Genomic DNA, 57,671 nt, shown 5'->3' on the forward strand with positions numbered 1-57,671 from the left:
ATGACTTTCAGGATTATTTTTAGGACGATCCATACTGGATGGATTACAAATTATTTTATAAAAAAATAAGCGGCTGTTACGACCTCCTCTTAGCTTATCATATGTTATCGTAAAAAACCTAAGAAATCATCTGATGAGGATAATTTTTGTGTTGGTTTAAAAATTATGAGTATGTGTAATGCTAATGAATTTAATTATGAATTTTTCATAAAAGACTCAGCTTTTGTTACCATATTTTTACTTCCGCAGATAAACGGAATCCGTTCATGTAGCTCAGTTGGTTTTATATCCATGATTCTGTTAAATCCATCACTGGCTTTACCTCCAGCTTGTTCTGCAATAAATGCCATTGGATTACACTCATACAAAAGCCGAAGTTTTCCTTTTGGTGATTTAGAACTACTAGGATACATATAAATCCCTCCTTTAATCATATTACGATGGATATCACTCACTAATGAACCGATATATCGTGATGTATATGGACGATCTTCTTTTTCTTCCTGACAATATTTTATATAATCTTTAATCCCTTTAGGAAAATGTATATAATTACCTTCATTTACAGAATAAATGTGTCCGTCATCAGGGAATCTCATATTAGGATGAGATAGATAATAGGTTCCTAAGGCGGGGTTTAGTGTAAAACCGTTAACTCCATGACCTGTGGTGTACACTAGCATTGTAGAAGTACCATAGATGATATACCCAGCTGCAACCTGCAAATTCCCTGGTTGTAAAAAATCTTCTATAGTTACCGGTGTTCCTGTAGGGGTTATTCTACGATAAACAGAGAAAATAGTTCCTACAGAAACGTTTACATCTATATTAGAACTACCGTCTAATGGATCCATCAATACAACATAATTATTACGGTGATCATTATTTTGTCCTTTTATAGTAATAAAATCATCATTTTCTTCTGATGCGATTCCGCAGACAATTTCTCTATTGGTAAGTGTATTTATAAACGTTTCATTAGCAATAATGTCTAATTTTTGTTGATCTTCTCCTTGTATATTAACTTCACCAGCGGCTCCAGTGATATCTACTAAACCAGCTTTATTCACCTGGTGATTCACCATTTTTGCAGCCAATCTGATAGAGTTGATCAGACGAGAAAGTTCTCCGCTTGCATATGGAAAGTCTTTCTGATTTTCAATAATAAATTCTCCTAAGGTTTGATTATTTCTAGCCATGTATGGTTGGATATGTGAATTTTTACAAAAGTATTGTTTTTTATAAGAACTAAAAGATTTTCGGAACTGTAAATTGCTAAACATCATTAATAATTACATAAACATAAAAACCATCCGTATATCATTACAAAATTGTTGTTTTTTAGTACATATTTTATATGTTTGATAAACAAATGATATTTATGGAATATATAGTTAGAGATGCAGCTATTGAGGATGTGCCCAAGATTTTAGAGCTTATAAAAGAATTAGCAGTGTATGAAAAAGAACCAAACGCTGTGACTATTACTGTTGATGATTTAGAAAAAGAAGGTTTTGGTAAAGATCCGTTGTTTCAATGTTTTGTTGCGGTTACCAATGATCAAATCATGGGTATGGCATTAGTATACTATCGTTTTTCTACCTGGAAAGGACGTACAATCCATCTGGAGGATTTAATTGTAAAAGAAGCCATGAGAGGAACCGGTGCTGGTACGGCGTTATATAAACGGGTTATGGAGTATGCTAAACAAAAAAATGTAAAAAGAGTAGAGTGGAATGTATTAGATTGGAATACTCCTGCAGTTGATTTTTATATAAAAAGTGGGGCAAAAATTTTAAAAGGTTGGCAAGTAGTACAGATGGATGAAGAAGGATTATGTGCTTTTGTTTCTGGTAATTAAATGATTTTGAATATGATATACTTTTTAAAGTAAATTAATAATGAAGATTTTTAAGTTTGGAGGTGCCTCAGTAAAAGATGGTAATGGAGTTAAAAATGTAATCAATGTATTACAAAAAGCAGGCGCATCAGATATGGTGATTGTTGTATCAGCAATGGGCAAAACCACAAATGCCTTAGAGTTAGTGGTTGACTTTTATTTGCAAAAAAATCCAAAATTAAAGGTTGCTATTGATGATGTTAAAGATTATCATTTACAAATTCTGGATTCACTTTTTTTAAATAGACAACATAGAGTTTTTAGAAAAATTGATTCACTTCTTTCTGATATGGAAACTACTTTAGAAAGAAATAAATCCACTCAGTATGATTATTTGTATGATCAAATTGTTTGTTATGGAGAATTAATTTCTACGACAATTATTAGTGAATACTTAGGAACTCATGGATTTAAAAATAAATGGTTGGATGCCAGAGAGATCATTAAAACAAACGATACTTATCGGGATGCAGCGGTAGATTGGAAACTGACCCAGAGCAAGATTCTCGAAAAGGTAGATAAAATGGGGATGACCGTTACTCAGGGTTTTATAGCTTCAAATACTAATAATTTCACAACCACTTTAGGAAGAGAAGGCAGTGATTATACGGCTGGTATTCTTGCCTATTGTATGAATGCTCATAGTGTAAGTATTTGGAAAGATGTGCCTGGTGTTTTAAACGGAGATCCCAGAGTGTTTAAGCATACAGAGTTGCTTACCCAGATTTCGTATGAAGAAGCGATAGAATTAGCGTTTTATGGAGCCTCTGTTATCCACCCCAAAACATTACAACCCTTACAACGCAAAGGGATTCCCCTCTATGTGAAGTCATTTCTTGATCCTGAAGCTAAGGGTACTTCTGTGAAAAAAGGTCAAAGATTAGTTCCGGAAATACCATGTTTTATTGTAAAAAAGAATCAGGTATTAGTATCTCTTTCTTCATTAGATTTTTCATTCATTGTAGAGGATAATATTAGTGAAATTTTCAAGCTTTTTCATAAATATCAATTAAAAGTAGATTTGATTCAGAATTCTGCCATTAGTTTTTCTGTATGTCTGGATAATAAATTCAATACGTTTGAGGAGCTTTTAAAGTGTCTAAAAGCTACATTTAGTGTTTCTTATGAGAAAAATGTTTCCTTATTTACCATAAGACATTATACCAAAGAAGCAATTCGTTTTATAGAAACTGATAAAGATATTTTACTAAAACAAAGTACCAAAGAAACGTATCAGATTGTAGTAAAACAACAAGATTGAGTATACTACTAATTTGCTATATTTGTAGTTAGCATAAAAATGAATTAATGCCATTAGTGACCTCTAGAGAAGTAGCCAAAGGGCTTAAATTAGATAAATTTGCTTTCCTTGGCACTTTTATGGGTTGGGTGCTATTAAAAATCACCAGATTAACTAAGATGAATCGTCAATACGATACTATGAGTCATCTGGATGGTTCTAGTTATGTAGATGAGGTACTAAAATTGTACGGTGTTACCTATGAAATCCCGCCAGAAGATCTTAAAAGATTACCAAAGGAAGGTCCGTTTATTACCATATCTAATCATCCCTTAGGTGGATTAGATGGTATTTTGTTATTGAAAATACTATTCAAACAGAGAACAGATTTTAAGGTTATAGTTAATTTTTTGCTCTATAGATTTGTTCCGATGAGACCCCATATTATGCAGGTCAATCCATTTGAAGATAGAAAAGAAGTAAAATCTAGTTTTAAAGGAATTAAAGACGCACTGCTGCACCTTAGAGAAGGTAAACCTTTAGGTATTTTTCCAGCAGGAGAAGTTTCGACGTATAAGGATGGTAAAAATATCGTAGATAAACCATGGGAACCAGGAGCAATACGATTAATAAAACAAGCCAAAGTTCCGGTGGTGCCTATTTATTTTCATGCACGAAACAGTCGGTTATTTTATAAATTAGCATCTATACACGGTGTTTTACGTACTTTAAAATTACCGAGTGAAGTTTTTTCACAAGATAAGCGGGTTATTAAAATAAGGATAGGACACCCCATTTCTGTAAAAGATCAGAAAGAACATGTCAATCTCGAAGATTTTACAAGTTTTTTACGCAAGAAAACATATATGTTGGCAAATCCATATCAAAAGAAGACGTTGCGGGAATCCATACCTCAAAACCTGAAATTGCCGAAATCCCCTAAGCGAATTGCCGGTCAGGGAAATGCAGAAATTATTGAAGTAGAGTTACAACATTGTAGAGATCAGGATAAAAGGCTGCTTGCCAGTAAAAATTATGAAGTTTTTCTGGCAAAGAAAAAAGATGTACCCATGATTATTCGAGAAATAGGCAGGTTACGGGAGATTACATTTAGAGCTATTGGAGAAGGTACAAATAATCCTATAGATTTAGATTCTTTTGATGCCCATTATTATCATATGTTTTTATGGGATAATAAGGAAAAAAAGATTGCAGGAGCCTACCGAATGGGTATGGGGTCAGAAATTTTCGCTGCCTATGGGATCAATGGATTTTATCTGCAAAACTTATTTAGATTTGAACCAGAATTATATAAAATGATGGGAGAATCCATAGAGATGGGTAGAGCTTTTATTATCAAAGAATATCAGCAGCGTCCTATGCCATTATTTTTACTCTGGAAAGGAATAGTCCATTGCACCTTGCGTTTTCCTGAACATAAATACCTAATAGGAGGCGTTAGTATCAGTAATAAATTCAGTAAATTTTCTAAATCTTTAATGATAGAGTTTATGAAATCTCATTATTATGATCCCTATGTAGCACAGTATGTAAGACCTAAAAAGGAATTTAAAGTGAAGCTTAAAGATGCTGATAAAGATTTTGTTTTTGATGAGAGTAGGAGTGATCTTAATAAATTTGATAAGATTATAGATGAGGTGGAACCCGGGAGTTTGCGTATTCCGGTATTGATAAAAAAATATATTAAACAGAATGCTAAAGTTGTTGCTTTTAATGTAGATCCATTATTTAATAATGCAGTGGATGGGTTAATGTACATTCGAATTGCGGATCTACCCGAAAGTACTGTAAAACCAGTAATGGAAGAATTTCAGGAAGAATTAGAGAAGAAATACTTTAAAAGTGGAGATAAATAGCTCAGTTTTTAAAGTATTTCTTTCATGTCTAAAAGTGAATTGTTAATGTTCTTAAAAGAACTTAAGTGGTAAATGCACCCAGAAAATGAGACTATTAAACCTAGAGCTCATTTTTATTACTTATAACTAGGAGACTGTGTTTGAAATGCTTTTTTCTACAAAATCTTTACAATACTCTTTAATTTGATTTCTGGTTTTTTGAAAAGCCGCATGTGTATCTTCTTCAGTGCCGTCTATCTTAGAGGGATCAAAAAAATTATAATGCAGGCGTTCTGCTTTTCCAGGAAATATCGGACATCTTTCTTTTGCGTTATCACATACAGTAAGTATATAATCAAAAGTTAACCCTAGATATTCATCGAGATTATTAGAGGTATGATTAGAGATATCAATACCATCTTCTTTCATAATAGCAATGGCTTTTGGATTAACTCCGTGAGTTTCTACACCTGCACTATAGATAGTTGCCCTATCTTTTGCAAAATATTTCAGATATCCTTCTGCCATTTGACTTCTGCAGGAATTACCAGTGCAGAGCACTAAAATGTTTGTCATAATTAGTTGTTTTGTGGTTATATAAAATAATTACTTCTTTTTTCTAGAATGGTGTTATCATACCATATATCATCTAGCTTTCCTATTTTTTCTTTATATCCGATAATTCTAAACCCCATTGAGGTATGTAATTGTAAGCTTGCTTTATTAGTATTAAAAATACTAGCTTGTAACGACCAGAATCCTACTTTTTCACTTTCTGAAATAAGAGCTGACAAAAGTGATTTTCCTATGCCTTGATTTCTATATTTTGATAGAATATAAATACTGACTTCGCCAACTCCTTTATATACCTGCCTTTTAGAAATAGGAGAAAGAGCGGCCCAACCAACAATTTTATTGTTCATGATAGCTTTTAGCCTACAAGATTTAGCGTGTGCAAGATCCCATTGTTCCCAAGTTGGTATTTTCGTTTCAAACGTTGCCATTTTAGTATCGATTCCTTCCTGATAGATCACTGAGATTATGGACCAATCGGATATATCAAAGGGCTGTATTTTTATTTCAGAAAAGGGTGCTACTAACATTTTTAAGCATTTTAATCTTAACAACAACCGCTTCCCGGTGCACAAGAAGCTGATTCGGTGGTATTTGTTTCTGGAATACCACAAGTTTCTTTTGCTTTACAATCTGTAGGTTGAATATTCAGTTTTATAATCAATTGTCCTTCCTTTAGGTCAAAATCGGTAATATGCAGTTGTGTAGTATGAAACATGGTGTTGCCATATTCAATTTTTACCAGCGCATCCATGTCATACATTCTCATTTGCCCAACTTTCTTGAGAATACTAAGGGCTTTATAAGCACTCAGGTAATTGGCTTTGCCTACTTCAGTAGGACTTTCCCAGAGTTGAATTACAGTTTCTTTCCATGCATCTGTTCCTGCTCCGCAGTCTACTGAGTCTATAGTAACATGTTTTACTTCTGTAATGTGATAATTAGTACCTACCAGCATTCCTGGTGCATATTCAAATAATAAGGATTTACCCTGATGTTCGGTGAGTAGTGATATAAAGGCTGATGTTTTCATTTTTTTTGTTTCTTATGGTTTTTGATAGTTAACAACAATTTTGTTTTGTGGTGTTGAAAAAAGAATTTAAAGTTTGCTGTAATTCATTCCATCTGTTAATATTAATACAATAACACATACTTTTTCCTTCAATTTCTCCTTGAATCAATCCAATTCTCTTTAATTCCTTAAGGTGTTGGGATATGGTAGCTTGTGCCAGTCCAATTTCATCAACAAGATCATTACAAATACAAGAATCCTGCGTGCTGATAAATTGTAAAATAGCAATCCGTGCAGGATGTCCCAGAATTTTAAAAAACTGAGCTAACTCATTTTGTTGTTGATCAAAGATTTGTGTTTTTGTTACTCCCATGTAAATATCTTAATATCGCAATATTACGATAATAAATTGGAATAAAAAAGCCGATATTAATTTCGGCTTTTCCTATACTTTTTTAACTCTTAAAACCAAGGTTTACTACCTACCTGATATGTTTCATAGAATTCTTCATCTGATTTAGTAAGGTAGATAATACCTTCAATAAGTCCGATGATACCAGCAGCTCCACAAGTTACAAACGTAATAACAATCTGAATAATTCCTTCTTTAGTATATCCTAATAAAAACTTGTGAACCCCAAAAGATCCTAATAAAATCGCAAGAATACCTGCAATCATTTTTTTGTTCTCTCCAGGATTCGTATTAAAAGCTTCATTTATACCTTTAGAAAGATCATCTGCTCCTTTTTTTAAGTCATCACCTAGGTTGTTGTTTTCTTCGCTCATTGAATATTGTTTTAAATAATTGATTAGTGGTGGAAGTTACAAAAAAAAGAATTTTAAAACCAATATGATACGTTAACACTTTAGCGTAATATTTCTTAATAAAATGATAAAATTTATTTTTATTTCTATATTTGAAATTCTAACAACTAAAATTTTATATATGAATTGGTATTTAAAGGTGCTGAAAAACTATGCAAACTTCAATGGTAGAGCGAGGCGTAAAGAATATTGGATGTTTTTTCTGTTTCAGATGATCATTATTTATGGTTTGATGATTCTTTCGGTAGTATTAGAAACAGGAATTTTGGCAATTATTGCAAATATTTATTCACTTGCAACGCTATTACCAGGTATCGCTGTTGCTGTTCGAAGAGCCCAAGATGTAGGCAAAGACTGGTATTTTATGTTGATCCCAATTTATAATTTTATTCTAGCAGTTACAGAAGGGGATAAGGGTGATAACGAATTTGGGTCAGATCCCAAATTAGAAGCTGATCCCATTTCATAACATCTTAATATATATTTTAATATTTAAGCCAGCATTGAGCTGGCTTCTTTATTTTTTGTTTAATACTTTTTTATAAATATCAACCCATTCTTTTGGAGTCATTTTAGCCGATAATTCACCAATTAGCCCAAAAGGTATCTGATCTGGTTTTTTAAATCGGATACAACTTTTACCGATATCTAATTTCGTCTTTACATGTTTAGGGTATTCGTCTACAAACCAATTGAATAAGTCTTTTTGTGCGTACAATCCAGAATGATATATTGCGATATAGTTTTTCTGAGAAGCAATGCTTATAAATGGTAATGGAAGTTTGGGATTACAATGATAACCATCCGGATAAATGGAGTGAGGGACAACATATGCAATCATTCCATAACTTATTTTTTCAGAAAATCCTTTTGGTAAATTGTGTTGTATTACATCACGAAGTTTCTGTATAGTAGCTTGTCGTTCTTTAGGAATCTGTTTTATATATTCATCTGGTGTAGTTGCTTTATATTGCATTGCCTGTTATTAATTATAAGTTGTAGGTTTACGTTGTAAAATGAATCCTGAAATCAATGAAATGATGCATCCAATCATCATTACTGTTACAAACATGACTAAAAAGTTAAAAAATGGATTCATAAATAGTTCCTTTTGTTTTTCCAGTTCCATAAGCTGAACCTTAAATTCGGTTTCTGAAAGAGATAAGCGCATTTGTTCTACCGCATGAGTATAATATTCTGTCATAAAATCAGGGTTGATATATGTTATATATATCATATCAATTATCCCAAATGCTGTTGCTGCAATCAAGCTAATGAATATTCCTATCAATAAGGCTTTGTTTAGGGTAAGAATACCTTTGTTTTCTTTATCCCGATATTGTTTTATTCCAAAGAAAATAAAAAGGAGAGATACAATCATACTACTATACCCAATAACTTCTCTGATAGAATAGCTTAAGTTTTCTCCCAGAAGTCCGAGAAAAAATAATATACAGATCGTAATGGCAGCAAAGCTTCCATATTTAAAAATTATATTTTTCATCTACTTTATTTTTTATGTCTAATCAAAAGTAGGTTTACGTCTAAAAAAACCTCTCATACTAAAGTATGAAATTTAGTTTTTGATAAAAGAATTTAGCTAAACCACTATTAAAATACGACCGAAATTACTAAAAATCAATGATTTGTAATTCTTTTGCGATTTGTATTGCTTGTGTGCGACGTTTAGCGTTCAGTTTTAATAATAGATTAGATACATGGGTTTTTATTGTACTTTCTGAAACAAAAAGCTTGTCTGCGATCTCTTTGTTCGACAGACCCAAAGCAATTTCAGAAAGAACCTGATATTCTCTCTTGGTTAAACCTAATAATTCAATTTTTTTATGATCTATAGTTTTGGTTTTTGATTCTTTATAATAGAGAACTTCTTTATGAATAAAAACTCCGATTATGAAAAAAATAATAGCAATGCCTGCGATTATATGTTCCATATAAGTGTTTGCTGAAATAAGGCTGTATCTACTTAATCTGAAAAGAATAAGTAAGGCTCCTATTATAGTTCCAAAAATGAGAATGTTTTTTTTCACTCTATAAATGTAAGAAAAACTAAACGCTACCCGAAAGCATCTTAATTTCTATGCAGAGGTTTTGTTTAGCCTTCCCTTCTAAAGTATTATAAAAATGATCCGTTTTAAAAATTCTAGGCATCTTTAAAAAATGATTGAGTACTTTAATTCGTCCAGGATTGTATAAAAAATCCGGGTAGTAGCTGTATTCTTTTCTTACCGCTTTGATATAAATTTCATAATTCTCCCATTTTTCTCCTAAAATACCGAGATCTGCATCTGTAAAATAATTAATATCATCATTCTCTGAGAGTTGATGTCCTTTTGTAGCTATTATCATTTGTCTACACAAGCTTACCCTTTTATTTTCGATATCTAAGGATTGTAGTATATGTGCTGCTTTATCTGCACTTTTCTCTTCATTGTTTTTTTTTAAAATATTATAAACGAAGTCGTGATAAAATATAGCAAATAATATCATGTCCCAGTCTTTAATTCTGGATTTTATAGGAACTAAATGTTTATAGATATTCTCTAGGTGAGTAATTGTATGGTAAAAGCGATTTTTTTTAGTATGATTCTCTAAAATTTCTTTCCATAATACATTAGCTTCAGACGGGTTTTTTGAATATCTAAAAATTAATTCTGTATGTATTTTTTCTAACAAAATTCAGCTTTTATTTTATCTACAATAGTTTGCGCTAATTTCTCTTTAGATTCGATGGTCCATCCGGCTACGTGAGGACTCAGTAATACATTATCCATTAATACTAATTGTTGTAATGGTTCTGGGATATCTGTTTTGTTGACTTTTTTAGAAGTAAATAATTGCTCAAAAGAAGATTTTTCATATTCTAAAACGTCTAAGCCTGCACCTGCTATTTTGCCTGATTTTAGCGCTTTAATTAGATCTTTTGTTACCACACTTTTACCTCTGGCCGTATTAATCAACCAAAAAGGTTTTTCAAATTTATTAATAAATTCTTCATTGACCATACCATCTGTTAGTGGCGTCCAGGGAGTATGCAAGCTTACAACATCAGATTTTTTAAAAAGTTCGTCTAATGTTACCTGAGTAGCATCATTATTTTCTACATTCTCTTTAATATCATAACAGATGACCTCTACATCAAAACCTCTTAACTTACGTGCAAATGCTTTTCCCATATTTCCATATCCAATAATTCCAACAGTTTTGAGATCAAGTTCTATACCTCTATGCTCTTCACGTAACCAAGTACCGTGTTTTACGTGACGATCTGCCAGATTGAGTTTATTAAATAAAGATAAAATCATTCCTAATGCGTGTTCTCCTACAGCGTTGCGATTTCCTTCTGGAGCTGAAAAGAGTTTAATCCCTTTTTTAGCTGCATACGCAGTATCTATGCTTTCCAATCCTGCTCCTACGCGACCTATAAATTTTAGATTTGTAGCTGCATCCAGAAATGTTTTGTCTATATTAAATCGACTTCTGATAATGATACCTTGATACTTGTTAATGTAAGATACTACTTCTTCTTTAGTAGCAGTATAAGCTTCCGTATTATCAAAACCTGCGCTAGTAAGTTGTGTAATTAATAATGGGTGATTCTTGTCTATATGAAGTATTTTCATTTTATAACTTTAATATTTCAAAAGTAATTAATTAAAGAGTTGAGCCCAAGTAATTATAATCGATATAATTTTTTAAATTCATCTCAAAAAATGTTACAGATTTTGAATTCTATAATACCTGCCACCGATTCGTTTAGTAATCGTATATAACATCGGCATCATCATATTGATCGATGTTTCTTTTTTGCCAATACCAGCAGGTAGATGTTAATGCACATTGAGCTTCAGCTACTTTTTCAGGAAGTTCTACAAAATCCTGACCTGTAGTAACAAAAAGAGACCGATAATTTTATTTTTCTGTTAGTTGAGTTGACCCTCTTGTTTCAAATTTTCATTCATACTTGCTGGATTCTATGCCGTGACCCCATTCTATTGGCTTAGATTTTATCTGTTATTTTTTCAGGTTGCCTTGCATATGAATTTGCTACTTCTATAGTGGGGAAATATTTCCTAAAAACTCCATATAGTGTTTTTGAGAAGTAGTTGAGGTTTTCTGAGGTGTATATAAAACCGCCTCTTTCAAGAGTTACGTTACGTGCGCTAAAAAATGTACTTTTCTTAGGAGCGTGTTAATTCTATATTCTGGTCATATGGTCGTAGAAAGAGAATGTATTTTACTGCATTTAACTAATGAACATCCCGTATGATTTTTTCTTTTGTTATCATACTTATGAATTTGAAGGAGTGAAAATTGCTTTGATTCTATCAATGATTCCATGTAAGGTGCTGCAAATAGCATCTGAAGAAAAATCACCTATAAGTGCTAACAGCCCTTTGTTAAATAAATTTATAGCCTCAGCATCTTTCTGGTAAAAGGAAATAATTTCTGAAAAAATTAGTCCAGCTATAATACCCAGAATGATTAATGCTACATAATAAATTAAATCTTCTGGAAACAATGTGCCGTTTCTTAAGGAGGCACTTGCATTTTTTAATAAATAGAATAGAACTCCTAAACCTTGATATTGCGGTTAGAAACCCTAAATTTAGTAATAAAGATAGTCCATTATTGTTCATAATTCCTTTATCTAAAGAATCGTTATTTACATTAGGTGACAAATCGGTAATAATAAACGTGATCAAAAATAATACTGATAGTAGAATTAAGTTTCTAATGATTGGAAGTTTACTAAACAGCCCCTGTTCTTTTCTATCTTCTCTTATTTTTAATGCATTTAATAGATTTTGGAGTGGCTGGAGCAATGTTTTTGCATAATAGATTATGGGTATTTATCAAATTATCTACAGAGCTATTCTGGATAAGAGCGTTTATCTCTGTATTTATAATGATCCCATTATAAATAGCATATTATTGATTTTATAACTCAACTCATCAATAATTTCATTAGATATTCTATGGGTTATGGTAGATGTGGATGTAGTGGGAATTATTTTTGTGGCTTTCTCTTTATTTTGGTTTTTGTCAACTGTGGTTGCCAAAGTTTAAGATTTTAGAATTGATTATATAGACATCTAAAACTATTGAATTAATGTTTTTAAAATAGAGTGTTTATACGGGTGTTTAAGCTTAAAAAGCCACTATTATACTTTGGATTACTAAATCATTTCTACTTATTTCTAATTAAATATGTAATGGCTTAAAAACTTTTTTGAAATTTAGTTTTTCTCATTTTTAATCGGAATTATATTCTTTTTTTTTGAAGTATAACATAATATATACAATACGTTTTTTTAACAATACAATGATTTTTTAGCTTTATATTTCAGATACTTAAAACTAATTTGTAATTTAAAAACTAACTAGAATTATGAAAATTCACACAAATTATTTTACTACTGTATTATATTTTTTATGTATCAGCTTATTGTTTGTTTCTTGTCAGGAAGGAGATGATCTATTAGAAGATAATCTTTCTGTTGATATTAAAAATGTGGAAGAACAAGCCAAAGCTATTTCACATAGTGATGAAGCAATTGCTGTAAGGTATGCACCTATTTTTTTTCAGGATGTTGATATCACTGATGGTTGGTGCAGTAATCAATCCAAAAGTGGATCTGCAGATTGGATAACTAAAGTCGACTATGACGGTGACTGAAATACAAAAAATAACTGGGAAAATATGACCGGTGCAAGAGATTCTGGTAAGCTGATCCCTTATGTATATTATTATGTAACATATACAGAGACACATTTCTTCGTCTTATATAGTGTATATCACCCTCGGGATTGGACAGATATTCCGTTTTTGTGTTCTCTGGATGCACATGAAAATGATATGGAAGCAGTATTAATTACAGCAACAAGAAAACCAAGCGGAGGTTTTGGAGGAGTTATAGATGCTCAAACAATTTGGCATACAGAAGTATATGATTATACCCAAGGTGAATTACTCTTAAATAATAATACTGTTGCAAAATTGTTTATTGAAGCAAAAGGGCATGGAATTAGAGCATACAGAGGTTCCTCAGATAAAGATGGAAGCTACATTCAATATTACTACAACTCGGAGACTGCTGTAAGTCCTGATAAAGAGTCAGATAATTTACCTCAAACAGTACATTATAATTTAATCCCTTTAGAAACTTCTTTATGGCTACAACGAAATAATCCATTGACTATTACAGGAACAGCATTAGTGGGAGATAATGGAGATGGTAGTAATAAGGCAAGCTCACCTTGGGGATGGGAAAACGGAGTGATTTGTAAAAATCCAGCGCAATATTTAAAAAGTAAATATGGATGGACTGGTTTTTCAACAGATTACATTAGTGATACTCCTATTAAATAAAAGAAATAGGTTTTTAATTTTAACATGATAAATATACCAGACAACAGGCCCGTACCTTTGTCTGGTGTTTTTTGAAGATTATCGACTGGGAAGAATGTTATTTTAGTTTTATTTTTTTTCCACTTTTTGCAGCTTGGTAAATAGCTTCAACAATTTTGATATCTTTCATTCCTTCTATACCAGGAACTAAAACAGACGTATTATTAATAATTGCAAGCGCATCATCATCCATTTGTCTGGCTTGTTGATTTTCTACATAAGTATTTAGCAGTTTATCATCGCTTGTCTTACCAGTAACTCCAGAATACATTGAAAAAGGAGCTAATGTATACCAGCCATTCTCACAATCAACATAAAGCTCATGCATTGATTTTCCTACACTTGTTTTACCGTGAGCAACCGCTCCAGATGGAAACTCTAAAGTAAAATGCGTTGTCTCATCAGTTTCAGTAAAAATCTCAGGACGTGTAGTCATTTGTTTGGCTATTACTGAAACAGGTTCTTCACCTGTAGTATATCTTGCAGCATTTAGAGCATAGACACCAAGATCATACATCGTGCCTCCACCTAACTCTGAGTTTAATCGCCAGGTACGATCAGGATTAGATACATTATATCCTATTTCTGCTCTTACCGTTTTGATTTGTCCATATGGTTTTGATGTAGCGAAACCAATTACTGTTTGAGTATTCGGTTCATGCTGCATGCGATAACCAATAGAAAGTTTTACCTTATTCTTCGCACAAGCATCAATGATAGATTGACATTCTACTGCAGTTTTTGCCATTGGTTTTTCACACCAAACATGCTTTCCGGTTTCTGCTGCTTTAATAGCATATTGAGCATGAAGTCCGGTAGGGAGCACGATATATATAACATCTATATCAGCATTGTTAGCGATTTGATCCATATTATTATAGGAATAAACGTTGCTATCCTTAATACCGTATTTTTTTTGCCAGATAGGGATTTTATGAGGACTTCCGGTTACAATTCCTGTGAGTTTGCAATGTTTTGTGAGTTGTAATGCAGGAGCTAATACACCAGTACTATAACTTCCTAGAGCAACGAGACAGACTCCTAATGGTTTTTGATCAGAGGTAGCATATAGTGGTGAGAAAGGAAGCATACTATATCCTAAAAAAAGCCCTGTATTTTTTATAAATTTTCTTCTGTCTAACATCTTTATGTTATGAAATTAAATCTAAAATATAATTATAGCACTTAACGAACACCATTCTTTAATTCGTTAATAAAAAATGATAATATCTCCCTTTTTAAAAAGGCGTGTTTAGATTTGGGTATAAGTTGATACAGTTCTTTCAGAAATTACTTCTCCAGTGTGTTTGGTACTGGATTTTTCAAATAACAGAAGGTGTACTTCTTCACCATTTTTGGTTGAAGGACAGTGTTCTACTCCTTTTGGAACTACAATAAGCTCTCCCTCTTTTACAGTTATTGTTTTATCTCTGAATTGCATATACAGTGTACCTTTAATAACCTGAAAAAGCTCGTCTTCGTTCTCATGGGTATGCCACACAAAATCTCCACTTATTTTAGCAAGATATACTTCATTATCATCTACGGTAGCTATGCGATGTGGATGCCATTGTTTGTCAAATTTTGAAAATTTTTCTTTGATATTGATTGCCTTCATAAAAAACTGATTATCAACTTGTAGACAAGATATTTATTTCTTCGGTAATTCGTGTAGGTCTTAACGTTTCTTTATGGAGTAGGCACCAAGTAGTTTTTGCATTTATTAATACTTTTTTTGTTTTTGTATTAATGATGGTCGTGTGGCGTTCACTTTTTGCTCCACGGTTATTATGGATCCAGGTCTGTAGGGTGATGGTATCGTTTTCAAAAGCAGGATTTTTATATTCTATAAAGTGATCCAACGCCACCCATACATATTGTTTTCTTATACGCTCAGTCGTTTTTGCTTCCCAGTGCTTGATAGCAATATCCTGTACCCATTGCAGATATACTACATTGTTTACATGTTTCATATGGTCAATAGCAGAGCCAGGAACAGAAATAGTATATTCAAAAATCGTAGGTTTCATAAAAGTTTTTTAGTACTTTAAGATAACATAGTTTTGATTAAGGGTATGCCTAATACGTATCAAAATCCTAAAATAAGTTTTGCAATAAAGAAAAATAAAAAGATTCCAAATATATCATTACTTGTTGTGATAAAGGGTCCCGTAGCAATCGCCGGATCAATACCTCTTTTATCCAGAATAATTGGTACAAACGTTCCTATCAATGCAGCTACAATAATAACACTCATTAAAGCAATGGCAATTGTCATACTAAATGCAATGTCATAATTCATTACCATACCAAAGAGGATAATAAGAAATGCTAGGGCAGTACCATTAATAAGGCTTAAACTTACCTCTTTAAGTAATCTGTTTAGCAAGCTTCCTTTTACTACATTATTGGCTAATCCTTGTACGATAATTGCAGAGGATTGAACACCTACGTTTCCCGCCATTGCTGCAATTAATGGGGTATAAAAAAATAAGCTTCTAAATTTAGGGTTTGACATTATCTCCTCAAAGCCTTCCATAATAAAAACACTTCCTAATCCGCCAAAAAGTCCAAGGATTAACCACGGAAGCCTGGCTCTCGTTAGTTGCCAGACATTATCATCAGCTTCTACATCCTGAGAAATACCAGCTGCCATTTGATAGTCTTTTTCGGCTTCTTCTTTAATAAAGTCTACAATATCATCTATAGTAACACGACCAACCAGAACACCTTGAAAATCGACAACAGGTATTGCTTCAAGATCATATTTTTGCATAATTCTGGCAACCTCTTCTCCTTCTGTATCTACTTTTACAAAGTCTACTTTATCGATATAGATTTCACTAATATGTGTTTTTGTAGATGCTGTTAATAAATCTTTGAGTGATAACCTGCCTTTAAGCCTTCCCTCATTGTCTACTACATAGATAGAGTGTACACGTGTTACCTTCTCTGCCTGTTGTCGCATTTCTCTCACACAACCAGCTACAGTCCAGGTTTCTTTCACTTTCACCAATTCTTTTGCCATAAGACCACCTGCAACGTCTTCTTCGTAAGTAAGAAGTTCTTTAATATCGTCCGCTAGTTTTTCATCTTCAATCTGTGCAATTACTTTTTCTGCACGATCGTCTGAAAGTTCTGAAACAATATCTGCAGCATCATCAGTATCCAATTCTTCTAGTTCTTCTGCAATTTCTTTTACAGAAAGATTTTCCAGAATACGTTCACGTACATCTTCTTCTAACTCCATAAGAGCTTCGGATGTTTTTTCGCTATCCAATAACTTTACTAGATACGTTGCCTGAACAATATGTAATTCCTCAAAGATTTCTGCAATATCTGCAAAATGCATATCACCCAAAATTTTAACTAATTGAACATCATTTTTTTGTTCAATCAGTTGCACAATATCTGCTATGAGTTCTCTGGAAATTTTAAATTGCATATATCAGATTTATGGAAACGATACCAAACATTTTAGTAGAAAGGTATAAAATAGTCGACGACAAAGATAACTAAAGAATTTAAGTGAGCTTTATCTTTACATTAAATACAAAGTGTTTTTTATAACTGATTTATTACCAGCCATTTTTTAGGGAATAGTATTTAGAAACTATGCTTTTCTGCTAATAATGTTAATGTTATAAACTCAGCTACAGTTAACTGTTCAGGACGCTTGGAAAAGATGGGCATAGCTCTGATCTCATCAGGAAATGATAACGTTTTCAAACTATTTCGAAGTGTTTTCCTTCGTTGGCCAAAGGCTGTTTTTACAACAGTAAAGAAAAGTTTTTCTTTACAAGGTAGTGTGTATTCTTTTTTTCGGATTAATCTTAATACACCGCTATCTACTTTTGGTGGAGGATTAAAAACGGTGGGAGGTACGGTAAAAAGATATTCTGCATCATAAAAGGCTTGTACTAGTACAGATAAAATACCATAGGTTTTATTTCCTTCTTTTGCACAAATACGTTGTGCTACTTCTTTTTGGAACATACCTGTAAATTCTGGAATTTGATCTCTGTTTTCTAATGTCTTAAAAACGATCTGCGTAGATATATTGTATGGAAAATTACCTGTTATAGCAAAAGGTTCGTCACCAAATAATAATTCTAAATCATATTTTAGAAAATCAGCCTCAATAATTTTAAATGTGGTCTTAGCCTTTCTTATTTCTGGATGCTCCAATGGAAAATTAGTGTTTAAATATTCAATGGATTCACTGTCAAGATCCATTGCGATAAGACATACTTCTTTTTGCAGTATATATTTAGTTAATACGCCCATTCCCGGACCAATTTCTACTACGTTTTTATATTTTTGAAGGGTAAGGGTGTCTCCAATTTTTTTAGCAATATCTTCATCGGCCAGAAAATGTTGTCCAAGATGTTTTTTAGCTTGTACAGCCGTTTTTTCTCGTTTATTCTGATGAGTATTATTTTTATTTTTTTTGTATTTGGATGGCATCGTATAATTGATTTTTTAATAATTCTCTAACCGTTGCGGTTTATTTTAAAAACGAGTACTCAATTTATGGATGTTCAGACACCACTTCTAATTCTGTTCTAAATGCTACAAATTTTCCTACAAATTGATGGGAAGCGCCACGAAGACGATTGGCATCTTGTTCATAATACTGTTGTAATGTTTCTTTGCTATCCGTGGTATATTGAATAGAGTAGGTAAGGCCTCCCATTTCCTCTTCTACAAGTACACGGGTCATTAATGCTTTGCTAAATTTTTTTGTTGCCAGCATTTCAGGGATATGAGTATTTTTCATCCATTCCAGCCAATCCGTATGAATAGTTTCTTCAATATTAATAGTGACATTATAAATGTACATAGTTTACTTCTAGTTTTTAGTGTTTAAGTAAAGAGATAATTTTGAGTCAAAAAAGCTGTAGATTCGCCAGAAGGATTATTTTTTATAGAATTTAGAGACTTTGATTTTTGTGTCAATTGATCGCATCTCCACGTAAGGTTCTGTATTTTTTTCTGGCATCCACAAAAAAGATGCTATCGGCATGATTGAAGATCAGTTTTTCATATAATTCTTTAGCTTTTTCTGGTTCTTCCAGAACATTGACATATAATTCTGCGAGATAGTAATAGGCATCATCAACAAGAATATCATCACCATAGAATTCTATGATTTTAAGATAGTTAACTTTGGCTTTTTCGAACTGTTTTTCTTGCTCATATAACTTAGCTTGTCTAAGAAAAGCTTCATCTTCAATTTTCTCGCCTTTATGATTGGTTAAAATTTCCTGATATGCTGTAATTGCTTCTTCTGTTTTATTCTGAAATGATAACAAGTCTGCACGAGCAAAAATTTTAAGCGCAGTTTGAGTTGAGTCCTCTAATGAGTTATCACTAATAATAAGGCTTAGCTCCATGGCATCATTTGCTATTAATTGAGAAGTAGAGGATTTTAGAACATCTAGTTGTGTTTGCGCCCAATCAAAATCACCTTTGTAATAACTGGTTTTAGCCACTTTAAACCTGGCATCCTGAGCAAGAAAGTTGTTTTTTAATGCATTTTGAACCTGAGTATAATAAATAAGTGCTTGATTAAATTTTTGGTCTAATACAAGGATGTCGGCAATTTTCATTTTGGCACGTGAAGATTGAAATCGGGATAATTTTTCTTTATCCAATAAGCGTTTAAGAAAATCAATAGCTTCTTTTTTCCGGTCCTGATTGAATGCTAAGAAATGAGCATAATCAATTTGTAATCCAATAGTCTCACTGGATTTTCCATATGTGTCAAAAACGATATTGTATTGTTCTTCGATTTCTTTATATTCTTTGTCGTCCTTGAGGTCTGTTTTTGCTTTGAGTATAATTTTATGAGCAGTTAATTTAAGTTCATTTGAGGCAGGTGCTTGTAGTATAAAATCTAAAATCTGAGTAGCAGATTTTAGATCTTTTGCTCCTATAGCAATACGAGCGAGTGCTATAATTCCATCTAGTCCTTCATCATCATTACGTTTGTATACCGCTTTTTCTTGTATAAAAGCCTTTTTGAATTCTTTCTGTTGCACAAACAACCAACTTAGCATTTTATTAAAAATGATATCAGGATTTTGTTGTAATTTTTTAATCAGAAGTTTTCTGAATATAATATTAGCTTCGTTTAAAGGATCTTCTGTCACATATTGGCTGAATTTTCGCTGTACTATATTTTTATAGCTAGGCTGCACTTGTAATATCGAGAGATAACTGTCAAACATTTTGTCCAGCTTACCTTGTTCTCCATAGATTTTAGCTAATTGCTGATTGAAACTGGCACCAGGATTAGCGATCATTGTCTTTTCATAAATTAGAGCGGCTTGATCCAGGAGGTTATATTTTTCAAAATTTTGCGCAAGAGAGTGTGCATGATTTACATCATTTTTATTAAAAGATTCGATAGCTTTTGTATAAAAAGTTTGTGCTTTTGCGTTGTCTTCTTGTAATTCATAATGATGACCTAATTCTACAAGTAATTTTGCATTATTAGCAGTTTTGTCCATGCGCTCCATCAAGATTTTTTCCGCGGCATCAAATTCTTCTAATTGTTGATGAGCTTCAACTAATCCTAATAAGTAATTACTACGATTCGGATTTCTTTTATATAGTTTCTGATATACTGATACTGCTTTTTGATATTCACCTTGTTGCATATAGTTTTTTGCCAACTGCTCTGATTGACTAAAGACAGGTAACGCAAAACATAAAATTATATATAAAAGGATCAAACGCATACTAGGGATTTTTGTAAATATAGTCACAAAGTGACTAAGTAACAAGGCTTCAGGAATGTAAAGTTTTAGTAATATACTGTTTCCCGAGTCTAATATTTCGTAGGGAAGCATGAAAACATAATTGACACTGTCTTTGTATTTTAATGCGATATATTGTCCATAAAATTATTAACGTTAGATTAATCAATCCATTCAAACCCGCAGTAAGGAATTAATACCTCAGGAATTTTGATTCCTTTAGAAGTCTGATAATTTTCTAAAATTCCGGCAAGTACTCTGGGTAATGCTAAAGAACTACCATTAAGTGTATGTGCCAGTTGATTCTTACCATTAACATCTTTATATCTAAGTTTTAAACGATTTGCCTGATATGATTCAAAATTAGAAACAGAACTGATCTCTAACCAGCGGTCTTGAGCTGTAGAAAATACTTCAAAATCATAGGTTAAAGCAGATGTAAATCCAATATCACCTCCACATAGTCTTAGGATTCGATAAGGTAACTTTAATTCATTAAGAATTTCTTTTACATGATTTACCATACCGTCCAGGGCTTGATATGAATTTTCTGGCTTTTCTACACGGACAATTTCTACTTTATCAAATTGATGTAAACGATTAAGACCACGTACATGGGCTCCATAAGAACCTGCTTCTCTTCTAAAGCAAGGTGTATACGCTGTACAGCAAATAGGTAATGCTTTTTCTGTAACTAATTCATCTCTAAAGATATTAGTGACAGGTACTTCTGCTGTAGGGATTAGGTATAAATCATCTGCCGCATCGTGATACATTTGCCCTTCTTTATCTGGTAATTGCCCAGTGCCAAAACCTGAAGCTTCATTTACTAAATGGGGAACCTGATATTCCTGATATCCCGCTGCTGTATTTTTATCCAAAAAATAATTGATGAGCCCTCGCTGTAGTCTCGCACCTTTTCCTTTATAAACGGGGAAACCAGCACCCGTAATTTTTACTCCTAATTCAAAATCAATAATATTGTATTTTTTTGCTAGCTCCCAATGTGGTAAAGAACCTTCTTCTAAAACAGGGATACTACCTTCTCTGAAGACTTCTTCATTGTCTTCATCTGTTTGTCCGTTAGGTACAGAATCATGAGGAATATTAGGAATGCTATACAGAAGTTCTGTAAGCTCTTCTTTAACTTTAGGAAGTCTGTTTTCTAAAGTATTGGTGCTATCTTTAATCTGAGATGCTTTTTCTCTTAAGATACCAGCTTTTTGTTGTTCTCCATTTTTGAAAAGAATACCAATTTCTTTATTAAGCTTGTTAGCTTCTGCTTTAATAGTATCTAGTTGGGATTGTGTAGTGCGCCTTTCCTCATCTAAATTAATTATTTTTTCTAGTATAGAAGTAGCATCAAAATTTCTTTTAATTAATGCCTGTATGTACTTTTCTTTGTTTTCTATGATTTGCTGTACGACTAACATGATTATTGTTTTAGACGATTAATCCCGGATATATATGATTAATCTATATATTATGAGGTTCAAAAAAATTCTAACTTTTTTTATTCTTACAAAAAAGCAAATGTAAAGAAAACATATTTTTTAATATTAGTCCATTTTAAAAAATACATAACAATGATCTGTTTTTTGATAAAAAGACTTTTTGTAGTATATAGAAAAATAACGAGATATTTTGAACCCTTTTTTAGAATCTATTTAAGATTCGTCTAAAGGGATCTCAATGTTTACTACAGTTCCTCGATTGGGAGCTGTATCAATTAACAATTTCCCCGCTAACATATCCAGTCGCTTTTTTATGTTTTTAAATCCGATACCATCTGATATTTTTTTTACATCGAATCCAACGCCGTTATCTTCGAAAAGAAGCTGAAGAGAGGTTTCATAGTGATTCATGTATATATCAATATGTGTTGCTTTTGCATGTTTGAGACAATTGGTCAATAATTCTTGGATGATTTTAAATAGTTCTTCTTTTAGTGGCGTATTGATACTATTAATTTGTTTTTCGGGATATGGGTTGAAGGATATTTGCTGGTCAGTGCTACTTTGTATATTAGTAATATACTCTCTTATAAGAGTAGCTACACCATTGTTTCGAAATTTTTTAGAAGCCAGGTTATGTGATATATCTCTTACCAGATGATAGGTTTCATCTATTTGATTTATGATTTTTGGAGATGAATTTTTATCGTATTCAGTATTAGAAAGTTGTAATTTAATACTTGCTAGATTTCCACCAATACTATCATGTAATTCTCGTGCAAGACGTTGTCGTTCGTGATCTTGTCCATTCATAGTAGCTTTTATCAAATATAATTCTTGTTCCTTCATTAACCCATGCACTTTTTGCTGATTCACCTCTTCCTGAGATTGGTTAAGCTTGATTTGTGTTTTTAGTTTTTGAAAATATACCAATAGCAAAGCAATAATTGGAATTAGTGTAATAAGGAATCCTATTAGAAAAGCATATTTGATAGTTCTTTGTCTCTTAATTTCTTTTTCTTTTTGGAGAGTTTGGTACTTAACCTCCATCTCTTTTACAACTTCTTTATTTTGATTCTCCAGGATTTTATTAGAAACGTTTTTGTATTGCGTCATTAGATGATACGCATTTTTGTAATCTTTTTTTGAATTATAAAGATTAGTTAGCATTTCAATGACATCTTTTTGTAACTCCAGTCGGTTCCATGATAATGAGTTAACATATGCAGTAGAGAAAATCATTTCTGCGGAATCGTAATCTTTTATTTTATAATATACAATTCCCATTTGCAGGACAGTGTCTATATAAAGGTCATAAAAATGATTATTCAATGCTTCTTCTTTAATTTTACTAAAACGATTCATTGCCTTGATTGAATTGTCATTAATTCGATCTATAATACCAAGATTAAGTTCTGTTTCTAGTATAAGTTTTTGATGCTCCTTTGGGTTAAATTTAAGCAGTAAATCAAGATAGATGGGTTGGGCTTTGGTAAATTCCTTTTTGTAAGAATAGAAATCTGCTAACGTTTTTTTTGCCAGAAGTTGTATGTTTTTATCTTTTGCATTCTTTATACAGTTTTGTATTATAGGTAACGCTTGATCATACTCTCTTTTATACATGTATACAATAGCAAGATCCAATTGATGGGTGTAAAACAATTGATTCATAGTTGATACAGGAGAAATAGATATGCCTTTGATATGAGATGCCATTGCATCGTCTAATAGCCCTCTTTTTAGTTTTCCCTTTCCCAGAATATGATATGATTTTGAAATATACTGATCACTGTCAAGAATTTCTTTTTGGTGTTTAATAACCGTTTTTCTTAGATAATTGCCATAATGAATAATTGAATCAGAATTTCCGTTTTGTATATGGAAATAGGCAATGGAATCTATAATTTTTATTTTTTGAATTGGATCTGTAGTATTTTTTAAAGATGTATATAATCTTTTTTCTATGGGATTAGGGGCCTCTCCAAATGAAGTATACTTTTCCTGCTGGCTATTACTACATAATGGTAAGAACAGAATAGCTAATAAAACTATTTTCAAACCATAAATATGTTTTTGTTGGATATAATTTATCAGAGAAAAGAGAAGATTGTTTTTATTTCTCATCATATTTAATTATCCAGGGATTTGTAGTAAAATAGTTCCAGGGTACATTAGCAAGATCGGTAGTAGCGTCTATAAAAGTTTTGCGTTTTTTTCGATTAACAGAAACTTTACTATCTACAAAAACAGCAATATCTTTTCCTTTGTCGCGGTAGACTTTTTTCAGTCGTTGTGCAAATTGCCAAATAGCATCTGGCTTAGTGGAGGCAAGTCTTATTTGTTTTTTAGAAAGATATTCTTTTTTGCGGATACGTACTCTTTTAGCTTCAGGATCATTTTTATCAACTACATAAAAATGAGTTGTTCCTGATCTTCCACGAAGCATCATACGCCAACTAAGCCTATGTCCTTCTTCTGTCCATAAAACATCTCCAGGAATCATCCAATGACGTATTGGTAAAACTATCTGAATGATAAACCATATAGATAATATGGGTATTAATAAATTTTTGTAAGAGGGTATGATAATTTCATTGTCGGTATAAAACTCCTTCTTTTTCATGAATAACCGATGAACTTTTTCTTTAGAAAAGAAAAACACACAAAACGCAAGGGATAAGTAAGGAAAAATCCCAATTTGGAATACTATAGAATTGAAAAGATGAAAAAAGATACCAATAAAGAATATTAATAATCGGGTTCTCTTCCATAATAGCAATGGAATAACTAATAAATCAAATAGAATTCCGAAATAAGTAATACTCACGTGAGTCCAGTGTTTTTGAAGAATTTCACCAATCACCGGGTAATTTGCTCTTGATATCATTAGATTTTTTGGTACCGTATAGTCCAGCCAATCCGGATAAAATTTAGCAACAGATGCATATGTATAAACAATCCATAGCTGGGCGATAACAATCAATAAACACCATCTTGGCATAGATACTTTTTTTAGCCCTGGATTTAGTTTTGTATCAATAGAGAAGTAGTTAGCTGCTGGTAAGATGCTCATCATCATACATAGTAATAGAAGCAAATAGTAATGGTTATTATAAGAAGCTTTTTGCATAAAATAAACACCAGCCCATAAGATCGTATAGCCAATAATACTCCATGTGTATTTGTAACCAATCATAATGAGAAGTCCTAATATTCCCATAGTAGCAAAATAATAGTACATTCCAGAACCGGGTAGTGGTTGCAAAAAATCGAGTCCAATAAAATTAAAAGTAAATTGAGGTTCTATTAAGGTACGTCTTATCCATCCGGTTGCTATTGCTCCAAAGGATTCTGCAGCGATTAAAAAACCAAAAAGTACACGAAAAACAACTAATGAACTGTTGTCTATATGAGTAAACAACCAGCGATTAATCATACTGTAGAGTTTATATAATCCCGGGAAAAATCTTCATCTTCTTGCATGGCTGCCTTTAGCTCATCAATAGAGTTAAATTTTTTCTCATTACGAATACGTTTCAGCATTTCTATCTGAATTTTTTTCTCGTAGAGATTGAAGGAAGCATCAAAAAAATGAGTTTCTATTGTTTGATGTTTGCCATTTACTGTAGGGTTCATTCCGATATTCATCATCCCAAAATAGATTTTATTATCAATTTTAGACTGTACGATATAAACTCCTTTTTTAGGGATAAGTTTATAGTCCTCTTTGATCCATAGATTAGCAGTAGGGTACCCTAATTTACGTCCTAATTCTTTTCCCTTTGTAATCTTACCTGTGAGCATAAACTTATATCCCAAAAATTTATTAGCTTTTTCAATATCACCCTCCATCAATGCTTCACGTATTTTTGTAGAACTAACGGCTACATCGTCTATATCTTGTTTTGAGATCTCTTCTACAGTAAAATTATTATGCATTCCGAAAGAGGCAAGATCCGTTATATTAGAATTACGATTTCTTCCAAAACGATGATCATATCCTATAATAACATGCCGAACATTTAATTTTTCTATTAGCATTTGTTCTACATATTCTCCAGCACTAAGACGTGAGAATTCTTTTGTAAAGGGATGTATGATTAAACTATCTAATCCAGTTTGTTCTAATACCTGTATTCTTTCATCAATAGTATGGATCAGCTTTATATTAGTGTCTTTTTGTAAAACCATCCTGGGATGAGGAAAAAAAGTAAGAATAACGGATTCCAGACCATTGCGTTTGGCAGCTTCAATTAAACGTTCAATTATCTTTCTATGACCGATATGAACTCCATCAAAGGTGCCAATAGTTACTACAGATGGAATTTCGTTATCGTATGTTGCGGCGTCTGTATAACGTTTCATCTGTTCATTTTTATATTATAATTATTGATCAGATGAAATACGTGCGTATACATTATAATAGGTATTGATTTGATTGATAGCATTAATTTTTAACAAGCATTTGATTTTATAAAGACACTATTATTTATCATATTTCTTATAATTATTCTATGTTCTTAAGAGCCAAATTTTGCTAAAGATAAAATTAATGAAATGTTATGATATCTACTACTTATTTTCCGTTAAAGGTATTCATAGTATTTGCTAAACCAGCCGTTGCAAAAGATTTAATAAGTGCTATAGAGGCGTCAATACGTTCTGGCATTGCTTTTTCTTCATCATTATTCCAATCACCGAGAACATAATCTACCTGTCTTCCTTTGCTAAATGCTGCCCCCACACCAAATCTGAATCGTGCATACTTAGAGGTGTTTAATTGTGCTTCTATGTCTTTAAGCCCATTATGTCCTCCAGCACTTCCTTTGGCTTTTAATCGAATAGTACCAAAATCGAGATTAAGGTCATCAGTAACGACCAATAGGTTTTCTATCGGTATTTTTTCTTTTTCCATCCAGTATCTAACAGCTTTACCACTTAAGTTCATATAGGTGTTTGGTTTTAATAGTAAGATTGTTCTTCCTTTATATTTATACGTAGTCAGATCACCTAATTTGTTAGTTTCAAAAGATAATGATTCTTCTTTAGCTAATGCATCCAGTACTTTAAATCCAATGTTATGACGAGTATTTTGATACTTAGGGCCTATATTACCAAGACCGGCTACAAGAAATTTTTTCATAAGATCTTCTTGAGTTTCTACTACTGCTGGTTTTTTTATTAATTTTTTAAAGAAGGGAAACATTTTTAATGCTAAAATAATCTATTAATATATGTTGATAAAAATAAAAAAAGCATTCTGAATCCCGATGTGTATCGGAACAGAATGCTTTTGTAACTTTAATCTTATAAGAAAATTATGCTTCAGCTGGTGCTTCTGCAGCATCTGCTCCTTCAGCTCCTTCCTCTTCTTCGTCTTCAACTTCAACAACATTACGAGAAGTTCTAACCTGACAAACTACAGTGTTGTCCGGGTGTAGAATTGTAAAATCTTCGCTTGCTAAATCCGTAACGTATAGCTTATTACCTATTTTAAGATTAGTAATATCCCCTATAATTACATCCGGAAGTTTAGACGCAAATCCTTTTACTTTGATACGACGTAGATTAAAACGTAGTACCCCTCCATTAAGAACTCCTTTTGCAGCTCCTTCAGTTTTGAAAGGAATCTCTATAGAAATTGGTTTGTCATCAAAAATCTCTACAAAATCAATATGTAGGATTCTATCTGTTACAGGATGAAACTGGATATCCTGTAGTATAGCGTTAATGCTTGTACCATTATCCAACGCGATTACCACGGTATGAACGTCTGGAGTGTACACTAAGTTTTTGAAAGCGATTTCTGGCGCCGAAAAGTGTACAATAGTGTCTCCACCGTAAATTACACAAGGTACCTGTCCAGCATTACGTAAGGCTTTTGTTGCTTTCTTGCCTACGCTTTCTCTTTGAGATGCATTGATTGTTAATGATTTCATTTTTAAATATATTAATTAGTATTAAATTACATGATAAATTTAGAGCTGATAGATTCATTATTATGTACTCTACCCATAACATCGGCAAATAAATCTGCACAACTTACGACTCTTATTTTAGTGCTTTTTTGTTTTAAGGGTATTGAATCAGTAACGATCAATTCCTCTAATTTTGAATTTTTAACTTTAGTATAAGCTTCTCCAGATAGAATAGGGTGTGTACAAATTGCTCGTACACTTTTTGCTCCTCGTTCTATCATAAGGTCTGCGGCTTTGGTTAAAGTTCCGGCTGTATCCACCATATCATCCACTAGTACAACATTCTTACCAGTTACATCTCCAATTAATTCCATATGCGAGATCACATTGGCCTTGGCGCGTTGTTTGTAACAAATAACAACATCACTTTTTAATGCTTTAGAATAAGCATATGCTCTTTTTGATCCTCCCATATCTGGAGAAGCGATTGTAAGATTGTCAAGATTTAATGATTGTAAATAAGGTAAAAATATTGTGGAGGCAAATAAATGATCCACTGGTTTTTCAAAGAACCCCTGTATTTGATCTGCATGCAGATCCATAGTGATAATCCTGGTTGCTCCTGCAGTTTCAAGCATTTTAGCAATCAACTTTGCAGCAATAGGAACTCTGGGTTTGTCTTTCCTGTCCTGACGTGCCCATCCATAGTAAGGAAGTACTGCTGTGATATGTCTTGCAGATGCTCTTTTTGCAGCGTCTAGCATTAACAACATTTCCATTAAATGATCAGAATTAGGATGTGTCGATCCTATAATAAATACTCTTGATCCTCTTACGGATTCCTCAAAAGAAGGTTGAAACTCTCCATCACTATAAGTAGATGTAATGATTTTACCCAATGTAGCGCCATAGATTTTAACTATGCTTTCTGCTAATTCAGTACTTTGACTACATGCAAAAAATTTTGCGTCTGTAATGTTGCGCATAGGGTAAATTGTTGTTTTGTAATGAGTTAAACATTATTTTCTTAAAACAAGGTGCAAATTTAAAAATTTATTTTTACTCTAACTCTTATTTTATTACTTATTTAGTGGATGTAAGTAATAATTTTTTTAATTTTGCCGTCCAGTAATGCTCAAGTGGCGGAATTGGTAGACGCGCTGGATTCAAAATCCAGTGACTTCGGTCGTGTGGGTTCGATTCCCACCTTGAGTACTTTGTAAAACAACCTTCTGATTTTCAGAAGGTTGTTTTGTTTAAAGTCTTTTTTAATCTTTATAGCTATAGAATAGTAAATATGATTAAGTTGAACATAGGCTGAACAATTATCGATTTAACTAGTTCCGGATTATTTAATAAAAACTTGTTTTTTTGTTTTAAAATGCGCAACTACCTGCTGTAGGTTTGTTTGTTTCAGTCAAAGCCGAATTGTTAGCAAAATTATTACAGTCTGTCACATTATCAGTAACCCAATTACCTAAATTTTGATTAAAGCTTGTAGCTCCAGAAAACATAGAACTCATATTTGTGACATTACTCACATCCCAATTACTTATATCTTGATTAAATGAACTAGCATTTATAAACACGCTCGGCATTACTATAGCACTACTTACATTCCAAGAGCTAATATCCTTATTAAAAGAATGCGCGTTAGCAAAGAAATTGCTAAATGATCTTATCCTGCTAACATCCCAAGTACTAATGGTTCCATTAAAAGACTCGGCACCAGAAAAAGCAAAGAAGGCCATAGTAACATTACTGGTATCCCAAGTATCTAAATCCTGATTAAAAGAAGTAGCATCACTAAAAATTCTAGTAATATCAGTTACATTGCTTACATTCCAACTATTAAGATCTTGGTCAAATAATCTGGCTCTGTAAAATGTCCATGAAAGATTTGTAACATTGCTAACATCCCAACTACTTATGTCTTGATTAAATGTTACTGCACGATCAAACATATGACTCAGACTTATCGCATTGCTAACATCCCACGAGCTAATATCTCCATTAAACGAGGTTGCACTCTCAAACATCCAGTCGAAAGAGGTTATATTGCTTACATCCCAATTACTTAAATCAGCACTAAACAAAGAAGCTCCCGAAAACATTCTAAATGTAGAAGTTAGTCTACTCAAATCTGGAGCGTCTTCTGCGTGTATTGTAGATAAGTTGGTGCAATCTTGAAAGGCAGTATTCATACTTTCCCAAACAATGTTTCCCCAGTTTTCTATGGTTTTTAGTTTTCTTGCATTTGTTGCATCCCCCGCATTATTTATTGCAGGAAATATACCACCTATGCTTATCCCGTAAATACCTGATTCTGCATATGTATGAGTGGCATTTCCGGTTTGGTTAGTTTCTATAGTTCCATCACCCCAGTCTATGGTATAATTATAGGTTAAAACTAAATTTGTAAATATGGTTATACTTTCATTGTCTGCTGTAGTTTCCCAGGTTGTGACAAAGTTATCAGGGTCTATTGAAGTCTGATCAAAATCTCTCCGATCCTCTATAGTAATCGTAAAGTTTGACGTTGTAGAAATCCCTTCCACTACCATTGAAATCTGACCTGTTATCTCCGTGTTCTTCTCATAATCAAAAGCGGCAGCATCATTGATTATTAAATTTGTTTCATCCAGTGCAACCGCATCGGCAACACTCTGGTTTTCTATTATAAATATTGGAGTTTCATTAGATCCTTCTATAGTCGCATTCAAAGTTCCTAGAATTGTTCCTTGATCTTCATTTTCAGAAATGCTGGTCGTAAAATCTTCTAGTGTAATTATAGCATCAGCTAAATTTATTATGGTAATGGTAAAATCTGCTGTGTCAGTAATATCAGCAATAGTTGCAGAAATAGATCCAGTAATTTCGGTATTGACTTCAAAATTAAAAGCGTTAGCATCGTTTATGATAAGGTTTGCACCATCTAAACGTACAGCATCGGTTATACTTTGATCTGTTATTTCAAAGGTTGGTATATCGTTTGTTCCTTCTAATGAAAATTGTAAGGTTTCAATGATAGTTCCTTGGGGTTCATTCTCATTAATTTCAACATTCAGGTCAGAAAAATTTGCTGTTCCATCAGGAACGTCAATAATGGTCACAGTAAATAATGCGGTTTCTGTAGTATTTCCTACAGTAGCTGATACTTCCCAATTGATTTCGGTAGTAACCTCAAAATCAAAAGCATTAGGGTCATTAATAATAATATTGGCTCCATCAAGAGCCAATGCATCTGTTACGCTTTGTTTGGTAATACTGATGAAAGGTGTTTCTTGTGAATTTTCAACTGTTACTTCTAAGGTGCCAATAACCGTACCTCGACTTGCATTTTCGGTTATGGTGTCTTCAAATTCTGACAGTGTAATCTGTATAGAAGTTGTACGACCTTCATCATCATCGTTACTACAGGACAAGGCCAAAATGACAATGGATATAAAAGCTATAATTTTCAGTTTTGATAGTATCATGGTATTTGTTTCTTTATTTTTTATTTTGAAAGCACGATTGCTTATCGCAGAATTATTTTTTCGGTTTATGCTAAGTCTTTATAAAAGACTGATTAATTGGAAATAGTACCTGTTGTCTAACCACTAAGATTTTGATCAAAACCATACGTTATAAAAAAATATACTTTTTATAGGTGTATAACGACTTGTATCCCAATCCATTTCAACATCAATTAGACCGGTAGTATCTTTACTATTGTTTTGATTTTAATTCGTAAAGTCACAATCTCCAGCAGTAGGTTTATTTGCTTGGGTTAGAGCAGAATTATTAGAAAAATTAGTGCAATTGGTAACGTTAATAGTCATCCAATCACTCAAATCTTGATTAAAAGTAGATGCGTTTTCGAACAAATTCAGCATTGAGGTTACACCACTTACATCCCAATTACTTATATCTTGGTTAAATGAAGTAGCATTTTTAAACATTGCCCACATATTAATGATATTGCCAATATCCCAATTACTTATATCTTGATTAAAAGAAGTAGCACCTTCAAATATTCTTACCATACCTATTGTATTACTTACATCCCAACTACTAATATCTTGATTAAAGGCTGTAGCATCTTTAAATAATAAAGACATGTTTGAAACATTGGAAACATCCCAATTGCTAATATTCTGATTAAAAGAACTGGCACCATTAAAAGTACTTTCTAATCGGGTAATATTGCTTACATCCCAATTACCGATGTCTTGGTTAAATGAGGTTGCACCTAAGAACATAAATGCCATACTTGTTGCCTTACTAATATCCCAATTACTAATACCCCCATTAAAAGCACTTGCGTTGGCAAACGTGCTATCAAACTGATATACATTGCTTACATCCCAATTACTAAGATCACCGTTAAAAGAAGTCGCATTTCTAAACATTCTACTCATAGATGTTACGCTTGTCAAATCAGGAATATCGCTAGCATTTAATTTAAGGTTAATACAATTCTCAAAAGCTCCGAACATGTGTTCCCAAGCAATATTACCCCAGTTTTCTATAGTGAGTAGTTTGGCTGCATTTGCTGAGTCATCACTATTAATTATAGATGGAAATTTTCCAACAATGCTTAGCTTATGCATTGCTGGTTTAGTATAAATATGGGTAGCATCCCCCGTCTGATTAGTTGCTACAGTGCCATCCCCCCAATGTATGGTATAGTCATAATCAAAGTTAGCATCAGTATAAATACTAATTTCCTCATTAGGTATAGTAGTTTCCCAAATGGTAATAAATGCGGCAGGGTCATTTGTTATCGTTAGGGTAAAACTAGCAGTATCAAAAACTCCTTCTGTCATTGCAGAAACTTGCCCCGTGATTTGAGTATTTGTATTAAGATCAAAAGCGGTAGCATCATTGATAATAAGGTTAGCTCCTTCTAAAATAATAGCATCAGAAACACTTTGTTCTACGATCGTATAAGTAGGGGTTTGGTCAGAATTTGCTATTGTCGTCTCTAAGGAGCCTATGATAAATCCTTGATTTTGATTTTCAATAACTGTGGTCTCAAAATCTAATAATTCGATAGTAACTGTAAGTACTGAGTTCTTGTCATCATCGCTACTGCAAGAAGTTATGCATAAAAAAGTATAGGGTATTATAAATAAAAGTAATGTTAGCCTCATAATTTTCATCGGTTTAATTTTTGTTTTGGTATTAAGACAAAATTAATCTCAATCCTCTGTTCTAGGCACTTTTATTCATCTAAAGAAGTCTCAATGCAGCGGATGAGACATGTTTGTAGCTTTATAATAGACTTTTAGAGTCTAAAGAGACTGTTTTTGAGCGTTCTTCTGTAACCCTGTTTTATGGTCTTTATGTTTTTTGAATTTTTAGTCTCGGCTTGAGTCCATTTTTAAGGTAATACACTACATGGCTCTTGTTGTTAAAATTAGGGCGTCATCTTTCTATGTAATTGCTAGAAGATAGTTTACGTATGTAGCACTAGATTTTTATTAGTATCCTTTTTACATGGATATTATAATTATTAATAATTTATTGTATACCAATAGTTTATGAACTTTCATTTTTATCAAGTACATTTATTTTAAATGCACAAACAACAGAATTTTCATTTTTAGACAGGTTGAAAAAAGGTAGTAAAAACAATCTTAATTAGGTTTCAACTAATTGGTCAGGGTCTATTTATTAAATAAAAATCAGAATAAATGTACTTTAAGAAGCTATCCATAAGGTAAGCTTTGGATGAATAATTATGAGACATTTGAATCAGGTAAAAATGTTTTTTTATACTCAGAAGGAGTTATACCAGTGACTTCTTTAAAAACTCTATTAAATGATGCTTTACTGTTAAACCCAGAATTGTATGCTATAGCAATCATGGTTAAGTTTTTATCATCAGTATTTATTATTTTTTTAGCTTCCTCTACTCGATATAAATTGATAAATCCATAAAAATTCTTACCAAAATTAATATTAATCACTTCAGAAAAATGATGTTTAGAAATTTGTAATTGCTCAGAAAGGGTGTTTTGAGTTAGTTTTGGGTCTAGATAAGGTCTTTTTGTAGCCATAATTTCAAGGATTTTTTCCATAAATTCTTGACGTTGCTCTTCTTTCAAAGAAGAATTTTGATATCTTTTATTAATGTGCAGTTCTTTATTTTCTTTAATTTTTAATGAAACTGCTCTTAATTTATCCTCTAAATCTAAATTTTTTGAATTGATTTTTTTGTATTCTGTTTCTATTACAGCTTTTTCTTTACGTAGCTTAACTTTTGATTTATAATTAACCACTAATATTAAAAGAACTATAAGTACCAGGCCAATACTAAAGGTGACAAATAGTTTACCTTTTGATTTAAAATTGTTTATGATCCCTTCTTGATTTTTAATAATTACTTTTTTTTTCTTTATTTGATATTTACTTTCTATATCACCCGCTTCCTGAATTTTGTTTGCAGCTAAACTTTTGGTAACACCATTCTGATACCTTTTAAGGTATTTAAGGGAATTTAAATTATCTCCTAAAAGTTGGTAGGAAACATAATATAATGAGTCTTGGTTTCTTCGTAAAAACACAAATGAATCTGAATCGATTAAGCTATCTGCTTTTTTTAGGTATTCTAATGTTACTTTAGGCTTATTTAGGTTGAGGTGAGCTTGAGCAATTTTATTTAATCTAGTAGCAATTTCCATATTTCTCCCATGATCTTGCATTAAGGTTATTGATTTGTTAAAATAATCTATTGCTACATCATTTTGTTGCTTCGCTAAAGCAATTCTGCCTTTAAAATAATAGTAATTATTATATTTTTCATCTCCATTATTAATAATATAATTTAAACAATATTGAGCAGAATCTATTTTTTTTTCATTTAAGTAGATATTACATAATGCTCCATAACGCATTGATATTTCTTTTGGTTCTGCCTTAATGTTTTCTAATCTTTTAATACTTTTATAATGGTAATATTTTGCACGATTATAGTTTTTTGTAAATACGTAAAGCATACCAAGATTATATTCATTCATAGAGAGCCCTATATGATCTTGCATTTTTTCTAATATTTCATGACATTTAAGCATTTGATTCATACCTTCTTTGTAGTTAGAACCATAAACAGCTATCACGGCTTTACTATTATAATTGTTTGCTTTGAGAATAGGGAGATCTAAATCTTTGGCGATCAAGAGACTTTTATCAAAATTTACTTTTGCACTGTCAAGTATAGATTGATCAAAAAAATATCTTCCTTTTAAATTATAATAGACTGCTTTATACGAATCATCCCAATTGGGGAGTTCATTTTTTAGGTGCTTTAAAAAATATAATGTCGAGTCTGGTTTTTTGGCTGTAGTTAAAAAATAATATCCTAAATGCAATTTTGCTAATTGACCATCATTATTTTGAAGTTTTGCTTTTTGTATAAGAGTTGAATAATTTAATGTGTCAGGAGGATATTGTGCATAAGAAAAAGTAAAACAAAATAAAGTTAGAACGGCATATAAACACCTAAGTAAGTAAAGAGATTTCATATTGATTCATACTTAGTAATGTTATAATTACATTTTAACCCGTTACACATTTAGAAAAAGTTGTACAAAATGATAAATATTTGTGGATTGTAGTTACAAAAGAACAATTATAGGCATAAAACTATCATACAAATTACGATAAAATTTTAGAGGTTTAAAAAGATTAAGTATAAAATCAAATTATTTATCAAATATGCAAACCTAAGTTAAGTGATTTAGAGATGATGGCCATTAATTTATATAATAAACAGCGTGAAGTGTTTATAACAGGTGTAGACGTAAAATTATGGAAACTGTCAGAAAAGTCTACACTACTATGGTTGTTTACTCATATTTTTACTGTTTTTTATTTGTCTCCACTTTTCTTATAATTTCTACGTTATGCTTTTCAATATCAGATAATATTACGTTTTTAGTTAATTCTCCACCTTTGGATTCAAATTTTTTATACCATTCTTTTTTATAAAATATAGTAGCAATATTTTCATTATTAAATTTATAACCGTGTTTAGCATAGAGTTCGTTTCTAACTATTTTGAGTTCGCTAAAAGTTAAATTTGATATATCATCCTCATTAAATTTTATAAAACTTGCTTCAGGGTAATAATAGCCTTCATTGCCTTGTTCTGTTTTTTTATAGAAAAAACCGGATTCATCCACTAAACCTAATGTTCCTCTTTTAATATTTGTATGTTCTTTTGTGCAAATAACAAGATTAAATTTTTTTGAATTGATTTCAATTTCGCTATTTCCGTAAGTAGATTTTACTTCAATTTCATATTCGTTTTGTGTATCACAAATTAAATTTGTGCAACAACCGAAGTACTGAAGTTTTAATTTATAAAAATAATTCGAAGATGAAAAAGTTCCCTCAAAGTCTATTATATCCGGATTTTCAACTATTTTATATTCTAATTTTTGTCCAAAAGAATTTAAAAAGGTTATTAAAAAAATCACTATTAATTTTATTTTCATTTTTAAAATTATTGATGCATATAGCTTTTACCTATAATAATACCTCTAGATAAGAATTCATCCATGTTCTAAGGCTGTTGTACATTATATTGAAATGATCCAGAACACTAACATTTAGTCATATGACTTTATAATATTCCATAATTTTTTATGGTATTTTCAAAGGTTGGGAATAATTACATACTTTAATTTTTAGTTTACTGCTCGTTTTGGGTACGGTGGTCTAATCTGTTTTTTTTGTGGATTATTTTTTAGTTCCTGTAAGATCACTTCGATTGCTTTTTCTAGCTGAGGATCTTTTCCTTCGATTACTTCAGATGGCAATTGTTCTATTTCTATATCCGGAGCTACCCCTACATTTTCTACAATAAACCCTTCTTCTGTCCATATTGCCACATTGGGTGCGGTAACACTGGCACCATCAATAAACTCGGGAAACCCTAAGATTCCAACTAAACCTCCCCAGGTTCTTTTACCTACGAGAGTTCCCACTTTAAATTTTCTGAACATCCAGGGTAACATATCTCCTCCTGAGCCAGCTGTCTCATCAATAAGCATGACTTTAGGTCCTTGTATAGATGCGCTCGGAGTTTTTAAATCTTTACCATATCGAAAATTCCAGTGAGATTGATAAGGATTCAACAAAAGGTTAATGTAATAATCAGCTATTTGACCGCCACCGTTATAGCGTTCATCTATAATAATTGCTTTTTTATCTGCTTGTGGGAAAAAGTATCTTTTAAAATATTCGTGACCGGCTGAGGCAGTATTAGGAACATATACATAAGCGACTTCTCCATTAGTAGCGTCGTGTACTTTTTTTAAATTACCTTCTACCCAATCCCGGTTTCTAAGATTATATTCACTTGCTATGGGGGTTACTTTGATAATCTTTGAGTTTTTAAAACTAGGGGTGGAGCTTACCGTTATTTCGACTATTTTCTCTGCGGTATTTTCAAAAAAGTTAAAAATATTTTCATTTCCAGATAGTTCTTTACCATCTACAGCCAACAGATAATCACCTGCCTTAACATGAATGCCTGGTTCGGTTAAGGGGGATCTTAGTTCTGGATTCCAATTAAGACCACCATAAATTTTCTTGAATTGGTATTTGTTGTTTACAATTTTGTAGTCAGCACCTAATAAACCACCTGGAACCTTTTTTGGATGGTGAAGTTGTTCTCCACGTCCTTGTAAACGATGGTGTCCTACAGACAATTCGCTACACATCCATTGGATAACTTTATTCAAGTCATTTCTAGACGATAGATGGGGTAAAAATTGGGAATATTTTTCTTTCATACCTTTCCAGTCTGAACCGTGCATCCCTGGATCATAAAAATAGTCTCTATTAATCCTCCAGGCTTCTTCAAATATATTTTTCCATTCTTCAACAGGATTAATTTTTACCTCAATAGCATCAATATTTAAAATGCCTTCTCCGTTATTTGGTTTTTTTCCAGTATCAGTAATTCCCCAATTGTTTTTGCTCTTATAAACCATCTTTTTTCCATCAGAAGAAATTATGTAGCTATCTAAATCCATGATTTCTTCTTCTTTTCGCTCTTTTAAATCATATTGCTTGAGTTTTGAAGGTTTCTCTCCATTCTCTGGGTCAGAGGTGATAAATAAAATTTTACCTGTTTCTCCTGATCCAAGTCCATGGTAGTGACCCGCTTCAATGGGTAGTGCTATAATTCTATTTTGAATATCATTGAGATCTATTTTTATAGTTTCCTCTTCTTGATCCTCCTCTTTTTTGTTTTCGTCTTCGTCTTTTTGATCAGTAACTACTTGTTTTTCTTCATCACTTTCTTTTGCTAACGGAGAGATGGTTTCTTTCTGAAGTGTTACCAGATATACAGAATTAGTAATTGACATATCCTGATTAGATTGATCAAACCAGTTCACTACAGGTCCGGCATCAGTAGAAGCAAAAAAATATAGAAATTGTCCTTCGCGGTCAAAAACCGGATTATTGGCATTACTATATCCATCGGAAACCGGATAGCTTTTTGAATCCTTTAAAGAATATAGAAAAACTTGCTCAAAATTAGTGTCTATAATCTTTGAATAGGCGATCCAATTAGAATCTGGAGACCAATCTCCAAAGAGGTTTCTAAAATCTCCGGGGAAATAATACTCATCATTAGCGACTTTTTTTATTTTTTTAGAAGCTATATCAAGAATGTATAGATTTCTTCCATTATCGACAAAACTGATTTTTTTGCTATCAGGGGACCAATTGGTATGTGCGTAGAATCCGGTTCCGGAAAGTTTGAAAACTTTTGGAGTTCCTTTGTTATCCTGAGATTTAATGTGTAATTCATATTCGCCGGAAGTATCTGAAAAATATGCTATATTTTTTCCATCAGGTGACCATGCTGGATATTTTTCGTGACTTCCTGGACTTAATGTAAGATTTCTTGGGTCTCCCTTTTTCTCAGGTATTGTAATTATTTCTCCTCGATAATCAAAAACTACTCTCTTACCAGATGGCGAGATAGCTGCCGAACGGATATGATTACTTCCTTTCACATATCGCTTTCGTAATTCAAGAAGATCAGTAGCAATACCAATTTTAAGTTTTTTTGAGGTTTTTTGAGCTATATCATATAAATGTATATAACCAGCTTGTTCAAAGATAATCGTGTTGGAATCAAGTTTTGCGTTAGTGATAGGGAAATCAGTAAATTGGGTATGTTGTATTATTTCTTTAGAAACGGTATTAAAAGAAAATAGATTAAACTCACCATTTCGGTCACTCAAAAAATATATTTCATTGCCACGCCACATTGGTTGTACGTCATTACTACCACCAGTAGGCTGCGGAATTTTTATTATGGATTTATCCTTAAATGAGAATACCCATATATTAGCAGTCGTTCCTCCTCTGTAGTTTTTCCACTGATGAAACCTCTCTCTTATGGGAGTATATGCCATGTAATCACCATCAGGGGAGTATGTGGCATGCCATGCATTCGGAATTTCCAATTCTTTAGGATATCCACCATCAATGGAAACTTCATAAAGTTTTGCGTATCTGTTCGTGTGAGTGGTTCTTTGAGAATTGAACAGCACGGATTTTCCATCAGGTGTGAATCCTAAAACATTATCCCAAATTGGATGCCAGGTAAGCCTTTTAGGAATTCCTCCAGTTACGGGAACGATATATACATCTTCATTACCTTCATATTCAGCGCTAAATGCTATTAATTTTCCATCTGGAGAAAATACTGGATTTGATTCTATACCTTCATCAATGGTGAGTCTTTTAGGGTGAGATCCATCCAAGTTTGCAACCCATAGATCATTTGCATAAATAAATGCTATATGAGATTTCCCTATTGCAGGTTGCTCCATCAATCGCGTATCCGTTGGATCAATAGAAAATGATAAAAATGGGATCAAATAGAATAGAAATGCTACTGTAAGTAGCCTGTGATTAAATTTTTTCATGAGTTGAATGATTGATGCTTATTCTTGTTATTCTCAAAAATAGTTAAAACAATGCATTTTAGTATATTTAGATTTAAAAACCTGTTTTTGCTTTATGTGTAAAAAGGGTGTTTTTTTAACGCAAGATTTAGAAATCTATAAACCCTCATATCTTTTATTTAATGAATCCAGATTATTTTTCTGCTTTGTTATATTTCGTATTCAATAACTCCAAGATATTTAAGCTTACATTCATTTGTGTTAAATGAGTTAGGCTTTTTAATCTGAGCTTCATTGACAAATATCAAAGCATTATATTCAGATAATCCTGCGCATCTTTTTTCTAATTCATTTCCCCAATGGTACGAATACGAATATTTTTCAAATTGTTTTTTTAGATCTCCAATAGGTTCCTCAAATCCAGATTCCATAAAATCATGATCAATCCAAATTTCTTCTTGAGATTCGGCAAATTTAGATATTGGCACATCATCATAATCTTCTAATTCATAACGACCCTTATCCTCACCTACAAAATCAAAATATGATTTTTCAGAATTAAATTTACCTATCCAAAAATGACTTTTTTCAGTTCTCATAGTTACATCTAAGCATTATGATCATAAGAATAGTTTATACTATTTTCAATATAAGCTCCTAAATCTTTTAATATCACTTTTTTAATAATGAGCTGTTTTAATAGTTAGATTTCTATAGACTTATATTATAAACTATACTATTAATAATCGTCGGTATCATTATTAATTAGAAATTTAGAAACTGTTTCTTTATCCAATTTCATAAAAGCGTTATATAAGATTTCAACTACTTCCTCTTTTGTTTTATTAACTTTAAATAATTCATAAGCCTTACTGGGGGAGTCTTTAATGGGTTCTTTAACAAGGCTTTTTGTCAACTCTAAGATTTCTGATTTGGCAAAATTTCTATCAAAAAACGGTTTTACATTGCCCACTACACTAACGGCTGCTCCTCTACAGATTAATTCTTTAGTAATTTTAACTCCTTGTACCTCCTGTGTATATCCCTGAATTGAACTGAGGCATATGACTATAGCAATTATTACTCTTTTCATATTAAAAATTTTAAAGTTTAAAAAATTAGGTTTCTGATTATTCATTAGTTTATTTGGATTTTATGGATTCTTAGCTATCAAATTTAAGATAAATTTTTGCGGAAATGTTTCACCTTGCTCTATTGCTGTTTTTAAATTTAGCACAAACGCTTCACATCCGGACTTAATTATATGATCATTCCATTTGTCAGACACTAATTCTTTACAACTAATTTTGATTACACCAATATCAGAATGATGACCACCAATAGCAACTACAAAAGGTGTGTCTTTTTGTTTAATATCTACACCTAAAATATAGGATCTATTATATGTTTCTGAAACCTTTTCATACCTTCTTCCTATTTCATAATAATTTGTGCCTAGCATTGTCATCGGTCTATAAAACTTTTGATCCTAATTTCATTTATCTGGTAATTTTTTCCTTCAGTAATTATAAACCATAAGCTATCGGTTCATTGAACTTTGGTTTGCTGGTTTTTAGTTAGCTATTGAAATTTCAAATTAAAATTGAATGTAGAACTTTCAGGTGTAATTTTTAAAATCTTACCAATTTTATATATAAAATCCAGATAGGTTTTAAGACTTTTAAAACTGTTTATAATTTCTACTTAATAGTGATTATCTACTACTCGAATGAAAACATCCTTCTCATTTATCCGATTTGTCAATATAATTAGTCCAAAATTAAACTTTTATATTTTATATCAACATTGTATCCTTTTCCATTAATTTTTTTGATACTAAGCTATTAGAAAAGTTTCTGTATTCTCAATTAAAAGAAAGATGTTTACACCAAAATAAATATGATAGGTAGATCAATTCAGCTTCTGAGGTGTAAGGGAATTATTTTATCATCTATACAACCTCCATTAAAGTAAAAAATAAACGTTAACACATTTTTAACTTTTCAAATTGAGGGAAATTTTTTAGTAGGATAAAGATTACACACATTTTATATAAGTCAATTTGATCCTGATAAATTTAAGTTTTATCGATTTAAATAAAATTTTATTTATTAAATTTTATTTAACGTTTTTAAGAATTCATTGAATTTTATTCATCGTTTTCGTCTTTTTGAATGATATAATTTAACAAAATAAGTATTATTTAAAAAATAAGTATATCTTCGAACCGAATTCATAACTAAAAACGGTTGAAAGCTTTTACCGATTATTAATCATTCAATGAGATGGGCCTTATTCATTTTATGATTAAATAATTTATAACAAACTCAAAATATTACGAATGAAAAAAATTCAACTATTAGCACTATGTGCTACCGTTGCGGGTGTTCTATCATCTTGCCAAAAAGAAGAAATAACTGAAGAAATAGTTACTGAAACTGTACCAGAAAATTTATCAAATGAACATCAGACCGCACTCATAGATGCCGCAGTTAATCCATTAAATGCAGAATACACTACTTTAAAAAGTATCGATGGATCTTCAATAAAGGGTATTAAGTCTGGAGATATTTTTCTTAGATTGGATAAATTATCAGAATATTCACTAAAATCAGCGTCTGGATCAGAAAAACAATATAGAACTACAAATCTGGTAAATCAAAATAGTACAATAAATGTAGTAGGATATACAGGCAGTGGCTATGCGTTAACCAGTGTGATGCAAACAGGTTTACAATATGCTATAAACAATTACAACAATGAAAATATTTCATTAACTTTTAACTTAACATTTTCATCTTCTACTAGTGGTGCAGATATTGTTATCTTTAATGGAGGTGGTACTGATGCTGGAGCAGTAGCAGAATTTCCTAGTGGTGGTAACCCAGGATTTTGGATAGAAGTTTATGGTGGAATGAACAGCTATAACGATCAGATAAATGAACACTTGATGACTCATGAGATTGGTCACGCAATAGGTTTTAGACACACAGATTATGCAAACCGAAAATGTGATGGATCTAATGAGGGATTCACAGAGTATGGAGCACTATTTATACCAGGAACGCCATCAGTAAATCAGTGGGGTGCTAGTGGCTTAGATACAGATTCGATCATGATTTCTTGTTTTAGTGGTAATGAAGACGGAGAATTTAGTTACTATGATAGTGTTGCACTAGAATATTTATATTAAATATCAAGAAAAACTTGGTAACTAATAAAAGCTAAAAATATGAAAGTTTTTATTGAACTTGATTATATATAGACCTCTCTTTAAGAATTGTTAGAATTGCAAATTATTTCCAATATTTAAATATTGGAAATAATTTTTTTATTAAAAATCTTGTTATACTCAAATCAAACATTTTTCCTTTTTAATACCTTAATATTAGTGATAGCTTCTCTAATTTGCTCTTCTGGTATCCTCATCATTACCAAATTTTCTATTCTTAACATTCACTTTTTTATTACCAAAGCTATAACTCAAAGAAAATCGTACAAATCGATTATTTCTGTTTTGTCCATATACTTGTCTTACTCCGTTAACGGTAGAAGCTAAATTATTAAGACTAGACGTATTAAAAACATCTTTGATATAAAGCGATACCTGCAGGCTTTTGTCTAAGAAAGTTTTGGATGCCCCAATATCGATACTATACCTTTCACCAATGGTAAAGATATCTGATTTTCCTGCAGAATCATATGTGGCATCCAGTTGTAGCTTAGTAGTATTATTTAATGTAAAGCTATTCGTAGAAGATAGGTTATAGGAAAATCCATTTTGAGGAGATGCATCAATAGGTTTTATGAATTCTGATTGAATATTAACTAATGTAACACTGTTTTGACTTTGTAACCATTTAAAGGTGTCAAACAAATAGCTTTCGCTAATACCATATGTGTTTTGATTATAAAAATTTTCACGAGTTACAATTTGAGTTTGAGTATCAATAGCCGAAGTAAAAATAATGCCAGATGCATCGATGGTTCTATTAAAAAAAGCAGCAGTAGTTAATTTGTTCTTGTATGTATGTTTAAATTCAAAAACATCAGTAAAAGAAGGTTGAAGAAAAGGGTTTCCCTGACTGAAGGTGTTACTACTTACATATACCCTGAATGGATTTAAATCCTGAAATCTTGGTCTACGGATTCGTTTTCCATAACTAAACGACATAGTGTTATTTTCGTTCTTAGTATACGATATATAAGCGGTAGGAAATAACTTTAGATAATCATTTTTATTTGTTTCATTAAGATTTTCAGAAAACCCTTCAGTCGTTGTATTTTCTACTCTAAGCCCAGCCTGAAGACTCCATTGGTCATTTATTTTTTTTGATCCATTCACATAGACTGCCTGGTTTTTTTCTACGTAGTTGAAAACATTAGAGGTGTTCTCATCTAGTTGAGGTATTCCGGTCTCCGTATTGAAGTTCTCAATTTCACTATTACTTTCTGTCGAGCTGATACGGAATCCATAAGAAAGATTCATAAAATCTAATGGGTGTTCCATATCAGCTTTTAGGCTTATATTTTCAATCGATTGTAATGAAGATGTTATAGCGGCAGCGTTGATGTTTAAAAATTGCATATCAGGAGAAAAGCTTTCTGTTCTAAATTCACGCTCTTGTTCTGAACGATAGTTAAAATAATCAAGATCAACAAACAACTTTTTTTCCAGGGTATCGATTTTTGTTATAGTGTGCATATTGATCAGGTGATTGTCTATGGTTTGTTTACTAGATCCATTATTTATTAATAAAGAATCTAATATATTAGAGGCGTCATAGATATTAGAAATTGTTTTATCTCTAATATCCGGTTGTCGATAATTTCCTAAATATTGAATTCCGATGGTTGTGTTATTGGTCAGTTTATAGTCTAATAACAAGCGACCTGAGATGGCATCCTGATTATCCTTTGTAGTGATGTCAATATCCCAGTTGCTTTCAGGATAATATACCTGAAAATCTTCTATACCTCTTAGTGATCCATCTGTCTTATCTAAACTCAATGAAATATTCCACTTATCTTTATTATACAATAGATTGTTTCTGAGGGTCAAAAAACTATGGGTATTTATGTTCTGAATGGCAGATGTTGTATTTTTCCATGAGTTTTGAGCCCCTTTTTTAAGTACAATATTAATAAGTCCGCCATTACCGGAAGCCTCATATTTTGCAGGTGGGTTGGTGATTACTTCTATTTTTTTGATATCGTCTGCTGCTATCGAATTCAGGTAGCTTACTAATTCGGCACCTGTCAATGGGAATATCCGTCCATTGATCATTACTTGGGATGTTCCTTTTCCCAGCATACTAATCCCATTATCATCTACACGTAATCCAGGGGCAATGCGCAACGCATCCAGAGCATCACCACCGGTGGCAGCCAGATTGTTTTCTATATTGAAAATAATTCTATCGGGTTTTTGTTCTATTAGTTTTTTGGTATATGATATCACAACCTCATTGAGGGTATTGGCTGACTCCTGTAGCATAATTTGACCGAGATCAATATCCTTTTGCAAGTTAATTTCTTTATGATACTCTTCATATCCTAGAAAACTAATCACTAATTCATAATTTCCTGCTTTAGCATTTAGGGTAAAGCGTCCATTTTCATCTGTAATTCCTCCAGTGGTTATAGTTCCATCTGATGATAGCAGGACAGTATTAGCCCAAACAATAGGTTCTGTGTTACTAGCTACTTTTCCAGTTAACTGTACTTGTGCATTTGTGAATAGTGGTAAGATAAATAATGATAAAATGATAGCAAGTCTCATAATGATAATTTTGTTGATTTTTGTTTTGACAAATATCTCCAAGACTCTTGTGCTGTGCGACCGAATATTAAAAGTCGAACCAATTTCCTCTATAGAAATCAGTTCGACTTTGTTTGTTAGACGTCCGACTTTTTTGTAACTAATTGATAATTAGTTACTTTTTCGGTAGGCAGTAGGGGTAGTTCCTGTATGTTTTTTAAAAGCAGTATTAAAAGAAGATTTAGAATTAAATCCTACTTCGTAAAGAATTTCAAGAACGGTTACCTGTTTTTTTGAAGTATCAGAAAGAATTTCTGTTGCTTTTTTGATACGATATGAATTGATGAAATCAAAAAAATGCTGATTTAGATGTTGATTGATTAGTACTGATAATTCTTTTGCAGGCAATCCAGTTTGAAAAGCTAGTTTTTGAACGGTTAAAGATGGATTCAGATAAGGTGCTTCTGTATCCATGTATTCTTTGAGTACTATAATTTGATTTTTGATAGCATCTGAGGCTTCATTTTTTACTACTTTCTCAGCCATTATTTCTTTAGAAAGTTTCAGCTCTATAGGAATTCCTCTAAACAGTTTAGGAGAATATAAAGCTTTTAGAACCAGCCAAAATGTAAAAAAAAGACCGTATGATAATAAAAATACTCTTGCTACATTAGTCACAGTATCAGATTCTGTTTCCCTTATAATGCCTTTGGTAAAAGTTAAAGCCTGTCCTATTAAAATAAAAATTAATAATTGTTTCAACCAGCGGTACTTATAAAAAGAAGTTTTATCAGTAAAGTTTTCTAATAATAACGAACGATATCTTATGATATAATAAATTTCTGCAATCAAATAAACAATCTCCAGCAGATAACCTTTTTTCCTTAGCCAAACAGACTCTTCTGACTGTCCAAAATTTTGTAAAAAAATGATTTGATCGTCGTGACTTACTAAAAAGAAATTGGGAGTAAGTATTATCATACTAATTAACCAAGGTGCTGTATGAATAAGATGTTTGGTTTTTAGCTTAAAATCTGAATAGATCAATGATAAAAAGTATAGAAAAAGTAAAGGATCTTTAAAATCCGAAATTTGAATCCGTAACATTTCTAAGATAGCTGGTAGATCCATGAATCTGCTATAAAAAAACACACTGATATCGGTAGCAGTTACGAGTAAAAATGTAGATAGTAAAAGATTACTCAATCTTTTTTCTGTCTTAACCGTCAATAAAAATATAGCAAATAGTATAAACAGTATACAAATAATGAAACTGATTATACTTATGATTTCTGGATTCCCCATGGTTCTAAGATACTAATATATTTTTCTTACGATATAATGTAGGAGTGGTACCTGTGTGCTTTTTGAAAGCAGTATTAAAAGAGGATTTAGAATTAAAACCTACTTCATACAGGATTTCTAAAACAGTTACTTGTTTTTTTGAAATATCGGTTAAAATATGTTTGGCTTTCTCAATACGGTAGGCATTAATAAAATCAAAGAAATGTTGTCCTATGTTCTGATTTATCAATATCGATAGCTCTTTAGCCGGTAACTCAACGCTACTAGCCAATTCATTGATGCTTAAAGCAGGATTTAGAAAAGGTTCTTCAGATTGCATATAGCTTTTTAATCTTTGGATGGAATCATTATTTTCATGTACCGGAGCTGATTGTGTACTATCTTCAGGATTGAGATGACTTGCTAATTTTAGTTTAGAATCTACACTTTTAAAAACATCAGGATAATTCAATGCTTTTAATACATACCAACAGAAAATTAGTAGTTCTGTGAAAACTAGTATGACTTTTGTCCAGTAGTAAATATGGTTGTCATCAGAAAATTTGTATATATTTTTTAGTACAGCAAAAATGTGCAAGATGAAAATAACACTTATTAATTGAAATAACCAGTTGTAAAATGAGATGGAAGAATTTGCGTAATTCTCCAAGTATAGTTTTTTAGAGCGTATCAGCACCATAAAAGCTGCGATTAAATATGAAAATACTTGTATGTGAACAAGTATATGTATCAGCTTATTCTTGAGTGATTGTGATAGTTCTGAAAGTAAAATAATGGGTGAGTAAGGATCTACTCCATAACTGCCAGAGAGCACCAATAAATTCGCAATGATATACGGAATTATATGAATGACATGAATCTTTTTTAAAGTAAAATCAGAATAGCAAACAGATTGCACATAAAAATAGAGCACAGGTGACTGTAGAAATACGGTCATTGCTATTGCTATACTCAGTGTCTTAAAATTAGTATGAAGAATGGTAGATATAAAAATATTGTCTAGCGCACAAAGCAATAGAAAAATACCAAAAATAGAATTGCTTAAACGGTTTTTTGTTTTAGTAGTGAAAAGAAAAAAAGCAAATAACAATCCTATAAATAATGAAAGTACACTGAGGATAAGAAGCAAATTGAACTCAATCATTTTTTAAATAACAATTATTTGGGAAAGCAAGTTGAGAAGAAAACATTATTTTATCAAGTTATTACCAAATCATTTTTAAAGAAATGTATGCTAAAGGCGGGAAATTTGTCAAACATCGATACATTAATTGTAATAAAATCAGTAAGAACAAATTGTATAGTAAATTAAATTCTAGAATATGTAAGAAAGAACACGCTAGTAATTTTATGGTTTACGTTATTTATTTTATCAATAGTGTTCTTTTAAATATATAGGCTGTATTAATTTTGGAGGATAGAACAATGAAAAATAAATAAGGTGCTAAACACGGCTATTGGGGGATAGACGCGCTTTACTAAAAAGGTTTAGCTCTTGACTTTTTTTCAGCATATATGTGTAAACACCTTTTCTTTTTTAAGATAAGGTGTTTTATTTTTGATACCTAAATTTAATTTTCTTTAGTAGTGAACTATATGAAATAGTATTGGACTCTTATAATTAATTAACGAAAACAATTTTTCTTCAGGGCGGTTACTTTGTAAAGATTAGTAGGGCGTCTACGTCGTAAATGATTTTATTAAATATGAGAGAATCATTTTAATATCACTTTTGTGTAAAAATTTACAATAATATAAAATCACGACGTAAAGGTAATAGTTACATCATCTATCCTTGATTTTTCCTTAAAGTAGCGTGTAGCGTTGCGTTTTATTTTTGCAAGAAAATCACACCAATGAAAATTCAATTTCAACTTACACTTTTTTTATCAATCGTTTGTTTCTGTTTTGTAAAAGCACAGAAAATTAAATATCAGCGAAATTCTGTAATCGAAAATACTACTAATACTGCAGCATTTAATCCAGAGTTAAAACCTTTTTATCATGGAGTAGCCTCTGGTGATCCATTAGAAGATCGCGTTATTATATGGACAAGGATAACTCCAGAAGATGAAAATCCAATAGAAGTATCCTGGTATGTAGCTACTGATGCTAGTTTTTCTTCCATTGTCAGAAGTGGTACAGCCATTACCAATTCTACTGTAGATTACACGATAAAGGTAGATGTAGATGGACTCGCACCAGCTACTACATACTATTATTACTTTCAGACAGCAGAAGCAAATTCATTAATCGGTAGAACGCGGACCACACCATCAGCAGTAGCAGATCAATTACGTTTTGCAGTGGTTTCCTGCTCTAATTATCAGGCAGGGTATTTTAATGCTTATAAAAAAATTGCTGAGCGAAAAGATCTGGATGCTGTTATACATCTGGGAGATTATATTTATGAATATGGAGCTGGTGAAGGTACTTATGGTTATGATGAATCCAGAGCAGACAGAATCAATGAACCAGCTAATGAAATCTTAAGTTTAATTGATTATCGTACCCGTTATTCTTTATACAGATTAGATCCGGATCTTCTCGCAGCACATCAACAGCATCCTTTTATTGCTATTTGGGATGATCATGAAAGTGCTAATGATTCTTATAAAGATGGTGCAGAAAATCACGGAGAAAATGGAAGTGATGAGGGAAGTTGGGAAGATCGAAAAGCAATTTCTAAACAAGTATATTTTGAGTGGATGCCTATTAGAAATGAGGCAAATCTCAAAATTAATAGAACAATACATTATGGTAATTTAGCTGACATCATTAATATCGATACTCGATTAGAGGGAAGAGATGAACAAATTAATGATGTTACCGATCCATTATTATATGCCAGTGACAGAACATTATTAGGAGAAGATCAAAAAAATTGGTTGTTTAATGAATTACAAACGTCTACAGCTACCTGGAAAATTATAGCGAATCAAGTAATTTTTTCTGAGTTTAATGTAGGATGGGCAGCACAGAGTCCGCAGACTCCTGAGCAATTAGAGAGTGTGTTTTTGGATATTTGGGACGGATACCCGGCAGAAAGAGATTTGCTAATCGATTACATAGAAACAAATAATATTAATAATACTGTTATTCTTACAGGAGATTTTCACAGTACTTTTGCATTTGATGTTAGTAAGAGACCATCTATGTTCAGTCCCGGAGCTCCGGATAGTATAACGTATGATGCAGAAACAGGTATTGGCTCGGTAGCAGTAGAGTTTGCAACACCAAGCATTACTTCTGCTAATTTTGATGAAAATATAGGCGCAGAAGCTAGTGCAGGAATCGAATATCAGATTAATAAAGAAATACCAAGTAATGGTATTAATCCAAACCCTCATATGAAATATAATGATTTGGATCAGCACGGATATTTTATTTTGGATTTAACTGCTAATAAAGCACAAGCAGATTGGTTCTATGTCAATATTCTTGATGCTTCAGATAACACAGAGACGTTGGGAGAACATTGGTATACTGAGGATTCACAAAACAGATTATTATCAGCTGCAATGCCTAGTGCAGAAAAAACAAATCAACCTGAGCTAGCTCCTTTAGAAGTCCCTGCTTTTAATTTAGGCATTGAAGAGGTGGAAACACAAGCCACAGCTATTTTTAGTATTTATCCCAATCCAATATATACAGATAATAAAAACCTGACTATACAATATGGTATACATAAAACTACTTCTCTGGCTGTTGATGTATATGACCTTGATGGAAAACGTATAGTGAGACTTATAGAAAATGACAAGGTTACTCCAGGTATATATTTGGAAACCTATTCTTTATCATCACTTACAACGGGAACGTATTTTATTAAAATAGTATCAGATCTTACTATGATTACAAGAAAAGTGGTCGTATACTAAACTATATCAGTTTTTAATGTAGATACTATTTTTTTGATTGTGTGGAAGATATTACTAAATGAGTAACTGCAAAAAAGTGTTTGATAATTTCTATTCATATATTTCTGACTTTTTAAAAGGAATATACACGATCAGGTTTTTGATAAGAAAAAAGAATTAATTGTTTATGTTTTGTATTGTTTTATTAAACAAAATTAAAAAAAATGACCTCTTTGGATGTGCTTTTCTTAAAAAAGTAACATAAATTAAAACACTTATACCATAATAATTAAAAGGTATAATAGTAAAAAAGGTTTGGGGGTATTGACAATACACGTCATAAGAAACTCTAAATTCCCCAACATTAATGGTGTCTAACTAACAATTGGTAGTTAATTTTTAGAAAAATTGTTTTTGAATAAAATTCAGGTATTAGAGGTTGATTGAATTGAATTTCAGTCTCTTGAATTGAGTTTGTGTCATACGTAATTAAGTTTTTGTTAACTTTAAATAACACAAATTCAAAACTATATTTTATGAAAAAAATTTACACGTTTGCCTTGTTGATCTTCTTATTCGGGCAAACAACTTTTGCACAAAACAACATGGACGGTATCGTCCAAAACTATTTAAATGGTTTGGTAACGACTTCCAAAATGAAGGCAGATGATGTCTCAGAATGGAAAGTGACAAACATTGTTCCTTCATTAAACCCTGAAATACAACATGTATATCTTCAGCAGTATCATTTAGGAATTCCGATACAGTATGCGACTTATAAACTTACTGTTAAAAACAATGAAAAAGTAACTTGGGAAATTAATCAGTTTGTTCAGGATATTCAATCTAAAGTAAGCTTTAATAAGTCGTCTCTTTCACCAGAGGCAGCTATAATGAAAGTAGCTAAAGCTCACGGTTTGCAAACTCCTGCATTATCAGCTGCAAAAATGAAATCCTCTGGAGCGAGAGCTTATGAAGATTCTGGAATTGCATTGCAACCAATTGAAGCAATGCAGGTGTATGTTGAGCAAGATGGAAAGCTTAACTTAACCTGGAGGGTAAGTATATACCAAGAAGATGGTCAGCATTGGTGGAATGTTAATGTTGATGCAGCTAGCGGTGAGATTTTACATACAGAGGATTGGGTAATCAGCTGTAATTTTGGCACATCTGATCATACATCACATGACCATGGATTCGTAAAATCTGATGAAAAAAGTAAGACAACTGTAGTGGAGAATTCCACTGCTGCTTTGGCTCCTGATTCTTATAATGTGTATGCCATGCCTATAGAAAGCCCGAATCATGGGGATCGTTCTATAGTAGTAGATCCGGCAAACTTAACAGCCTCTCCCTTTGGATGGCATGATACTAACGGAGTTGCGGGAGCAGAATTTACAATAACTCGTGGTAATAATGTATGGGCACAAGAGGATACGAATGGTAATAATGGAACAGGTTCTTCTCCATCTGGAGGCGCAAGCTTAGATTTTAATTTTCCATTAAATCTGAGTGCCTCCCCATCGACCTATTTGGATGCAGCGATTACTAATTTATTTTATTGGAACAATATTATGCACGACGTATTTTATCAATATGGTTTTGATGAAGCTAGTGGTAATTTTCAGGAAAATAATTATGGAAACGGAGGAGCAGGAAGTGATTCTGTTAATGCAGATGCACAGGATGGAATTTCAACAAATAATGCCAATTTTTCTACACCAAGTGATGGAGGTAATCCAAGAATGCAAATGTTTTTATTCACCAACCCTACCAGAGATGGAGATCTAGACAGTGGTATAATAGCACATGAGTATGGTCATGGTATATCTACCCGATTGGTTGGAGGACCTGGTTCTAATGTTCTGGGAGGATCAGAACAAATGGGAGAAGGATGGTCAGATTGGTTTGGTTTAATGGTTACAATGAAAGAAGGTGATGTAGGTACTACTGCTAGAGGTATGGGTACTTATGCTATCGGTCAAACTACTTCTGGAGGAGGAATCAGGCCTACTGCTTACTCTACAGATACTTCTATCAATGGTACGGATTATGGAGATATAGGTGGTTTATCAATACCTCACGGAGTAGGGTATGGTTTTGCTACCATTTTATGGGATATGACTTGGCTTTTAATAGATGAGGAAGGATTTGATGAGGATATCTATAACGGAACCGGAGGTAATAATATAGCATTAGCTCTTGTAATAGAAGGATTAAAAAATACAGCAAATAATCCAGGGTTTGTTTCGGGAAGAGATGGAATCCTACAAGCGGATCAGGATTTATATGGAGGGCAGTATAATTGTTTAATCTGGACAGCGTTCTCTGCGAGAGGCGTTGGGCTAGGGGCGAATGAAAATACCAATGGAGGAACTAATACAAGTTCAGATCAAAGCATATCTTTTGTAAACGGATGTGATGATGTACCTCCTCCCGTTGAAGAGTGTGAAGGCGATGTATCAGTATTCCCATTTAGTGAAAGTTTTGAAACTAATATTGGAGAATGGTCACAAGCTGCTTCAGGATCTGCAGATGATTTAGACTGGGCCAGAGATTCTGGAGGGACTCCTTCTACAGGAACGGGACCAAGTAGTGGAGCAGATGGTACCTTCTATTTATATGTAGAAGCCTCTGGAAATGGAACAGGTTTTCCTAATAAAACAGCAATTTTAAATTCACCGTGTTTAGATTTTAGTACACTGGATACTCCTAGCCTTACCTTTCAATATCATATGTATGGTAGTGCTATAGAATCTCTTGCAGTTGAAGCCAGAATAGATAATTCAGGAGATTGGATATCTGTATTTAGTGTCGCTGGTGATCAAGGTGATGTTTGGAATACAGCAGAAATCGATCTTTTTGCATATGCAGAAGAAGGAAGCGTACAACTTCGATTTAATGCTGTTACAGGAGATGGTACTAGTGGTTGGCAAAGTGATATTGCAATTGATGCAGTTAGTATTCAAAATAGTACTGTAGACCCTCCATCAGAATGTGAAGCTATTAATTTTGATGATTTTCAAATAATTGGCTTTTCCAATCAAGACGCTTCAGGAGATTTTTCTGCGGCAGGAACTACTTTATCACTACAAAATAATACGTGGAAATATATAGCTCTTGATTATATCGTAACAGCTAGTACAGTAATAGAATTTGATTTTAGCAGCACATCACAAGGAGAAATTCATGGAATTGGTTTTGAAGATGATAATACATTAACATCTACACAATATTTTAAAGTTCATGGTACACAGAATTATTCGCTGACAAATTATGATAATTATGTTAATGGAACTACGACGTATGTTATTCCTGTGGGAGATTTCTATACAGGTAGTATGGATCGATTGGTGTTTATAAATGATAATGACGCGGGATCAGGAAACAATTCGGTATTCTCCAATGTTAAGATTTATGAAGGCTCTTGTAATGATTCTGTAGGAATCATAGCTGGATTTGGAAAAAGCACGCCAATTCTTGGAGATGAAGATGAAGGGGTTATATCTGCAATACAAATTTCTCCTAACCCTTTAAGAAAAGGAGGATTGCTAGAAGTTCATCTCTCTGGAAAAACAGCGTCTAATACTTCATATTCTATTATAAATATGGTAGGACAAATAGTTGGAAAAGGTATGCTGGATACTAGCGGTTTTATATCCATGAGTGGTATGGAAACTGGAATGTATATGCTAAGTATACAGAATTCGGAAATGAAAGAGATCAAAAGTTTTATTATTGAATAATAGATCTTAAATACGATAATGAAAAAGCCACCGGTTAAGGTGGCTTTTTTTAATTACCCAAAAGCCTACAATCCCAATTAATATAGCGCCAGTAAAAGAAGGATTCTATAAGATGGCAAAATCAATACCTGTATCAATCCAGTTTTGAATATTCGTTTTTATTTGTTTGATTTTTGGTGACTTGTTAGACTAAAGCTACCGTTTAAAAATAGAAATACCAATATTACTGTATATCACTTATCTTTTTTTGATAGGAGCTAGTTGCTTAGTAAAGAAAAGACACAACTAATTTTTATACAAAGCTGTTTTTAATTAAAACAAGAATCAAAGGCGTTTTGAGATTCGTTTATTTTAAATCATAATTAACAGTTGTCATAAATTTTAATTGTACATTGGTCTTCTTCAAAAAAAATATTTTATGTCCGATTTTTGGCTTTATTTAAAGCTCGGTCTGCATCATGTTTTGGACTGGCATGCATATGATCATATATTATTCCTGATAACCTTAACGGTTGGTTATACTTTTGATAATTGGAAAAAAATTTTGATGTTGGTTACCCTGTTTACTTTGGGTCATACGGTCTCATTATTTTTGGCTACTTATGATGTAGTTTCTGTTAATGCTAAAATAGTGGAGTTTTTGATTCCTATAACTATATTGGTAGCCGCGATATTTAATGTCTTCACGGCAGGAAAAACAGAGAAAAATAGTAAAAGTACTGTCATATATATTACAACTGTATTTTTTGGTCTAATTCATGGACTTGGTTTTTCTAGTTATTTTAATGTGATTAGTAGTAATCTTAGTTCTAAGATTTTGCCTTTACTAGAGTTTGCACTTGGTATAGAAATTGCGCAACTTGTGGTGGTTTTAATTGTGCTTATTATTACTTCTGTGATCCAGATGGTTTTTAGATTTTCTAAGAGAGATTGGATATTAGTAATTTCATCTATTGTAATCGGAATGGTGATTCCTATGATATTGGCAAATAAAATATGGTAATTAATTGTCAATTAAGGTTGTATTTAAAATATAGTCATAATATATTCGTGGTTTGAAAACTACTTGATGTATTGATTTTACACATGCCAAAGAAAAAACAACTTAAATATGACAAAGCCTATCTTAGGATAGCCAGAGAATGGGGTAAATTATCTCATTGCGAAAGAAAAAAAGTTGGGGCTGTTATTGTTAAAGATAGGATGATTATTTCTGATGGTTTTAATGGTACACCAACAGGTTTTGAAAACCCGTGTGAGGATGAAGAAGGATATACAAAATGGTACGTGTTACATGCAGAAGCAAATGCAATTTCTAAAGTTGCTTCTTCCACACAATCATGTAAAGGCGCTACCTTATATATTACATTATCGCCTTGTAAGGAATGTAGTAAATTAATTCATCAGGCAGGAATAGAAAGAGTTGTATATCAGACAGGTTATAAAGATAATTCAGGACTTACATTTTTAGAAAAGGCAGGAGTTATAGTAGAAAAGATTACAGATTTAGACAATTAATGAGTTATTCAAAGAAATACTTACCATTATTTATTGGTGTGGCCATGGGTGCAGGAGTTTTTTTAGGAAGCAAGCTTGATTTTAGCAATCCATCGGCAAAGTTATTCTCTTATAATGCAAAAAAAGAAAAACTAAATCGTCTCATTGATTATATAGATTATGAGTATGTTGATAATATTAATACAGATAGTATTGTTGATGTAACGGTTAATAGAATTCTAGAAAATCTGGATCCACATTCCGTATATATTCCTCCAGAAGAATTAGCTGGTATTACAGAAAGTATGCAAGGGGATTTTATTGGTATTGGTGTTAGTTATTACCCATATCGTGATACCATTTCAGTTATAAATACAATTAAAGGGGGACCTAGTGAACGATCTGGTATAAAAGCAGGGGATCGAATTCTCATGGCCGATAATGATACCTTGTATGGTGACCGACTTAGAGAAGAAGGATTAGCAAATAAACTAAAGGGAGAATTAAATAGTCAGGTACAACTTAAGGTATATAGAAAAGGTACAGGAGTTTTTGACGTAGTCGTAAAACGAGGTAAAGTACCTTTGAGAAGTGTGGATGCCAGCTATATGTTAAGTGACAGCTTAGGCTTAGGGTATATTAAAGTAAACCGATTTGCAGAAACTACATATACAGAGTTTAAAGAAGCATTAGATATCTTACAAAGAGAAGGAGCAAAGAAATTAATCATCGACCTTAGAGATAATGGTGGCGGTTTTATAGCTCCTGCACTAAAAATGGCTGATGAATTCTTAAAAGATGATGTGTTGATGATGTTTACCAAAAATAAAAAAGGAGCGATTGATGAAAATTATGCAACAGGAAAGGGTAGTTTTGAAAAAGGGGAGATATATGTACTCATCAATGAAAATTCTGCATCTGCCAGTGAAATTTTTGCAGGAGCGATCCAGGATAATGATAGAGGAACCATTGTAGGACGAAGATCCTACGGAAAAGGGTTAGTGCAACGCGAAATGGCTCTGGGAGATGGTAGTGCTATTCGTTTAACAATTTCTAGATACTATACCCCTACAGGACGTTCGATCCAAAAATCATATAGTAATGGTAATAAAGAATATTTTAATGAATATCTGAAAAGGTATGAAAATGGAGAATTGCAAAATGCAGATAGTATTCAGGTAGCAGATTCATTAAAATTTAAAACTCCAGGTGGTAAAATAGTGTATGGAGGTGGGGGAATTGTTCCTGATATCTTTATTAGTAAAGATACCACGAGAGTAGGAGAAACTTTAAATTATATGCTTCGTTCTGGTAGAATGGGTGGTTATATATTTGAAGAATTGGATAAGAAAAGAGCTTTTTATAATGAATTAACAGAAGAACAGTTTAAGACAGAAATAGAGATAGATGATGATTTTGCGGATGGATTCTTATTATATGTTAAAAATGCTGGTGTGGATATTGATCTTCAGGATTATAGAGAACAGCTTAAAAAGTATCTAAAAGCGATCATGGCACAACAACTATTCGGTACTGATGCCTTTGAAAAAATAATCAATCAAGACGATAGTATGATTCAAAAAGTAATGTCAATTGAAAAGTAACA

General features: G+C 32.3%; 50 protein-coding genes and 1 tRNA gene. 13 read left to right on the forward strand and 38 right to left on the reverse strand.

Features of this window, described 5'->3' with window-relative positions; genetic code table 11:
- Window positions 1-194: 194 nt before the first annotated feature.
- Entirely contained in the window at window positions 195-1,199 is a 1,005-nt protein-coding gene (fbp, locus tag ABD816_RS04455) for a class 1 fructose-bisphosphatase (RefSeq protein ID WP_344925108.1), read from the reverse strand.
- Between the two features lie 182 nt (window positions 1,200-1,381).
- Between fbp and ABD816_RS04460 the strand changes: the two genes are divergently transcribed.
- From ABD816_RS04460 to ABD816_RS04470, 3 genes are read left to right on the forward strand one after another with little or no spacing between them, the layout of a single operon-like run.
- Window positions 1,382-1,861 carry a GNAT family N-acetyltransferase gene (locus tag ABD816_RS04460; RefSeq protein WP_344925109.1) on the forward strand — a complete coding sequence of 160 codons (480 nt, stop codon included), beginning with the start codon at window positions 1,382-1,384 and terminating at the stop codon, window positions 1,859-1,861.
- Window positions 1,862-1,901: 40 nt separating this feature from the next.
- Window positions 1,902-3,161: an aspartate kinase gene (locus tag ABD816_RS04465; RefSeq protein WP_344925110.1), complete on the forward strand. Its 1,260-nt coding sequence runs from the start codon at window positions 1,902-1,904 to the stop codon at window positions 3,159-3,161.
- A 47-nt stretch (window positions 3,162-3,208) separates the two neighbouring features.
- Window positions 3,209-5,017: a GNAT family N-acyltransferase gene (locus ABD816_RS04470; protein ID WP_344925111.1), complete on the forward strand. Its 1,809-nt coding sequence runs from the start codon at window positions 3,209-3,211 to the stop codon at window positions 5,015-5,017.
- A 126-nt stretch (window positions 5,018-5,143) separates the two neighbouring features.
- On the opposite strand, the gene ABD816_RS04475 is transcribed toward ABD816_RS04470, so the two are convergent.
- From ABD816_RS04475 to ABD816_RS04495, 5 genes are all read right to left on the reverse strand, one after another.
- Window positions 5,144-5,572 (reverse strand): arsenate reductase ArsC, encoded by a 429-nt coding sequence (locus ABD816_RS04475; RefSeq protein ID WP_344925112.1) that lies wholly within the window; start codon window positions 5,570-5,572, stop codon window positions 5,144-5,146.
- 17 nt (window positions 5,573-5,589) lie between these two features.
- On the reverse strand, window positions 5,590-6,099 hold the full coding sequence (locus ABD816_RS04480) for a GNAT family N-acetyltransferase (protein WP_344925114.1): 510 nt from the start codon (window positions 6,097-6,099) through the stop codon (window positions 5,590-5,592).
- A 17-nt stretch (window positions 6,100-6,116) separates the two neighbouring features.
- The gene (locus ABD816_RS04485; protein WP_344925115.1) at window positions 6,117-6,602 is read right to left on the reverse strand and encodes a DUF6428 family protein; all 486 of its coding nucleotides are present in this window, start codon (window positions 6,600-6,602) and stop codon (window positions 6,117-6,119) included.
- Window positions 6,603-6,630: 28 nt separating this feature from the next.
- The gene (locus ABD816_RS04490) at window positions 6,631-6,954 is read right to left on the reverse strand and encodes an ArsR/SmtB family transcription factor (RefSeq protein ID WP_344925116.1); all 324 of its coding nucleotides are present in this window, start codon (window positions 6,952-6,954) and stop codon (window positions 6,631-6,633) included.
- Between the two features lie 89 nt (window positions 6,955-7,043).
- On the reverse strand, window positions 7,044-7,367 hold the full coding sequence (locus ABD816_RS04495) for a TM2 domain-containing protein (protein WP_344925119.1): 324 nt from the start codon (window positions 7,365-7,367) through the stop codon (window positions 7,044-7,046).
- A gap of 160 nt (window positions 7,368-7,527) precedes the next feature.
- Here ABD816_RS04495 and ABD816_RS04500 point away from each other — a divergent pair, with 160 nt between their 5' ends.
- On the forward strand, window positions 7,528-7,875 hold the full coding sequence (locus ABD816_RS04500) for a DUF805 domain-containing protein (protein ID WP_344925120.1): 348 nt from the start codon (window positions 7,528-7,530) through the stop codon (window positions 7,873-7,875).
- A 48-nt stretch (window positions 7,876-7,923) separates the two neighbouring features.
- Here the strand turns inward: ABD816_RS04500 and ABD816_RS04505 are convergent, their stop codons facing one another.
- From ABD816_RS04505 to ABD816_RS04535, 7 genes are all read right to left on the reverse strand, one after another.
- Window positions 7,924-8,382: a DUF1801 domain-containing protein gene (locus tag ABD816_RS04505; RefSeq protein WP_344925121.1), complete on the reverse strand. Its 459-nt coding sequence runs from the start codon at window positions 8,380-8,382 to the stop codon at window positions 7,924-7,926.
- Between the two features lie 9 nt (window positions 8,383-8,391).
- The gene (locus ABD816_RS04510; RefSeq protein ID WP_344925123.1) at window positions 8,392-8,910 is read right to left on the reverse strand and encodes a DUF4199 domain-containing protein; all 519 of its coding nucleotides are present in this window, start codon (window positions 8,908-8,910) and stop codon (window positions 8,392-8,394) included.
- 127 nt (window positions 8,911-9,037) lie between these two features.
- Window positions 9,038-9,454 (reverse strand): response regulator transcription factor, encoded by a 417-nt coding sequence (locus tag ABD816_RS04515; protein WP_344925125.1) that lies wholly within the window; start codon window positions 9,452-9,454, stop codon window positions 9,038-9,040.
- A gap of 19 nt (window positions 9,455-9,473) precedes the next feature.
- Window positions 9,474-10,100 (reverse strand): HD domain-containing protein, encoded by a 627-nt coding sequence (locus tag ABD816_RS04520; protein WP_344925126.1) that lies wholly within the window; start codon window positions 10,098-10,100, stop codon window positions 9,474-9,476.
- Window positions 10,094-11,047 carry a 2-hydroxyacid dehydrogenase gene (locus tag ABD816_RS04525; protein WP_344925128.1) on the reverse strand — a complete coding sequence of 318 codons (954 nt, stop codon included), beginning with the start codon at window positions 11,045-11,047 and terminating at the stop codon, window positions 10,094-10,096. Before ABD816_RS04525 ends, ABD816_RS04520 begins: the two co-directional genes overlap by 7 nt.
- Window positions 11,048-11,715: 668 nt before the next feature.
- Window positions 11,716-11,946, reverse strand: coding sequence for a hypothetical protein (locus ABD816_RS04530; protein WP_344925129.1), 231 nt, complete (start codon window positions 11,944-11,946; stop codon window positions 11,716-11,718).
- A gap of 382 nt (window positions 11,947-12,328) precedes the next feature.
- A complete protein-coding gene (locus ABD816_RS04535; protein ID WP_344925130.1) occupies window positions 12,329-12,487 on the reverse strand; it encodes a hypothetical protein in 159 nt (52 codons plus the stop codon).
- A 329-nt stretch (window positions 12,488-12,816) separates the two neighbouring features.
- On the opposite strand from ABD816_RS04535, the gene ABD816_RS04540 reads away from it, so the two are divergent.
- Complete coding sequence (locus tag ABD816_RS04540; protein ID WP_344925131.1) at window positions 12,817-13,104, forward strand: hypothetical protein; 288 nt, start codon at window positions 12,817-12,819, stop codon at window positions 13,102-13,104.
- A 24-nt stretch (window positions 13,105-13,128) separates the two neighbouring features.
- The gene (locus ABD816_RS04545) at window positions 13,129-13,797 is read left to right on the forward strand and encodes a hypothetical protein (protein WP_344925133.1); all 669 of its coding nucleotides are present in this window, start codon (window positions 13,129-13,131) and stop codon (window positions 13,795-13,797) included.
- Window positions 13,798-13,894: 97 nt separating this feature from the next.
- Here ABD816_RS04545 and ABD816_RS04550 read toward each other — a convergent pair whose 3' ends face one another.
- From ABD816_RS04550 to ABD816_RS04615, 14 genes are all read right to left on the reverse strand, one after another.
- Window positions 13,895-14,980, reverse strand: a complete 1,086-nt coding sequence (locus ABD816_RS04550) for a Gfo/Idh/MocA family protein (RefSeq protein ID WP_344925135.1) — start codon at window positions 14,978-14,980, stop codon at window positions 13,895-13,897.
- A gap of 108 nt (window positions 14,981-15,088) precedes the next feature.
- Entirely contained in the window at window positions 15,089-15,454 is a 366-nt protein-coding gene (locus tag ABD816_RS04555) for a cupin domain-containing protein (RefSeq protein ID WP_344925137.1), read from the reverse strand.
- A 13-nt stretch (window positions 15,455-15,467) separates the two neighbouring features.
- Complete coding sequence (locus ABD816_RS04560) at window positions 15,468-15,866, reverse strand: acyl-CoA thioesterase (protein ID WP_344925138.1); 399 nt, start codon at window positions 15,864-15,866, stop codon at window positions 15,468-15,470.
- A gap of 59 nt (window positions 15,867-15,925) precedes the next feature.
- Window positions 15,926-17,281 carry a magnesium transporter gene (gene mgtE, locus ABD816_RS04565; protein ID WP_344925139.1) on the reverse strand — a complete coding sequence of 452 codons (1,356 nt, stop codon included), beginning with the start codon at window positions 17,279-17,281 and terminating at the stop codon, window positions 15,926-15,928.
- 161 nt (window positions 17,282-17,442) lie between these two features.
- Window positions 17,443-18,303 (reverse strand): 16S rRNA (adenine(1518)-N(6)/adenine(1519)-N(6))-dimethyltransferase RsmA, encoded by an 861-nt coding sequence (gene rsmA, locus ABD816_RS04570; RefSeq protein WP_344925140.1) that lies wholly within the window; start codon window positions 18,301-18,303, stop codon window positions 17,443-17,445.
- Between the two features lie 64 nt (window positions 18,304-18,367).
- Entirely contained in the window at window positions 18,368-18,679 is a 312-nt protein-coding gene (locus ABD816_RS04575; protein WP_344925141.1) for a DUF4286 family protein, read from the reverse strand.
- Between the two features lie 112 nt (window positions 18,680-18,791).
- A complete protein-coding gene (locus tag ABD816_RS04580; RefSeq protein WP_344925142.1) occupies window positions 18,792-20,582 on the reverse strand; it encodes a tetratricopeptide repeat protein in 1,791 nt (596 codons plus the stop codon).
- A gap of 179 nt (window positions 20,583-20,761) precedes the next feature.
- Window positions 20,762-22,033 (reverse strand): serine--tRNA ligase, encoded by a 1,272-nt coding sequence (gene serS, locus ABD816_RS04585; protein WP_344925143.1) that lies wholly within the window; start codon window positions 22,031-22,033, stop codon window positions 20,762-20,764.
- 234 nt (window positions 22,034-22,267) lie between these two features.
- Entirely contained in the window at window positions 22,268-24,112 is a 1,845-nt protein-coding gene (locus ABD816_RS04590) for a tetratricopeptide repeat-containing sensor histidine kinase (protein ID WP_344925144.1), read from the reverse strand.
- Between the two features lie 55 nt (window positions 24,113-24,167).
- On the reverse strand, window positions 24,168-25,490 hold the full coding sequence (locus tag ABD816_RS04595) for an HTTM domain-containing protein (protein WP_344925146.1): 1,323 nt from the start codon (window positions 25,488-25,490) through the stop codon (window positions 24,168-24,170).
- Window positions 25,487-26,419: a bifunctional riboflavin kinase/FAD synthetase gene (locus tag ABD816_RS04600; RefSeq protein ID WP_344925148.1), complete on the reverse strand. Its 933-nt coding sequence runs from the start codon at window positions 26,417-26,419 to the stop codon at window positions 25,487-25,489. The genes ABD816_RS04595 and ABD816_RS04600 overlap by 4 nt, the downstream gene beginning before the upstream one ends.
- A 211-nt stretch (window positions 26,420-26,630) precedes the next feature.
- The gene (pth, locus tag ABD816_RS04605; protein WP_344925149.1) at window positions 26,631-27,260 is read right to left on the reverse strand and encodes an aminoacyl-tRNA hydrolase; all 630 of its coding nucleotides are present in this window, start codon (window positions 27,258-27,260) and stop codon (window positions 26,631-26,633) included.
- A gap of 112 nt (window positions 27,261-27,372) precedes the next feature.
- A complete protein-coding gene (locus ABD816_RS04610; RefSeq protein ID WP_344925151.1) occupies window positions 27,373-27,993 on the reverse strand; it encodes a 50S ribosomal protein L25/general stress protein Ctc in 621 nt (206 codons plus the stop codon).
- A 26-nt stretch (window positions 27,994-28,019) separates the two neighbouring features.
- Entirely contained in the window at window positions 28,020-28,958 is a 939-nt protein-coding gene (locus tag ABD816_RS04615; RefSeq protein ID WP_344925152.1) for a ribose-phosphate pyrophosphokinase, read from the reverse strand.
- 147 nt (window positions 28,959-29,105) lie between these two features.
- On the opposite strand from ABD816_RS04615, the gene ABD816_RS04620 reads away from it, so the two are divergent.
- Window positions 29,106-29,187 (forward strand) — tRNA-Leu (locus tag ABD816_RS04620).
- 161 nt (window positions 29,188-29,348) lie between these two features.
- Here the strand turns inward: ABD816_RS04620 and ABD816_RS04625 are convergent.
- The 8 genes from ABD816_RS04625 to ABD816_RS04660 form a co-directional block, all read right to left on the reverse strand.
- On the reverse strand, window positions 29,349-31,451 hold the full coding sequence (locus tag ABD816_RS04625) for a BspA family leucine-rich repeat surface protein (RefSeq protein ID WP_344925154.1): 2,103 nt from the start codon (window positions 31,449-31,451) through the stop codon (window positions 29,349-29,351).
- A gap of 246 nt (window positions 31,452-31,697) precedes the next feature.
- Window positions 31,698-33,110, reverse strand: a complete 1,413-nt coding sequence (locus tag ABD816_RS04630; RefSeq protein ID WP_344925155.1) for a BspA family leucine-rich repeat surface protein — start codon at window positions 33,108-33,110, stop codon at window positions 31,698-31,700.
- A 588-nt stretch (window positions 33,111-33,698) separates the two neighbouring features.
- Window positions 33,699-35,483 (reverse strand): helix-turn-helix domain-containing protein, encoded by a 1,785-nt coding sequence (locus ABD816_RS04635; RefSeq protein ID WP_344925156.1) that lies wholly within the window; start codon window positions 35,481-35,483, stop codon window positions 33,699-33,701.
- Window positions 35,484-35,819: 336 nt separating this feature from the next.
- The gene (locus tag ABD816_RS04640; protein WP_344925157.1) at window positions 35,820-36,458 is read right to left on the reverse strand and encodes a YARHG domain-containing protein; all 639 of its coding nucleotides are present in this window, start codon (window positions 36,456-36,458) and stop codon (window positions 35,820-35,822) included.
- 192 nt (window positions 36,459-36,650) lie between these two features.
- Window positions 36,651-39,917, reverse strand: a complete 3,267-nt coding sequence (locus tag ABD816_RS04645; RefSeq protein WP_344925159.1) for a S41 family peptidase — start codon at window positions 39,915-39,917, stop codon at window positions 36,651-36,653.
- 188 nt (window positions 39,918-40,105) lie between these two features.
- On the reverse strand, window positions 40,106-40,495 hold the full coding sequence (locus ABD816_RS04650; RefSeq protein ID WP_344925160.1) for an immunity 22 family protein: 390 nt from the start codon (window positions 40,493-40,495) through the stop codon (window positions 40,106-40,108).
- A 140-nt stretch (window positions 40,496-40,635) separates the two neighbouring features.
- Window positions 40,636-40,989 (reverse strand): hypothetical protein, encoded by a 354-nt coding sequence (locus ABD816_RS04655; protein WP_344925161.1) that lies wholly within the window; start codon window positions 40,987-40,989, stop codon window positions 40,636-40,638.
- Window positions 40,990-41,049: 60 nt separating this feature from the next.
- Window positions 41,050-41,358, reverse strand: coding sequence for a hypothetical protein (locus tag ABD816_RS04660; RefSeq protein ID WP_344925163.1), 309 nt, complete (start codon window positions 41,356-41,358; stop codon window positions 41,050-41,052).
- Between the two features lie 879 nt (window positions 41,359-42,237).
- Here ABD816_RS04660 and ABD816_RS04665 point away from each other — a divergent pair.
- Window positions 42,238-43,089 (forward strand): M57 family metalloprotease, encoded by an 852-nt coding sequence (locus tag ABD816_RS04665; protein ID WP_344925166.1) that lies wholly within the window; start codon window positions 42,238-42,240, stop codon window positions 43,087-43,089.
- A gap of 210 nt (window positions 43,090-43,299) precedes the next feature.
- Here the strand turns inward: ABD816_RS04665 and ABD816_RS04670 are convergent, their stop codons facing one another.
- The 3 genes from ABD816_RS04670 to ABD816_RS04680 form a co-directional block, all read right to left on the reverse strand.
- Complete coding sequence (locus tag ABD816_RS04670; RefSeq protein WP_344925169.1) at window positions 43,300-45,678, reverse strand: TonB-dependent receptor domain-containing protein; 2,379 nt, start codon at window positions 45,676-45,678, stop codon at window positions 43,300-43,302.
- A gap of 150 nt (window positions 45,679-45,828) precedes the next feature.
- The gene (locus ABD816_RS04675) at window positions 45,829-46,863 is read right to left on the reverse strand and encodes a helix-turn-helix domain-containing protein (protein ID WP_344925170.1); all 1,035 of its coding nucleotides are present in this window, start codon (window positions 46,861-46,863) and stop codon (window positions 45,829-45,831) included.
- A gap of 103 nt (window positions 46,864-46,966) precedes the next feature.
- Entirely contained in the window at window positions 46,967-48,106 is a 1,140-nt protein-coding gene (locus tag ABD816_RS04680) for a helix-turn-helix domain-containing protein (protein ID WP_344925172.1), read from the reverse strand.
- A 712-nt stretch (window positions 48,107-48,818) separates the two neighbouring features.
- On the opposite strand from ABD816_RS04680, the gene ABD816_RS04685 reads away from it, so the two are divergent.
- The 5 genes from ABD816_RS04685 to ABD816_RS04705 all read left to right on the forward strand — a co-directional run bounded on the left by ABD816_RS04685 (window position 48,819) and on the right by ABD816_RS04705 (window position 57,669).
- Window positions 48,819-50,843: a T9SS type A sorting domain-containing protein gene (locus tag ABD816_RS04685; protein WP_344925173.1), complete on the forward strand. Its 2,025-nt coding sequence runs from the start codon at window positions 48,819-48,821 to the stop codon at window positions 50,841-50,843.
- Between the two features lie 515 nt (window positions 50,844-51,358).
- Window positions 51,359-54,568: a M36 family metallopeptidase gene (locus tag ABD816_RS04690; RefSeq protein ID WP_344925174.1), complete on the forward strand. Its 3,210-nt coding sequence runs from the start codon at window positions 51,359-51,361 to the stop codon at window positions 54,566-54,568.
- Window positions 54,569-54,986: 418 nt separating this feature from the next.
- Window positions 54,987-55,571 carry a HupE/UreJ family protein gene (locus ABD816_RS04695; protein ID WP_344925175.1) on the forward strand — a complete coding sequence of 195 codons (585 nt, stop codon included), beginning with the start codon at window positions 54,987-54,989 and terminating at the stop codon, window positions 55,569-55,571.
- An 83-nt stretch (window positions 55,572-55,654) separates the two neighbouring features.
- A complete protein-coding gene (locus tag ABD816_RS04700; RefSeq protein WP_344925177.1) occupies window positions 55,655-56,086 on the forward strand; it encodes a deoxycytidylate deaminase in 432 nt (143 codons plus the stop codon).
- Entirely contained in the window at window positions 56,086-57,669 is a 1,584-nt protein-coding gene (locus tag ABD816_RS04705) for a S41 family peptidase (RefSeq protein WP_344925179.1), read from the forward strand. Before ABD816_RS04700 ends, ABD816_RS04705 begins: the two co-directional genes overlap by 1 nt.
- Window positions 57,670-57,671: the final 2 nt, after the last annotated feature.

The organism is Aquimarina addita (assembly GCF_039539305.1).
Lineage (GTDB): Bacteria > Bacteroidota > Bacteroidia > Flavobacteriales > Flavobacteriaceae > Aquimarina > Aquimarina addita.

Bases quoted from the DNA above. Each gene is read 5' to 3' on its own strand.
- fbp (WP_344925108.1), bottom strand. From the start codon at position 1,199: ATGGCTAGAAATAATCAAACCTTAGGAGAATTTATTATTGAAAATCAG.
- ABD816_RS04460 (WP_344925109.1), top strand. From the start codon at position 1,382: ATGGAATATATAGTTAGAGATGCAGCTATTGAGGATGTGCCCAAGATT.
- ABD816_RS04465 (WP_344925110.1), top strand. From the start codon at position 1,902: ATGAAGATTTTTAAGTTTGGAGGTGCCTCAGTAAAAGATGGTAATGGA.
- ABD816_RS04470 (WP_344925111.1), top strand. From the start codon at position 3,209: ATGCCATTAGTGACCTCTAGAGAAGTAGCCAAAGGGCTTAAATTAGAT.
- ABD816_RS04475 (WP_344925112.1), bottom strand. From the start codon at position 5,572: ATGACAAACATTTTAGTGCTCTGCACTGGTAATTCCTGCAGAAGTCAA.
- ABD816_RS04480 (WP_344925114.1), bottom strand. From the start codon at position 6,099: ATGTTAGTAGCACCCTTTTCTGAAATAAAAATACAGCCCTTTGATATA.
- ABD816_RS04485 (WP_344925115.1), bottom strand. From the start codon at position 6,602: ATGAAAACATCAGCCTTTATATCACTACTCACCGAACATCAGGGTAAA.
- ABD816_RS04490 (WP_344925116.1), bottom strand. From the start codon at position 6,954: ATGGGAGTAACAAAAACACAAATCTTTGATCAACAACAAAATGAGTTA.
- ABD816_RS04495 (WP_344925119.1), bottom strand. From the start codon at position 7,367: ATGAGCGAAGAAAACAACAACCTAGGTGATGACTTAAAAAAAGGAGCA.
- ABD816_RS04500 (WP_344925120.1), top strand. From the start codon at position 7,528: ATGAATTGGTATTTAAAGGTGCTGAAAAACTATGCAAACTTCAATGGT.
- ABD816_RS04505 (WP_344925121.1), bottom strand. From the start codon at position 8,382: ATGCAATATAAAGCAACTACACCAGATGAATATATAAAACAGATTCCT.
- ABD816_RS04510 (WP_344925123.1), bottom strand. From the start codon at position 8,910: ATGAAAAATATAATTTTTAAATATGGAAGCTTTGCTGCCATTACGATC.
- ABD816_RS04525 (WP_344925128.1), bottom strand. From the start codon at position 11,047: ATGAAAATACTTCATATAGACAAGAATCACCCATTATTAATTACACAA.
- ABD816_RS04540 (WP_344925131.1), top strand. From the start codon at position 12,817: ATGAAAATTCACACAAATTATTTTACTACTGTATTATATTTTTTATGT.
- ABD816_RS04545 (WP_344925133.1), top strand. From the start codon at position 13,129: ATGACCGGTGCAAGAGATTCTGGTAAGCTGATCCCTTATGTATATTAT.
- ABD816_RS04550 (WP_344925135.1), bottom strand. From the start codon at position 14,980: ATGTTAGACAGAAGAAAATTTATAAAAAATACAGGGCTTTTTTTAGGA.
- ABD816_RS04555 (WP_344925137.1), bottom strand. From the start codon at position 15,454: ATGAAGGCAATCAATATCAAAGAAAAATTTTCAAAATTTGACAAACAA.
- ABD816_RS04560 (WP_344925138.1), bottom strand. From the start codon at position 15,866: ATGAAACCTACGATTTTTGAATATACTATTTCTGTTCCTGGCTCTGCT.
- mgtE (WP_344925139.1), bottom strand. From the start codon at position 17,281: ATGCAATTTAAAATTTCCAGAGAACTCATAGCAGATATTGTGCAACTG.
- rsmA (WP_344925140.1), bottom strand. From the start codon at position 18,303: ATGCCATCCAAATACAAAAAAAATAAAAATAATACTCATCAGAATAAA.
- ABD816_RS04575 (WP_344925141.1), bottom strand. From the start codon at position 18,679: ATGTACATTTATAATGTCACTATTAATATTGAAGAAACTATTCATACG.
- ABD816_RS04580 (WP_344925142.1), bottom strand. From the start codon at position 20,582: ATGCGTTTGATCCTTTTATATATAATTTTATGTTTTGCGTTACCTGTC.
- serS (WP_344925143.1), bottom strand. From the start codon at position 22,033: ATGTTAGTCGTACAGCAAATCATAGAAAACAAAGAAAAGTACATACAG.
- ABD816_RS04595 (WP_344925146.1), bottom strand. From the start codon at position 25,490: ATGATTAATCGCTGGTTGTTTACTCATATAGACAACAGTTCATTAGTT.
- ABD816_RS04600 (WP_344925148.1), bottom strand. From the start codon at position 26,419: ATGAAACGTTATACAGACGCCGCAACATACGATAACGAAATTCCATCT.
- pth (WP_344925149.1), bottom strand. From the start codon at position 27,260: ATGTTTCCCTTCTTTAAAAAATTAATAAAAAAACCAGCAGTAGTAGAA.
- ABD816_RS04610 (WP_344925151.1), bottom strand. From the start codon at position 27,993: ATGAAATCATTAACAATCAATGCATCTCAAAGAGAAAGCGTAGGCAAG.
- ABD816_RS04615 (WP_344925152.1), bottom strand. From the start codon at position 28,958: ATGCGCAACATTACAGACGCAAAATTTTTTGCATGTAGTCAAAGTACT.
- ABD816_RS04625 (WP_344925154.1), bottom strand. From the start codon at position 31,451: ATGATACTATCAAAACTGAAAATTATAGCTTTTATATCCATTGTCATT.
- ABD816_RS04630 (WP_344925155.1), bottom strand. From the start codon at position 33,110: ATGAGGCTAACATTACTTTTATTTATAATACCCTATACTTTTTTATGC.
- ABD816_RS04635 (WP_344925156.1), bottom strand. From the start codon at position 35,483: ATGAAATCTCTTTACTTACTTAGGTGTTTATATGCCGTTCTAACTTTA.
- ABD816_RS04640 (WP_344925157.1), bottom strand. From the start codon at position 36,458: ATGAAAATAAAATTAATAGTGATTTTTTTAATAACCTTTTTAAATTCT.
- ABD816_RS04645 (WP_344925159.1), bottom strand. From the start codon at position 39,917: ATGAAAAAATTTAATCACAGGCTACTTACAGTAGCATTTCTATTCTAT.
- ABD816_RS04650 (WP_344925160.1), bottom strand. From the start codon at position 40,495: ATGAGAACTGAAAAAAGTCATTTTTGGATAGGTAAATTTAATTCTGAA.
- ABD816_RS04655 (WP_344925161.1), bottom strand. From the start codon at position 40,989: ATGAAAAGAGTAATAATTGCTATAGTCATATGCCTCAGTTCAATTCAG.
- ABD816_RS04660 (WP_344925163.1), bottom strand. From the start codon at position 41,358: ATGCTAGGCACAAATTATTATGAAATAGGAAGAAGGTATGAAAAGGTT.
- ABD816_RS04665 (WP_344925166.1), top strand. From the start codon at position 42,238: ATGAAAAAAATTCAACTATTAGCACTATGTGCTACCGTTGCGGGTGTT.
- ABD816_RS04670 (WP_344925169.1), bottom strand. From the start codon at position 45,678: ATGAGACTTGCTATCATTTTATCATTATTTATCTTACCACTATTCACA.
- ABD816_RS04680 (WP_344925172.1), bottom strand. From the start codon at position 48,106: ATGATTGAGTTCAATTTGCTTCTTATCCTCAGTGTACTTTCATTATTT.
- ABD816_RS04685 (WP_344925173.1), top strand. From the start codon at position 48,819: ATGAAAATTCAATTTCAACTTACACTTTTTTTATCAATCGTTTGTTTC.
- ABD816_RS04690 (WP_344925174.1), top strand. From the start codon at position 51,359: ATGAAAAAAATTTACACGTTTGCCTTGTTGATCTTCTTATTCGGGCAA.
- ABD816_RS04695 (WP_344925175.1), top strand. From the start codon at position 54,987: ATGTCCGATTTTTGGCTTTATTTAAAGCTCGGTCTGCATCATGTTTTG.
- ABD816_RS04700 (WP_344925177.1), top strand. From the start codon at position 55,655: ATGCCAAAGAAAAAACAACTTAAATATGACAAAGCCTATCTTAGGATA.
- ABD816_RS04705 (WP_344925179.1), top strand. From the start codon at position 56,086: ATGAGTTATTCAAAGAAATACTTACCATTATTTATTGGTGTGGCCATG.